45 protein-coding genes, 3 pseudogenes and 1 riboswitch (1 of these 49 running past the window's edge) are annotated in these 57671 nt (G+C 44.3%); of the genes and pseudogenes, 25 read left to right on the forward strand and 23 right to left on the reverse strand.

Features of this window, described 5'->3' with window-relative positions; all coding sequences use genetic code 11:
* Positions 1 to 17: 17 nt before the first annotated feature.
* A pseudogene (locus tag AB4307_RS19770) lies at positions 18 to 158 on the reverse strand (hypothetical protein); the annotation flags it as partial.
* Between the two features lie 391 nt (positions 159 to 549).
* Here AB4307_RS19770 and AB4307_RS19775 point away from each other — a divergent pair.
* A complete protein-coding gene (locus tag AB4307_RS19775; RefSeq protein WP_102321458.1) occupies positions 550 to 828 on the forward strand; it encodes a hypothetical protein in 279 nt (92 codons plus the stop codon).
* Positions 829 to 1236: 408 nt separating this feature from the next.
* Positions 1237 to 1790 (forward strand): annotated as a pseudogene (locus tag AB4307_RS19780) (transposase); the annotation flags it as partial.
* Positions 1791 to 2074: 284 nt separating this feature from the next.
* On the opposite strand, the gene AB4307_RS19785 reads toward AB4307_RS19780, so the two are convergent.
* Positions 2075 to 3547 (reverse strand): carboxypeptidase M32, encoded by a 1473-nt coding sequence (locus AB4307_RS19785; protein WP_372133144.1) that lies wholly within the window; start codon positions 3545 to 3547, stop codon positions 2075 to 2077.
* 296 nt (positions 3548 to 3843) lie between these two features.
* Between AB4307_RS19785 and AB4307_RS19790 the strand changes: the two genes are divergently transcribed.
* On the forward strand, positions 3844 to 4479 hold the full coding sequence (locus AB4307_RS19790) for a LysE family translocator (protein WP_017058961.1): 636 nt from the start codon (positions 3844 to 3846) through the stop codon (positions 4477 to 4479).
* A 106-nt stretch (positions 4480 to 4585) separates the two neighbouring features.
* On the opposite strand, the gene AB4307_RS19795 is transcribed toward AB4307_RS19790, so the two are convergent.
* From AB4307_RS19795 to AB4307_RS19810, 4 genes and pseudogenes are all read right to left on the reverse strand, one after another.
* On the reverse strand, positions 4586 to 6061 hold the full coding sequence (locus AB4307_RS19795) for an aerolysin family beta-barrel pore-forming toxin (RefSeq protein WP_372133147.1): 1476 nt from the start codon (positions 6059 to 6061) through the stop codon (positions 4586 to 4588).
* A gap of 560 nt (positions 6062 to 6621) precedes the next feature.
* A pseudogene (locus tag AB4307_RS19800) lies at positions 6622 to 7073 on the reverse strand (hypothetical protein).
* On the reverse strand, positions 7070 to 7882 hold the full coding sequence (locus AB4307_RS19805) for a winged helix-turn-helix domain-containing protein (protein ID WP_017066273.1): 813 nt from the start codon (positions 7880 to 7882) through the stop codon (positions 7070 to 7072). Before AB4307_RS19805 ends, AB4307_RS19800 begins: the two are co-directional and overlap by 4 nt.
* Before the next feature lie 384 nt (positions 7883 to 8266).
* On the reverse strand, positions 8267 to 9637 hold the full coding sequence (locus AB4307_RS19810; RefSeq protein WP_017059726.1) for an alanine/glycine:cation symporter family protein: 1371 nt from the start codon (positions 9635 to 9637) through the stop codon (positions 8267 to 8269).
* A gap of 128 nt (positions 9638 to 9765) precedes the next feature.
* A riboswitch (glycine riboswitch) is annotated at positions 9766 to 9885 on the reverse strand.
* Between the two features lie 609 nt (positions 9886 to 10494).
* On the opposite strand from AB4307_RS19810, the gene AB4307_RS19815 reads away from it, so the two are divergent.
* Together AB4307_RS19815 and AB4307_RS19820 are read left to right on the forward strand one after the other, a co-directional pair.
* Positions 10495 to 11229 (forward strand): chromosome segregation ATPase, encoded by a 735-nt coding sequence (locus tag AB4307_RS19815; RefSeq protein ID WP_017059725.1) that lies wholly within the window; start codon positions 10495 to 10497, stop codon positions 11227 to 11229.
* A gap of 322 nt (positions 11230 to 11551) precedes the next feature.
* The gene (locus AB4307_RS19820) at positions 11552 to 11779 is read left to right on the forward strand and encodes a hypothetical protein (protein WP_372133150.1); all 228 of its coding nucleotides are present in this window, start codon (positions 11552 to 11554) and stop codon (positions 11777 to 11779) included.
* A 143-nt stretch (positions 11780 to 11922) separates the two neighbouring features.
* On the opposite strand, the gene AB4307_RS19825 is transcribed toward AB4307_RS19820, so the two are convergent.
* The 6 genes from AB4307_RS19825 to AB4307_RS19850 all read right to left on the reverse strand — a co-directional run bounded on the left by AB4307_RS19825 (position 11923) and on the right by AB4307_RS19850 (position 19363).
* Positions 11923 to 13464, reverse strand: coding sequence for an alanine/glycine:cation symporter family protein (locus AB4307_RS19825; RefSeq protein ID WP_017059723.1), 1542 nt, complete (start codon positions 13462 to 13464; stop codon positions 11923 to 11925).
* A gap of 560 nt (positions 13465 to 14024) precedes the next feature.
* Positions 14025 to 15197, reverse strand: a complete 1173-nt coding sequence (locus AB4307_RS19830) for an ABC transporter permease (RefSeq protein WP_372133153.1) — start codon at positions 15195 to 15197, stop codon at positions 14025 to 14027.
* Positions 15194 to 16495: an ABC transporter permease gene (locus AB4307_RS19835; protein ID WP_065583586.1), complete on the reverse strand. Its 1302-nt coding sequence runs from the start codon at positions 16493 to 16495 to the stop codon at positions 15194 to 15196. The genes AB4307_RS19830 and AB4307_RS19835 overlap by 4 nt, the downstream gene beginning before the upstream one ends.
* 7 nt (positions 16496 to 16502) lie before the next feature.
* On the reverse strand, positions 16503 to 17477 hold the full coding sequence (locus AB4307_RS19840) for an HlyD family secretion protein (RefSeq protein ID WP_372133155.1): 975 nt from the start codon (positions 17475 to 17477) through the stop codon (positions 16503 to 16505).
* Between the two features lie 3 nt (positions 17478 to 17480).
* The gene (locus tag AB4307_RS19845) at positions 17481 to 18920 is read right to left on the reverse strand and encodes a TolC family protein (protein ID WP_017063805.1); all 1440 of its coding nucleotides are present in this window, start codon (positions 18918 to 18920) and stop codon (positions 17481 to 17483) included.
* Between the two features lie 215 nt (positions 18921 to 19135).
* Entirely contained in the window at positions 19136 to 19363 is a 228-nt protein-coding gene (locus AB4307_RS19850; RefSeq protein ID WP_009846577.1) for a hypothetical protein, read from the reverse strand.
* A 621-nt stretch (positions 19364 to 19984) separates the two neighbouring features.
* On the opposite strand from AB4307_RS19850, the gene AB4307_RS19855 reads away from it, so the two are divergent.
* The 5 genes from AB4307_RS19855 to gnd all read left to right on the forward strand — a co-directional run bounded on the left by AB4307_RS19855 (position 19985) and on the right by gnd (position 26520).
* Positions 19985 to 21637, forward strand: a complete 1653-nt coding sequence (locus tag AB4307_RS19855) for an ATP-binding protein (RefSeq protein WP_032545674.1) — start codon at positions 19985 to 19987, stop codon at positions 21635 to 21637.
* A 66-nt stretch (positions 21638 to 21703) separates the two neighbouring features.
* Positions 21704 to 22399 (forward strand): response regulator, encoded by a 696-nt coding sequence (locus AB4307_RS19860; RefSeq protein ID WP_017059715.1) that lies wholly within the window; start codon positions 21704 to 21706, stop codon positions 22397 to 22399.
* A gap of 410 nt (positions 22400 to 22809) precedes the next feature.
* Positions 22810 to 24312 carry a glucose-6-phosphate dehydrogenase gene (gene zwf, locus AB4307_RS19865; protein ID WP_017059714.1) on the forward strand — a complete coding sequence of 501 codons (1503 nt, stop codon included), beginning with the start codon at positions 22810 to 22812 and terminating at the stop codon, positions 24310 to 24312.
* On the forward strand, positions 24309 to 25043 hold the full coding sequence (gene pgl / locus AB4307_RS19870; RefSeq protein WP_017066266.1) for a 6-phosphogluconolactonase: 735 nt from the start codon (positions 24309 to 24311) through the stop codon (positions 25041 to 25043). The genes zwf and pgl overlap by 4 nt, the downstream gene beginning before the upstream one ends.
* Positions 25044 to 25071: 28 nt before the next feature.
* Complete coding sequence (gene gnd, locus AB4307_RS19875) at positions 25072 to 26520, forward strand: decarboxylating NADP(+)-dependent phosphogluconate dehydrogenase (RefSeq protein ID WP_017059712.1); 1449 nt, start codon at positions 25072 to 25074, stop codon at positions 26518 to 26520.
* Positions 26521 to 26652: 132 nt separating this feature from the next.
* Here the strand turns inward: gnd and AB4307_RS19880 are convergent, their stop codons facing one another.
* Positions 26653 to 27813 (reverse strand): HD-GYP domain-containing protein, encoded by a 1161-nt coding sequence (locus AB4307_RS19880; RefSeq protein WP_102393490.1) that lies wholly within the window; start codon positions 27811 to 27813, stop codon positions 26653 to 26655.
* Positions 27814 to 28240: 427 nt separating this feature from the next.
* Here AB4307_RS19880 and AB4307_RS19885 point away from each other — a divergent pair, with 427 nt between their 5' ends.
* Positions 28241 to 28654 (forward strand): VF530 family protein, encoded by a 414-nt coding sequence (locus tag AB4307_RS19885; protein ID WP_372133158.1) that lies wholly within the window; start codon positions 28241 to 28243, stop codon positions 28652 to 28654.
* Positions 28655 to 28787: 133 nt separating this feature from the next.
* Here the strand turns inward: AB4307_RS19885 and AB4307_RS19890 are convergent, their stop codons facing one another.
* The 5 genes from AB4307_RS19890 to AB4307_RS19910 form a co-directional block, all read right to left on the reverse strand.
* Entirely contained in the window at positions 28788 to 28979 is a 192-nt protein-coding gene (locus tag AB4307_RS19890; protein ID WP_372133161.1) for a hypothetical protein, read from the reverse strand.
* A gap of 225 nt (positions 28980 to 29204) precedes the next feature.
* A complete protein-coding gene (locus AB4307_RS19895) occupies positions 29205 to 29963 on the reverse strand; it encodes a sulfite exporter TauE/SafE family protein (protein WP_102333369.1) in 759 nt (252 codons plus the stop codon).
* A 192-nt stretch (positions 29964 to 30155) separates the two neighbouring features.
* The gene (locus tag AB4307_RS19900; RefSeq protein ID WP_372133164.1) at positions 30156 to 31676 is read right to left on the reverse strand and encodes a tripartite tricarboxylate transporter permease; all 1521 of its coding nucleotides are present in this window, start codon (positions 31674 to 31676) and stop codon (positions 30156 to 30158) included.
* A 10-nt stretch (positions 31677 to 31686) separates the two neighbouring features.
* Positions 31687 to 32187 (reverse strand): tripartite tricarboxylate transporter TctB family protein, encoded by a 501-nt coding sequence (locus tag AB4307_RS19905; protein WP_004733594.1) that lies wholly within the window; start codon positions 32185 to 32187, stop codon positions 31687 to 31689.
* Between the two features lie 245 nt (positions 32188 to 32432).
* Positions 32433 to 33404 carry a tripartite tricarboxylate transporter substrate binding protein gene (locus AB4307_RS19910; protein ID WP_017062289.1) on the reverse strand — a complete coding sequence of 324 codons (972 nt, stop codon included), beginning with the start codon at positions 33402 to 33404 and terminating at the stop codon, positions 32433 to 32435.
* Between the two features lie 499 nt (positions 33405 to 33903).
* Here AB4307_RS19910 and AB4307_RS19915 point away from each other — a divergent pair, with 499 nt between their 5' ends.
* The 11 genes from AB4307_RS19915 to AB4307_RS19965 all read left to right on the forward strand — a co-directional run bounded on the left by AB4307_RS19915 (position 33904) and on the right by AB4307_RS19965 (position 49916).
* Positions 33904 to 37077 (forward strand): HD domain-containing phosphohydrolase, encoded by a 3174-nt coding sequence (locus AB4307_RS19915; protein WP_372133166.1) that lies wholly within the window; start codon positions 33904 to 33906, stop codon positions 37075 to 37077.
* A 391-nt stretch (positions 37078 to 37468) separates the two neighbouring features.
* Positions 37469 to 38188, forward strand: a complete 720-nt coding sequence (locus AB4307_RS19920; RefSeq protein WP_372132315.1) for a GntR family transcriptional regulator — start codon at positions 37469 to 37471, stop codon at positions 38186 to 38188.
* 100 nt (positions 38189 to 38288) lie between these two features.
* On the forward strand, positions 38289 to 39185 hold the full coding sequence (gene prpB, locus AB4307_RS19925) for a methylisocitrate lyase (RefSeq protein ID WP_372133169.1): 897 nt from the start codon (positions 38289 to 38291) through the stop codon (positions 39183 to 39185).
* A gap of 147 nt (positions 39186 to 39332) precedes the next feature.
* Entirely contained in the window at positions 39333 to 40547 is a 1215-nt protein-coding gene (gene prpC / locus AB4307_RS19930; RefSeq protein ID WP_372132273.1) for a bifunctional 2-methylcitrate synthase/citrate synthase, read from the forward strand.
* Positions 40548 to 40648: 101 nt separating this feature from the next.
* Positions 40649 to 43285, forward strand: a complete 2637-nt coding sequence (acnD, locus tag AB4307_RS19935) for a Fe/S-dependent 2-methylisocitrate dehydratase AcnD (protein WP_372133172.1) — start codon at positions 40649 to 40651, stop codon at positions 43283 to 43285.
* A gap of 9 nt (positions 43286 to 43294) precedes the next feature.
* A complete protein-coding gene (prpF, locus tag AB4307_RS19940) occupies positions 43295 to 44467 on the forward strand; it encodes a 2-methylaconitate cis-trans isomerase PrpF (protein WP_372133185.1) in 1173 nt (390 codons plus the stop codon).
* 118 nt (positions 44468 to 44585) lie between these two features.
* Positions 44586 to 46490, forward strand: a complete 1905-nt coding sequence (locus tag AB4307_RS19945) for a propionyl-CoA synthetase (RefSeq protein ID WP_372112908.1) — start codon at positions 44586 to 44588, stop codon at positions 46488 to 46490.
* A gap of 147 nt (positions 46491 to 46637) precedes the next feature.
* The gene (locus tag AB4307_RS19950; protein ID WP_050648228.1) at positions 46638 to 47084 is read left to right on the forward strand and encodes a hypothetical protein; all 447 of its coding nucleotides are present in this window, start codon (positions 46638 to 46640) and stop codon (positions 47082 to 47084) included.
* A gap of 236 nt (positions 47085 to 47320) precedes the next feature.
* Positions 47321 to 47722 carry a YMGG-like glycine zipper-containing protein gene (locus AB4307_RS19955; RefSeq protein WP_004733606.1) on the forward strand — a complete coding sequence of 134 codons (402 nt, stop codon included), beginning with the start codon at positions 47321 to 47323 and terminating at the stop codon, positions 47720 to 47722.
* A 215-nt stretch (positions 47723 to 47937) separates the two neighbouring features.
* Complete coding sequence (locus tag AB4307_RS19960) at positions 47938 to 48417, forward strand: GNAT family N-acetyltransferase (RefSeq protein WP_009846623.1); 480 nt, start codon at positions 47938 to 47940, stop codon at positions 48415 to 48417.
* Positions 48418 to 48503: 86 nt separating this feature from the next.
* Positions 48504 to 49916 (forward strand): bifunctional NUDIX hydrolase/phosphatase PAP2 family protein, encoded by a 1413-nt coding sequence (locus AB4307_RS19965; RefSeq protein ID WP_029235369.1) that lies wholly within the window; start codon positions 48504 to 48506, stop codon positions 49914 to 49916.
* A gap of 100 nt (positions 49917 to 50016) precedes the next feature.
* On the opposite strand, the gene AB4307_RS19970 is transcribed toward AB4307_RS19965, so the two are convergent.
* Positions 50017 to 50826, reverse strand: coding sequence for a Cof-type HAD-IIB family hydrolase (locus AB4307_RS19970; RefSeq protein WP_017062301.1), 810 nt, complete (start codon positions 50824 to 50826; stop codon positions 50017 to 50019).
* 184 nt (positions 50827 to 51010) lie between these two features.
* Between AB4307_RS19970 and queE the strand changes: the two genes are divergently transcribed.
* Together queE and queC are read left to right on the forward strand one after the other, a co-directional pair.
* Positions 51011 to 51679 (forward strand): 7-carboxy-7-deazaguanine synthase QueE, encoded by a 669-nt coding sequence (gene queE, locus AB4307_RS19975; RefSeq protein WP_346762947.1) that lies wholly within the window; start codon positions 51011 to 51013, stop codon positions 51677 to 51679.
* 58 nt (positions 51680 to 51737) lie between these two features.
* The gene (gene queC / locus AB4307_RS19980) at positions 51738 to 52433 is read left to right on the forward strand and encodes a 7-cyano-7-deazaguanine synthase QueC (protein ID WP_243583528.1); all 696 of its coding nucleotides are present in this window, start codon (positions 51738 to 51740) and stop codon (positions 52431 to 52433) included.
* A 7-nt stretch (positions 52434 to 52440) separates the two neighbouring features.
* Here the strand turns inward: queC and AB4307_RS19985 are convergent, their stop codons facing one another.
* From AB4307_RS19985 to AB4307_RS20000, 4 genes are all read right to left on the reverse strand, one after another.
* On the reverse strand, positions 52441 to 54420 hold the full coding sequence (locus tag AB4307_RS19985; protein ID WP_136974303.1) for a diguanylate cyclase: 1980 nt from the start codon (positions 54418 to 54420) through the stop codon (positions 52441 to 52443).
* Between the two features lie 162 nt (positions 54421 to 54582).
* The gene (locus tag AB4307_RS19990) at positions 54583 to 54933 is read right to left on the reverse strand and encodes a DUF2750 domain-containing protein (RefSeq protein ID WP_017062305.1); all 351 of its coding nucleotides are present in this window, start codon (positions 54931 to 54933) and stop codon (positions 54583 to 54585) included.
* A 135-nt stretch (positions 54934 to 55068) separates the two neighbouring features.
* Complete coding sequence (locus tag AB4307_RS19995) at positions 55069 to 55686, reverse strand: OmpA family protein (protein WP_102321441.1); 618 nt, start codon at positions 55684 to 55686, stop codon at positions 55069 to 55071.
* A complete protein-coding gene (locus AB4307_RS20000; protein WP_017062307.1) occupies positions 55686 to 56993 on the reverse strand; it encodes a TolC family outer membrane protein in 1308 nt (435 codons plus the stop codon). Before AB4307_RS20000 ends, AB4307_RS19995 begins: the two co-directional genes overlap by 1 nt.
* Before the next feature lie 402 nt (positions 56994 to 57395).
* Between AB4307_RS20000 and AB4307_RS20005 the strand changes: the two genes are divergently transcribed.
* Positions 57396 to 57671: part of an Ig-like domain-containing protein coding region (locus AB4307_RS20005; protein WP_372133175.1), annotated on the forward strand (this coding region is incomplete at its 3' end). The annotated region continues 816 nt past the right edge of the window; the window shows 276 of its 1092 annotated nt.

A 57671-nucleotide genomic window follows, 5' to 3' on the forward strand; every position in this document is an offset into this window, starting at 1 on the left:
GTTCATGACACGCTTACGAAGATAGGGGATAGGTCACCGCTTTCAATCACTGAGTTCACATCCACTGTTTTCTTCATTGAAGCCATGAACTGAGCCGCGTACATCGCACCTAATTTGTAAGGTGGGAAGTAACCGAATGCGCCGTCCGTCCAGTGGAGAATGTGACCTGCATTTTAAGGTAGTTGCGGCTGTCCAAATTCTTGCTAACGGGGCGACTTAACTCACAAAGTACGAAAAGTGGGGGCAGAGTACAGTTCTTGACTCAAACGAATTCGCTAGTTTTTGCTCTGTAAATCGCACTGAAAGAGTCACACACATACAAGGTAGTATGAGCATAGCCTTGAACAAGCCCAAAATCCTCGCTGAGAGCGTTTGAGGAGGTCTGAGGGTTGTTTTTGGTAGCTAATTTACCCATTTACCATAATAAGAATGATGAACTCCGACTTTAATTGCATGAAACGAGAGCTATCTATTTAGTTTCACTGCTGCGACAATCTTAATTTCTTACTAAACTGGAATTAGTATTGAACTAATAAAAAAGGAATAGTTATGCGAATTGTTTTTTTTGTTTTTGCTCTTTTTTTTTCTTCCCTTTCATTTGGAGGTTTTAAACCAATTCACGATAAAGCCTTAGAAGAAAAAGCACTCGATGCATTAGAAGTTCACTTAGTAGCTGAAGGTTTGATAAGAGATGATGCTGAGCTAGCTCTCGCGTATGAGGAGGGAGGGAAGAGTATTTTTTTCTTTCGAGTAAGAGTGCATGAAGGTGGGGATGAGTTATATAGGGTTTTTTGCTCAAAGGCTAGGTGCCGTTTTAGTTATAACTGACAATTGAAGTTGTAGTGGTCTAATGATCCCTGACAATCACGTAAGCGACTTTTTCTATCCTTTTAATTCATGCTTTGCTTAATTGGCAATCTTGCTAAAACGGAAATGTCCAGAGGCTTCATAAGCCTGAAGCTTTACTCGTGGCGCTTTTCTTGCAAAGTGCCTGCTAGCTCAGATCTGCCCCAAAATCACTTAGATTGAATACTCTACATCGTTTAGGATGCGAACATTTTCCCTACTAAAAGTCATCCATCCTTATGAACTTTAGTTGTGAACAATTGCTATGTATCACATCAACCATTTAGTCACTTTATCTTCACGGGCTGGGGGTAAAATCACAACAAACTGATCCGCACCATAAGTTTTGGACACTGAGTTAAGTGAGTACAATCACTAACGAGGTGAACAATGACAACTAAGAAAACACGAATCAAACATGCTCCTGAATTTAAAGCCGAAGCACTTAAGTTAGCAGAGAAAGTCGGTGTCGCTGCTGCCGCACGACAGCTATCGTTGTATGAATCTCAAATTTATGGGTGGCGTAAAGCCGTCAAAAAAGATGCGAAAATCAGCGATAGAGAAAGGGAGCTCGCCACTGAAAATGCCAAACTCAAACGGTTATTGGCTGAGCAAGCTGAAGAGCTAGATATCGTAAAAAAGGCCGCCACCTACTTCGCGAAAAATCTAAAGTAGATTGCTATGAGTTTATGCTCGAACACCTGATGCAATATAGGATTGTCCGTATGGCTAAGGTGTTTGAGGTTTCTCGAAGTGGGTTTTATTATTGGATTGATAATCGCCATAAAGTCACTCAACGCAACGAGCACCGAAAGCAGCTTGATATCAAAGTTCGAGAAGTCTTTGATGATAAAAAGGAACGCGACGGTGCAAGGCGTATTCAAAAAGAACTAGAGGCAAATGGTAATAAGCACGATGTAAAAACCATTGCCGCGAGCATGAAGTGATCTGCACCAGTGATACTGGACACTCGACTAAGCGAGTTGCCCTACTTCTGTTAATTCATGACTTACTAAATTAGATAAAACGCAACTCGGAAATGTCCAGAACCTTCACAGATGGCACTTCGTAACTCAGAAGTGCCCCTTTTCTAGTTAGAACCAAAGCTACCCTTCAGCCATAATTGTGACTTTTGACTTACAATACTTGTACTATGCTTTTTCAGCTTGGTTCTACTTACACAGCAAGCTCTGCAAGTAGAAACCTTCAATGTAGTTGGGCGTTTTATCTACAGATAACGACTTCTCAAATGGTCTTTGAAGTATTGCGCATTCAAGGTTTCGCCCGTTGCACCTTTCACCAAGTCATCAGTGGTCAGCAGGCTGCCTTTGCTCCAAATGTTTGATTCTAACCAAGTGAAGATAGGGGATAGGTCACCGCTTTCAATCACAGAGTTTATATCTACCGTCTTCTTCATTGAAGCCATGAACTGCGCCGCGTACATCGCACCTAATGTGTACGATGGGAAGTAACCAAATGCGCCGTCTGTCCAGTGGATGTCTTGCATACAGCCGTTAGTGAAGTTGCCTTGAGTGCTTAAACCAAGGTAAGACTGCATCTTGGTATTCCATAACTCTGGCACGTCAGTGTGTTTGATCTTGCCGTTGATCAAGTCACGCTCAATCTCGTAACGCAGGATAACGTGTGCAGGGTAGGTCAGTTCATCGGCATCAACACGGATGAAGTCTTTCTTCACGCGCGTGTAGATCTTCTGGAAGTTTTCTTTCTCAAATTCTGAGCCTGAGAATTGCTGACCAGCCAAGTTCGCTAAGTGTCCAATGAACGGGTCGCTGCGGCCGACTTGCATCTCGAAGAATAAAGATTGAGATTCATGAATGCCCATAGAACGAGCTTCCCCCGCTGGTTGTCCTGCTAGGTGTTTTGGTAAGCCTTGTTCGTAACGTGCGTGGCCTGTTTCATGCACAATACCCATTAAGCTTTGAACGAATTCCGCTTCGTCATAGCGTGTTGTGATACGCACGTCTGAAGGCACGCCGCCACAGAATGGGTGAACACTTTCATCCAATCGGCCGTGTTCAAAATCGAACTGAAGCAGCTTCATGACTTCTAAACCCATTGCTTTCTGTTTCTCGGTCGAATAGATACCTGATGGTGCGTTAAATTGCTCGCTCGATTGTTTTTCGATCACTTCATCAATTAAACCTGGAAGCCAAGTTTTAACGTCTGCAAATAGGGTATCAAGTGAAGTAGAGCTGGTGCCCGGTTCATAAATATCCAGCATCGCATCATAAGGCGTTAGATTGGCTGCGTCTGCGCGAATCTGCGCTTCTTCACGAGAAAGCTCAACCACTTCACGCCAGTTCTTTTCGAATCCAACCCAGTCGTTGTTACCGCGTTGGCTACGCCACGCATGTTCACATTTTGAACCCGATAGAGATTTCGCTTCAACCAGTTTTTCTGGAAGTAGGTTTGCTTGTTGCCACTGGCGTTTTATTTCACGAAGTGACGATTGTTGCTCAGTGTTCAGCGCTTCATTTTCAGCGTCTGCAATCCAATCGCCAAGCTGTGGTTGAGTCATTAAGCCGTGAATATGAACAGAAAGCTCGGCCATCGCTTCACTACGAGCTTGGTTACCACCTGCTGGCATCATTGAAGCTTGGTCCCAACCACAAATAGAAGCTAGGTGTTGAAAGCGTGAACATTTTTGAGAGTGTTCGACTAGTTTTTTGAATGCGCTCATTTGACTACTCTTAATTTGGTTTCTTTAAATGATCCTTAGGGCTGCGTCAGCGTTAAGGTTCATCTCGTGTACTTTGATTATGGCTTTGCTTTTTAATGACGCCGACCTTCGCAGTCGAAGATATAGCGAGAAAAGCATGAGGCGATACGATGCCTTGAATTTACTATTTCTTAACAAATCAAACTGTTCTATTGTGCACAAAATCAGTGAGTTGTATAGCTGGTGGCAATTGTTGCTTGCGAATTGTTCAGATACACGGTATTGATGATAGATCGCTGAACAAAAATGACAATGATATGGATATTTTGAACTTTGAGGCATTTCTAATTGCCATCACTATTTTAACGCTAACGCCGGGCTTAGATACGGCTTTGGTGATTCGCAATACTAGCCGCTCTGGCTTAGCTGACGGTTGTATGACGAGCTTTGGTATTTGTAGCGGCTTGTATGTACACGCGTTTTTCTCTGCTGTGGGTATATCTGCAATCCTCGCCCAATCCGCTGAACTCTTTCAAGCCGTTAAGATGGTAGGTGCGGTTTACCTCATCTGGCTTGGCTTAAGCAGTTTGCGAGCGTTGATGAAAAACGGTGGCGGTTTGAAGGTCGGAGAACAAGCTCAGCAGGCTTACAGTGCAAAACGTTCTTTGCGTGAAGGCTTTCTGTCTAACGTTCTTAACCCAAAAACAGCAGTTTTCTATCTGGCCTTTTTACCTCAATTTGTAAACCCTGAAGGTTCGCCTTTATTGCAATCTATGTTGATGGCTTCGGTACACTTTATGATTGCGATGGTATGGCAATGTGGTTTGGCTGGCGCGCTTAACTCGGCTAAAAATTTGCTCAAAAACGCGAGTTTTATGAAGTGGATGGAAGGCGTGACGGGCATGGTGCTGGTTGGGCTGGGTGTTAAGCTTCTGATGGAAGAGCCTGTGTAGTTCACCGTTTTCAGTTGAACATGAATATATGAAAGCCCACGATGTGTCGTGGGCTTTGTGCTTTATTACTGGTAGATCTTTGTACCGATCTTATTCTAAAGCGCAGTTATTCAACGACGCTAATGTTCATCTCAGCACCTTCGAAACCTAAGTCACTCAACTCATCGGCGTTAAAGTTGGTGGTAACTTCGATGTCGCCAATGCGCTCAGTAGATTCGTTGACGGAATCAGTACTTCTTTTGCTGCGTAGATTGTTAGTAATTGGTGTTGCTTGTCCAATTTCGATAGTACCTGCAAATTGAGATTCAGCGTAGAAATCTCCAGACACGTAAGAGTGGAAGGGGCGTAAGCTTCCGCCAGTCGCGTATTGCATGCTTGATAAGCCAGCTTCTTTAATCGCCCAGCCCCAATCCCACCATTTATTTTCACCTGGGATGTAACGGTGATCCCATTGGTAGCGAATGTCGGCAGATTCACTGCTGCCACGGCCCATGGTGAAGGTATGAGCCTTGTACGGGCGGTTATCTGGATGAGAGTGCCACGCGTTGCCACCCCAACGAAGGAAGCCGTTGAATTCAACATCGTAGCTAATATCGGCGTTGAATCGGTACGGGTAAGAGATGCTTGAACGATACAGCTCAACTCGAATCGGTAGCTCCGAATTCGCAGGAACCATAGGACGAGCTTGAAGTGTTACTTGTTCGCTAGTGGAGTTGCCATTTGTTTCAGCGAAGCTTTGGTTAGCCTCGAACTTAACGGTGAGCTTAGTTTCGCCAACAAAAGGCCACTTGAAGGTGTTCTCTGTTTGAACGCTCTGTGAGAATCCGTAGCTGTTCGTTTTCGACCAGTTTGTTGATTCGTCTACTTTTAGGTCTACCACCACTTGTTGCGCGATGTTGCTGTTGTTTCTTGCCGTCGCGTAAACCGTTTTCACTAGTTCACGATCCGACTCGACAACATCACCATGCCAAAAGTTGTCGTCGTTAACGGTGTAGGCAAAATTGTCGACGGTGATTTTGGTTTTTTCATCACAGCGATAGCCGCTACAAGAGCCATTGTTATTTCCTTGTATTACCCAACTGTTGCCAGAGCGCTTTATCGTCATGTCTTCGCCCACGTACTGACTGTTATTACCGCCAACCCAAGCGTAACCTAGGTTGTGGGCTAAGTAGCTTAATGGGCGTACAAAGTCGTTACGGTTGTTCACTAATTCATACTGAACATCGATTTCGCTGCCTTCCTGAACCGATTTGGCGGAATAGTTAGGGATTTCAGATTGGTCGTTGTTTGGGTAACAGAACGTTGACCCACTGCTTGATTGCTTAATTTCGCCATGATAACCCGGCCCCATGATTACCCAGTTTCCTTTTAACCCGGTGATCTGCCAAGTGCCCATGCGAGCGACCAAAGTACTCTTCTGCTCTTCTGCTTCATAACGGTCTATAGGACGATAACCAGAGCGACAGACATCTTCACCAAGTTGGTCAAACACTATTTGGTCTGGGTAAATCTTCGCATTTACACCGGTTGATAGAACAGACAACACTGCGGTTGCTAAGAGACTTCTGTTTACTGTGATCATTAACAATTCCCTCATTTGTAATTTTTCTATTTTGATAATGTTTTGTGTGCCGTGCAGTTAACAAGACAAGTTCACTTTTTCATGTTGATAAATAGATAGATACTGAAAAGGGTTGAATTAAATTACCCAGTTAATTCAATGGCTTGTATTGTCATTAGTGTTTTTACGGTGAAAGAGTATGCAACTGAACGTAAATTGTTTGATGGGGCTCAAACCGTTTTTAGAAAAATGAAGGCCCATTATTCGGGCTTAGACGTCAAAATTATTTGACGTTATTTTTGGCGTTTGTATGAATGGTTAATTAGAAGAACAGGTATAACCATTCACAATACTCGTAGTTCTAAGGTGGGCAGGTAGTGAGTGACAAAGAGTAAAAATCTAACTTGAATATTTTGCTTTGCTATCGGTTTTAAAATGCAAACACTTAAAGTAAGGAAGACTGTAATAATTGTATTACTGATAAAATAATGAAAATAACCATCCGTTTTTTATGTGTAATATCGGAAAAGCTTGCTACTTGATAATAGGGCACTTTTGGCTAGTGGTTAAACTATCTCTAATTATCGTTTGGCCAGAAGTTGCGTTCGGCCTGTATTACACGTTTTAATGATGGCAAATAAATCATTCGAACTTAAGATATCAATCTTTACCGTTAATGGGTCATTGTTGATTAACAGGTAAGGCGCCAATCGGCTGTCATTCATTGTTTTATTTATTTTTTGCACAGAGACTAAGTCAATGGTGCCAGAAATAGAAAAGAAAAGTGATTGAGAAGGACGGGCTGTTCCTCTGAATCGCAGAACAAGTGGGTCGGGCATGTTGTCGTCTTGAACGGACATCAGGTGCAGCACCTTGTTGTTACTTATTTTCGTTAATCCGTCGGTACGTAATACATTGTCAGGTCCACCACGCTATGTTGGTAGCGATGCTCTTCTTTTGGTTGGGGCGAAGGGATACTCCATATGCCAACCAATAAAACGAATGCAGAAATGAGCGCAACGATTGGCATCATAATTGACCTCTTTCTAGGAATAGGGCCAGTTCAGTACTGGCTTGATCTAGTTGGGTTGGCGTGTAAAAGATGTTGACGGACTGGCGTGTGGCTTTGTTCAGAATAGAGAGCTCAGAATATTCCGCTTCTTCGCTAATGTACGCCACGCAATCACATTGATACTGATAGAGAATGCTTTCTAGCTCTGGCGTCATCGCCATTTCAGGGGCTTGGAAAACTTGTATTTGACCTATCCATTGCTCGCTGAGCCGGTTAACGGGGTTGATATCGCTGAGGTTTCTCTCATTAACCTTAGCAAAAGCCAATAACGCTGATGCCAACAGTAAGCAGCCAGTGGTGAAGTAGCACAACTTGTTTCGGTTTTCAGCAGTGGGAAAGTAAGCCGACGAACTTTGTTTAGGGTTAGGCTTAGGTTCGACTGCAACAGCTGCACCGATAGCAATACCGTTATTGCCGACGGGTATCAGGTTGCTCGCATCAGCAAGGGGAGTTGTGGCTGCATTATTGATGGGGGAGTCGATTACCACGCACTCATCGATAAGGCGATAGCCCACCTTAGGAACGGTGACGATTGGGGTTTCTTTGATGCCTAATCTAACGAACCCTTGGCGCAGTAAACTTATACTTTTCGCTAGTGACGTATCCCCTATGAACTCGTTTCCCCAAGCGAAGCTAATAATATCTTGTTTGTTAACAATATCGGGTGAGTTTTTATGTAATAACTCCAGGACCCGAGTTTCACGGTATCCTACTTTAATAGAACGTTCATCGTTATAAATACGGTTTTTAATCGGGTCGAATCTGATCATATAGCCAACGTTTTATTTTTATTATAATTCTCTCTACAATGTAGATGACTATAAACTGACTAATATATGAATTAAAGTCACATGTTTTATTCTTCTGGTTTTTTGTGTCGTTGAAACGAAAAGAAATTTAATATGTTTGTTACAAAACGCCTGACACCTACGCACAATCTGTTAAATATAAGTAATATCTAATTAAGTGTTGGTTTTATTAGTGTTCTTTTTAGTAGTCTTCTATCTTCTTTATTAAATCGCATAGTGGTCGATTTAATATTCTTGTTATTTATAAGGGCATATGTGCTGCATAATAATTTAAGACGTTTCGCTATGTGATGAAAATAAAAAAGCCCGCAGTTGAATGCGGGCTTGGTATTCAATCACTTCAGTTTACGCTTTAACTGCTTCACAATCATTTGAAGACGTCAACGGTTTGAAGAATAGCTTGGTTTCTTCGATAACAACGTGGCGCAGCAAGATAAGCCCGATTAGGTTCGGAATTGCCATTAGGCCGTTCACGATATCAGCCATTATCCAGATCATGTCGAGCTTTAAGAATGCACCAGAAGCCACCAACGCAATGAAGATGATCTTGTAAGGCAATACAGCTTTGGTACCTAGCAAGAACACAACACAGCGCTCACCGTAGTAGTTCCAACCTAAAATTGTTGTAAACGCAAAGAAGATTAAGCCAACAGAAACCAACATAGGGCCAAGGGTATCTGCATTCAGACCAACAGCGAATGCGTGAGTGGTCATCGCAGCGCCTGAAAGATCAGTCTGCCAAGCACCCGTTAAGATAAGCGCCAAACCTGTCATCGTACAGATGATGATGGTGTCGAAGAAGGTACCTGTCATAGAGACAAGTCCTTGTTTCACACATGAGTCTGTTTTAGCCGCTGCTGCAGCCATTGGTGCGCTACCTAGGCCAGATTCGTTCGAGAACACACCACGAGCGATACCTGATTGGATAGCAAGCATGATGCTCGCGCCAAAGAAACCACCGGTTGCTGCTGTGTTGGTAAACGCAGAAGTCACAACAAGGGTAATGGCATTCAGTAGTTGGTCGGCATTTGAAATCAGAACGCTTAAACACGCGACGACGTACATAACCGCCATAGTAGGAACAACTTTCCCTGCCACTTTAGCGATAGATTGGATACCACCAAGGGTAACCACTGCCACTAATATCGTAAGAACGACAGCAGACATCTCACGCGAAGCGCCAAATGAGATTTGAGTTGCGTCCAAGATAGCGTTGACTTGTGGGAAGGTACCGATACCGAAGCAAGCAACGCCGAGCGCGAAGACAGCGAACATTACCGCTAAGATTCGTGAGCCGACACCGTATTGCAGGTAGTACATTGGGCCGCCAACCATTTCGCCATTGCTATCGGTTCTGCGGTATTTAACGGCGAGTAGACATTCTGCGTACTTGGTCGCCATACCAAATACAGCGGCAAGCCACATCCAGAATAGGGCACCAGGGCCACCAATCTTGATTGCGGTCGCTACACCAACGATGTTACCTGTACCAATGGTTGCTGAAAGTGCAGTACACAAAGCCGCGAAACTCGATACGTCACCCGTACCAGATTTGTCTTTGCTGAACACCATTTTCAGTGCAGTTGGGAGGTGTCTAAACTGGAGTAAGCCTAAGCGAAAAGTAAAGTAGATACCTGTACCCACTAGCAGAATAAGCAGTGGTGGTCCCCAAACGAATTGGTTAATGGTTTGTAGTGTAGCTTGTAGGTGGTTCATAGATTCCCCTTAATAAATTAAAAATTTAAGGAGAAGAGGGAAGGCAGTGCAGATCTCAGGGATCGGGGGCACTACTTAATACATACGGATTTCTAGATAGAATTCTTGTGTTAATTAAGGCTGTTGCTTTCCACTCCTCTGTCCTTTTGCCTGAGAGTTTCACTTAGCGAATCACTTATAGATAAGTAACGGGCACTAAGCTTGCTCCTTCGGCGACCGATCTAACGGTTCTCTCCAGAGGTTCCTCCAACGACAGTCCTCACTTTTCTGGATTTCTCCAGCATAAAGCACCTGAAAGATTTACTTCTTCGGCGGGTCAATCTAACTAAATGTTAATGTTTAGTTAAAAACCACTCTCCTGCAGTCTTCATCGGAACAATTACCTAAATAATTAGGTAATCTGTAGGCGTATCCTAGATCATATAAAATGTGATGTCAGCTACAAAATATCTGTTTGCACAAATGTTGTTCAACTAAATGATCAAACAACGAGTCTCTGACGTAACTTGCTTATTTAAATGGTATAAAATAGAGAAACAAGGAGGAGTTATGACTCGACTAATAGCGATTGTTTTTTTATTGGCTTTGGCATTTGTACTATTTCGTTACCGGACAAACGAAAAACTGCAAAAATGGGTAGTGATAGTTATCGTTAGCAGTTTCCTTTTGTATACTGCCAGCTTGATGATTTCGGAGTTAACTCGTTAAGCCTGCCTGTAAACAGGTGGGATGAATGTGTTAGTAAAGCTTAAGTGCTTCTGGCTTGAGCGATAGGTTTAACTGAGCCTTCACAATCAGTATTGGCATTCGTGTCAGTGACCGCGTAACGTTAAATAAATTTTTGGGAGTACCCGCTAGTGAACCAGCAATCTGGACAAAGCGAACAAGATGAAGTGGTTGTTATAGAAGAACGCGATAAGCGCAGTCAGCTCTATATCGGCATTGCTGCGGTTATAGGTTTAGCACTGGGTGGCTTAATTGGTTCTACAGTTACGGCTTCTAAGTGGGAGTCCACTTACCAGGTACTCGAAACTCGTTATCAAGAACTGCATGACAGCAGAGCACAGTTGATGACATCCGTTGAAACTAAAGTGGCAAAAGTTGATACCGAAATCGATGCGAAAGTAGAAGCCGCTCTAGTGAAACAAACGGAAGAGCATCAAAAAGAGCTCCAGGAATTAGCGAAGCAGTCTTCGGTTTTAGAGAAGGCGAACTACTCGTTAGAGCAACAGCTAAATGAACAGAAGCAAACGTTAGAGCAAACTCAGCAAGACAACCAGAAACTTAATCGTCAGGCTGACATGCAATCGACTTTGTTTGAGCGTGCGCGTGAAGTTTTCCGAAAAGAATTACAGATTTCTCAAGAACTTGAAAAACTTGAGAAAGAAAGAGATCAACTCGAGCAGAATCTTGGTTCTCTTAAGAAAGCGTGTGATGTTTACTTAGATGGCACATCATGGGATGCGAAATCTGACGCGTGTGAGAAGCAAGATAACGCTAACTCTCGACTGAGTGATATAAGACAAATGATTGAAGTCCACACCATGGACCTCAAACAGATCAAAACTCTCACTGAAGAGATGGGTCTATAAGCCGAAGGCTTTACCAACCTAACGTTAGTTTTGCACTAAATATTGAAACGCCCACATCACACACGTGATGTGGGCGTTTTGCGTTTGTCGAGAGCATAGAGCCGGTGCTTTCTCATTATTGATTATTTGCGTGTTTTCATTGTTTGCTTAGATATTTGTGAATAGTTACGTATATCCACAATGATATGTTACTTGTTGTCTATTAAATGACTTTGCATACATATTTTCAGCTCAGAGTCGCTGCATAATAGTGTTGTTCAGGATGAACACGCAGTCGATTGCTAGCTCGCATTTGGCTGCTTTGACGACAAGGGATGGAGTGATGCCAGAGTATCTTTGTGAGAACCGCACCATAGCTTATTGTTTCGATGATTGTCGCTCGCCATTAGCGCAAAAAGAGATGATCAAAGTAGAAGAGTTGGTTCGTCGTGTCGATGTTGAACACGATGATGAACAGAGTGAAAAGGGTGAAAAGAGTGAGCAGGGCATTGAAGGTAGTTATTCGCCTAATCGTTCAGACATAAAAAATCCCCACAAGCCAAGCTGGTAGGGATTTTGGATAAGTTGCAGTCCTGTTCTCGCTTTCTCAAGCAAAGGGTCTTACAAAAATTTTTAGAACAGTTTCGTTTTTAGAGCTGTGTCGTTTCTTAGAATGCAGTTAGCTACTAGAGCAAAACCTCATTCCACTAAACGTTATTTCTCATACGTTTTGATTTCGCCTGATTTCACACGAGCAACAAACGATTGCAGTTCTTTCTTCACAACTGGCATCAAGAAGTACAGACCAAGAATGTTGAAGATAGACATCGCAAAGATAGCCGCATCAGAGAAGTCGATTACCGCACCAAATTGAATCGTGGCACCAATAACAACAAACACACAGAACATCACTTTGAAAATCAGTTCCGTTGTTTTACCTTCACCAAATAGGTAAGTCCAAGCCTTAAGACCGTAGTACGACCAAGAGATCATGGTAGAAAACGCAAACATAATTACCGCGAGAGCGAGTGTGTATTTGAATACTTCTGCCGTTTCAGTAAACGATGCAGCAGTCAGCGTTACGCCCGTTAAACCAGAACCATCGAATGGACCTACGTTTAAGCCAGCAATAGTGATAACCAATGCGGTCATTGTACAAATGATTACCGTATCAACGAACGGTTCTAATAGTGATACTAGACCTTCGGTGATTGGTTCTTTTGTTTTAACCGCTGAGTGAGCGATAGCTGCTGAACCTACACCTGCTTCGTTCGAGAACGTTGCACGTTTCAAGCCTTGAATTAACGCACCAATAAATCCACCAACAACACCTTCACCAGTAAATGCACCTGTAAAGATTGCGCTGAACGCAGGGCCGACTTGATCAAGGTTAGAACCGATAACAATCAGAGCCATACCGATATACAGAGCAGCCATCCAAGGAACAACTTTTTCCGTTACCGATGCGATAGAAGGCATACCACCAACAATCACAGAGAAAACTAAAGAAGCAAGTACAAGGCCAGTGATCACACCGTATTCACTTGGTACATCAAATGCGTAAGTTAACATGGCGTGTGCTTGGTTAGCTTGGAACATGTTACCGCCGCCCAATGCGCCCAAAATACACATTAATGCGAAACCAATAGCGAGCACTTTACCTAGTCCGCCTAAACCTCTTTCACCCAGACCTTGGCTTAGGTAGTACATTGGACCACCCGAAACAACACCTGAAGGTAGGATAGTTCGGTATTTCACACCTAAAGTACACTCACAGAACTTAGAAGCCATACCTAGAAGGCCACACAAGATCATCCAGAATGTCGCGCCAGGGCCACCAATCGCAAGTGCAGCACCTACACCGGCAATGTTACCAAGCCCGACAGTACCAGAAAGCGCCGTTGTTAACGCTTGAAAGTGAGAAACCTCGCCGTCCTCTTTAGAGTTAGGATCGGTATACTTACCTTTGATAATGTCTATCGCCATGCCGACACGTTTAAATTGAACAAAGCCAAAATAAACAGTGAAGATGATCGCAGCGAGCAACAGCCAGCCAACAATCACTGGGAAGTTAGCTTCACCAATCGGTACACTTTTAAATATCAGCCCAACGAACCAACCTGTGTATTCGTTGAAAAAACCATCAACACTTTGACTTAAGTTGCTGATAGCTTGGTTAAATGATCCTTCTTCTGCAAATGCACTGGAACTAAACAATAATATAAACCCAAAAAATAATTCACGTATGTTTTTCATGGTTTTCCCTGTCTTTTTAATAAATTATGTTTGTTGCTGTTGTGTTTGTTTTCTATTTGATTTGTATATCTCAGTGGTTTATCTACTTCATTCGACGGCAACATAAACGGCTGTAGCTAGGTCGAAAAGCGAAATAAATATAAGTACTGATCTTGCTTTGTATGGATATCCTTTTGGTATGTGCACCAATAAGACTATGGTATTCGGGCTACCAAGTCCTACTGATAATCCTATACATAAAAATAATGCCAACAAAGAAATTTTTACAATAAATTTACAGTTGTTCGGGTTTTGTCATCATTTGGGAATAAGTCGATGCTTTTTATGCTGAGAAAAGCATATGCAGTAGCTGCTATAGAGTCGGGTGAAGGAGAATTCAGAGTGATGGGCTGGAGGGACATAGAGGGCGCGTAGGGGATTTCGAGTATTCGATATGTTTTCGAGGTGTATAAACATTCTAAGGCTGAAAGTGTATTCGGATCTTAGGATATTAAAAAAGCCCTTTATAAGAGCTTTTTTGATGAGCGGAAAGCATGACTACTTTCCGATAGCACATAAAACTAAACGGCTCGATCACTATTGCTATTGCCAACCGTGCTTTTGCTGGATTTGTGGTAGAGCTTAAGTGCCAATAACGAACCCCACAACAAAACTTGTCCCCAGAGTAATGTCCATTGAGATGCCACTTCTTGCCAAGATGCACCCATCTGATTAAGTGCTAAGAAGCCTTGGATAGCCGGTGTGCTTGGGAATAGCTGTGATAACAGAACTAACCATTCAGGCATCATTTCAACTGGCCAGATAAAACCTGAAGAGAAGATCAGTGGCATTGAACTGATTAACACTACTACCGTGACGAGTTCTCTTCGTGGTACTAACTCACCAATCAAAATCCCTATCAAACAACTGGCCAGTAAGAAGGGCAGAAGTAAGGTTAAGATCTGTGTTGTTGAGGCGATCTGGTTTATCCCATACATCGAAAAGCTAGCGCCGAAGTAGTACATCGACAACAGGTAATAAATGCCGACTAAGGTACAACAGCGGGCAAGCATCAATTTCGCTGGAGAGGTCTTACTCCAGTAACCAAATGTCGATTGAGCATTTTGGGTCGCGCCAACTAAACCAGAAGCCATGGCTAAGGTTTGTTGCAGGATCAACACAAAGACGGCTGGAACTACGTAATCGATGTATCCCATGCGACTATTAAACGTTGGTTTCAGGTTCAAGCTGAATGCACTGTAGCCTTTGGCTGCCGATTCTAAAGGCACACCTTCGACTAACAAATGGCTGACCTTAACTTGCGCAGCTAACGTACCACCGGCCTTGGCAAGCCCTTCAACAATGGTTCCGTAGACCAAAAAGTAAGAAGCATCACCAGCGTAAGAAAGTGTCGGGCTCTTACCGAGCAACAAGTCTTTATAGAAATCTTCTGGAATGACAAGGAATCCGCCAATCTCTTGGTTAAGCACGGCTTGTTTCGCATCGGCGATGGTGGAGTCTCGACGGACCAATTCGATCTGAGAGGTGGCATCCACCATACGCTCTAATTGATAGCTGCTTTGACTCTTATCCAAGTTCACAACCGAAGCTTTCAGTTGTTGAGGAACTTGGTTCGCGTAAGGCAATGGATACAAGAAGGAATAGAAGACCACACCACCAAATACCGTAAGAAGCACGACAGGGTTGCGCAATACCGCTAAGAGTTCTTGCTTGAGCAGTTGAGTAAAGCTCATCGTTTTACTCCTTGTTGTGCTGATGCTTCTGGCTGTGTTGACGGCGTTGTTTTTGCAGATATAGCTGCTTTTGTAGATGGATCTGCTTGTGCAGTTAGAGTTGATTGCGCCAAGTGTTTCTTAATTAGCAACATTACCACGAAAGCAGGAACTGCATACCACAACATAGAAGAGAGGCTGATCAAAGACTGTGCTGCGCTCACACCATAACTAGACTGCGCCGTTTGTACTTCGATGTAATGACTCACGGGCAATAAGCTTCTCCAAATTTGAGCAGCTGTATTCATGTCTGTTACTGGAAAGGTAATACCCATGAACGCAAAGCTTGGTGCCGTAAATGCGCCAGCGAAACTCATCGCCCTTGCTGGATCAAGTGTTAAGAAGAAAAACAAACAACCCATAATGATACAACTGATCACGGTTAGCAGTTGGGCAATAGTCAATGCCACAAAGCTGCCGTTAAATGGCCAGTCTAAGAGCACATAGAACCAAAAACTAAACGCGATACCAAACATCAAAAACAAGACAAGGTAGGGCGTTAATGTTGATGCGAGTGACTTCATAGGGGCGTTGGATAACCAAGCGTGAAGCCCACGAGCTCTAACGTTCGCCGTCAAAACCAATATCGTGCCCACCACAATCATGATCTGCCACAGTGCAGGAATAACCGCAGACACCAAGAACTGTGCATAACTGGTGTTCTTGTTGAACAGCGGCGTGATCTGGCTTTGTACCGTTACTGCTTGGCCTAATGCGGATTGCACCGTGGTATCACCGTGTGACAGCTGTTTCACGACTTCAAGTTGCGCGTTAAAAGTCCCTTGAGCCTGCAGCAAGGCAGAGTTCACCAGCTTACCGATTAAGATAAATTGGCTGTTATAGAATACAGACACTTGCGGATTCAAGCCGAGCAGAAGGTCTCGGTCGAAGTGCCTTGGTATCACAACATAACCATAGATATCACGTTCGATCATCGCTTTCGCCGCATCACTCGCAGAGCTGTATTTCTGAGTGACTTGCAGCGTTGGTGACGCATCAACAAGGCGTGTGAACTGTTGCGAGATTTGACTGTGCTCAAGGTCGACAACTGCGACCGGTAAGTCACGAGCGATCCCTTGTGAAAAAATCAGCCAGATACTGGCAGCAAGCAGCAAAGGAATCCAAGTTAGGCAAGACAACAACCATTTGTCTTTGCGGACAATCGCCCACTGCCGAAGCAAGGTATTCTTCGCTCTATGATGCTCAGTTGATTGCGAGCCTCTAGATTGCGATCCAGTATATTGAGAGTTAGCAGACATAAGTCACCTAAAGCTCAACCACTAGGCTCATGCCCATACGCAGTGTTTCGCTCGTATCGACAGGGTGCGCTTCTACTTCAAAAGTACGTAAATCGAAGCCTTGTGCTGCGTCTGTTGAGCGCCAAGTTGCGAAATCACCCATTGCGGCGATGTGAGTTACTTGGAAAGTTAATGATTTATCCAGAGCCGGTAGGTACGCCTCAAACTGGCTGCCTTTCTCGAAATGCTTAAGCATGTCTTCACGAACATTGAGCACAGCCCAAGCATCCTTGGTGTCGATAACAGTCACAACAGGGAAGCCTTGTGGTGCAAGTTCTCCACTGCTCAATAGAACCTGAGAGACTTCGCCATTAAACCAGCTGTGGATCTGTGTGTCTTTTGCGTAAGCTTCAACTTCCGCTACCGCACCCGCTGCCATTAACGCTTTTTGAGCGGCGGCCACTTTGGTTTCGTCACGCGCACCTTCTTGCGCTAATTGATACATTTGGAATGCAGCGCTTTCGGTGTACTTCGCCGCTTGCCACTGTGTTTTGGCTTCATCACGCTTCTGCTCGGCAACCACACCATCGTTGTAAAGGTTGTTTACACGTTGGTAGGTTTTGTCCATCAGATCGGCAGCTGCTTTGGCTTTCAACCATTGGTCTTTAGCCGCTTGGATCTGTTGAGTACGCGCGCCATTCTCTGCTTCTTGTGCTAATGCACCAGCGGCTTTCTGACCAGCTTTTGCTTGCTCTAGCTTCGCATCAATCTCAGGGCTTAGTAGAGAGAAGATCAATTCGCCTTTTTCAACCGAATCGCCTTTGCGCACGAATATTTCATCAATTCTGCCAGGTACTTTCGATGAGATGCTGTATTGCTGCGCATCGATTTGACCTTGAAGCTTAACCGGCTGAGGTTGATAAGCTTGATAGAAACTGTATCCGACCCAGCCAATAACGCCGATACCAACTAAAGATAGAAGAAGGGGCTTAATAGGTTTCATGAATTATCCTTTTGACTGGCTAACGGTGTCTGTTTTTGAGTCGAAATCAGACGGAACAGAGGAGGTTAAGTAACTGGAGTAAGCATTCATTTCGCTGGTTAGCGCTAACAGCTTGTTGAGAGAGATTAGGTATTTGAAGCGAGCAGCAGATTGCTGGGTTTTAATGCTCGCAAGATAAAGCTCGGCATCAACCACTTCTAATGAGTTAGATAACCCTTGTGTGAAGGCTTTTTTACGAAGTAATAGGTTTTCCTGAGCTAAAGACAAGCTCGAGTTTAGGCCTTGAACCTCTTCAATGGCTTGGTTTGCTTCAAGGTAAGTCTTTTGTACCAACACGGTTAAGTCTTGCTTAGCTTGTGACTTAAGGAATTGAACCTGTGATACGGCACTGTGAGCCGCAGCGACTTTGTCGGAACGGCCAGAGGTATCAAGCAGTGGCACATTCACACCAATGCCAACCAACCAATCGGGTTTCATTTCACTGGCTAGAGAGTCATCTTCATACAGGCTGTAATCACCATAAAGGTAAACCTCTGGGTAGTATTTACCTTTCTCGGCTTTAATTAAGCTGCTTGCTTGTTTCTCTTTTGCATCAAGAATCTTAAGGCCGGGGTAGGTCATGAGTGTCTGGTCAATGAACACGTCCATATGAGGCAGGTTCTTATTGATAAACAGTTGTTCAGAGGGTTCTACACTTTCATTTTGACCAAGGATTTGGGTCAACGCCAATTGCGCAATTTTAAGATCGTTCTGAGCTTTCGTGCGCTCTACAATCGCTTTATCTAAAGAAGCATCGGCTTGTAGGCGTTCTACTCGGGCGATTTGTCCTTGCTGTTCAAGCTTGATGGCGAAATCACGATGCTGAGTTAAGCCTGCTTCAACGGCTTGACGCGTTCTCACCACGTCTTCCGCTAAGATCACTGAGAAGTAATACTTACTTAAGTCTTCGTAGCGAGCTTGTTTCTCCATCAACAGTTGGCTTTGCGCTTCTTCGCTTTTACCTTCAGCCGCATTTTGCGCAGCGGTTATTCGACCACCAGTGAAGATAGGCCACACAGCACGAATGGAAGAGCTAAAGATGTCTTGTTCGGTAATCGTTGAGGTAACGCCACCAACTAGAGGGCGCAAAATCGCGGATATAGCAGGGTTTACTCCGCTCAAGCTATCTGAAAACTGTTCACCATTAATCGTCACATCACTATCAAGGTGCGTGTAGTTAGCCCCTAAGGTAATAGAAGGAAGATTGAGGCTACTTGTTGAGTTCTGAAGGTGTTGATAACGTTCAACGTTGGCTTGTTGAGCCGCAAGAGAGTTGTTGTTCTCTTGGAGAATTTGCCACGCTTCAGAAAAAGTGAGCGGAGCTGCATAGCCTGGCGAAGCCATAGTGCCGAGAAGCATACTGGCGATCGCAAGGTATCGGAATTTTGGTTTGGTCATCTGCATTAAATACCAATTAGAGTATTAACTCTAATGTTAACAGGGCGATAGTCATTTGTCTTGAATAGATTGTCTCATATGAATAGAAATTCTCATAACTCGTTAATCAAGTGTAAATAAGATTGAGTGACGTGAATATCAAAGATAAATGAAACTTAAAAAGCACGCATAAGCATGCTCTTTAAGTTCAGTATAGAAGTGTTTTTACAAAATGAAGTGGCTTATTTAAAGCTAGGACAATGGTGATCGGCGCGCCATACCAATTGTCTTGAACCTTGCATTGTTTGTAATAAATCTCTACCTGACATTTGCGGGAATGCTAACAATACCTTGAGATCGAGAGGGGAGGTGCCATCTTTCTCATAGGCTCTTACGTGAGTAAAAGTCGATTGTAAGTGTTTGAACAGCATAGTCTTAGTAAGACAAATTCCAAAGTTATCGCGTTTCATTGCCTTGTTTCCTTTTCAACAATGTTTATACGTTATGTTTGTTATCCTGTTTCTATTGGACGTTGCCACTGACTGATCGATACTTCCTGCTCATCAATGTTTTATTATTGGGTGATGCTTTTATCAGTCACCTCTTCGTTGTCTGGCTAGCCGAGTTTGAAATAGCGATGGATGAATAGGGGAGAATACTTAATCCGTTTGTTCATCATTCGTAACGGCGAGCGTGCAACTTTTAGTTATAGATACGTCCAGCGAGCGAAGGGTTGTTGCTATTTTGTTAATCGAAGTTTCGATTCAAAGCGCGGTCTGAAAACCATGACCTATGGCTTAGCAACAATAAACTTCTTCATATGCAACCATTATAATTGTATTTATTTTGAACAACCTAAAAAACACCTAAAAGCTTAGTGATCTAGCTCAATATTTATTCGTTTATTTTGGTTTTTAAGCTAATCAGTCCTAAAAATGAACGATTAATCGAGATGAACAACGTAAAGGATTATCAATTAACAATCTGCTCAATTATTTAGTTGAGTAGCAGTCACAAATTCACGCCCCTAGAAAGGTCATGCGATTAACTTGGTGTTAACATTGATCGTCTAACACTAGGGACGGTGGAATATGAAATGGAGCAGTATCAGTTTCCGTAAAAGGTTACTGATTATCATGACGGTCACTGGCCTCGTTGAACTTTTGATTCTTGCTGCTGCTGGTTTTTACTACATCAAACAATCTCAAGAACAAGAGATGGGTTTGAAAGCGTTAGGTGTTGCTGAATTTCTATCTGAATCGCCGCTTGTCACCAGCATTATTCAAGAAAATGGAACGTTGGACCCTAATGGCGTTCCCTACGTTTTGTCTGAAGAAACCCAAGTTAAATTTCGTAACCTTACTCAGCTCATTGGCGCGGCGTTTATCGTTGTTGGAGATGATAAAGGTATCCGCCTGATTCACCCTTATGATGACAGGCTCGGTAAACCCATGCGTGGTGGCGATAACCAAAAAGCATTGGTATTGGGCGAGTCTTATGTGTCGACAGCCAAAGGATCGCTGGGTTTTTCAGTTCGTGGTAAATCCGCGGTAAAAGACACCCAAGGTACCGTTATTGGTGTGGTGTCAGTTGGTTACTTATTGGATTCGTTGCAAGATCGAATCGAACCTTACTTAGCCTTTTTGATTGTGATGGCGTTGCTGGTGGTTGCGGTCAACGCTTTGATTTCGAGTTATGTATCTCGCCGTTTTCAACGCGCTATTTTGGGCTTTGAGCCTGAAGAGATAGGCCGGTTGTATGTTGAGCTAGATGTAACCATGAGTACCGTGAAAGAGGGCATTCTGAGCATCGATAAGCACGGCATTTTACGTTCAATTAATAAGAGTGCCTGCGATATTTTATCGATAGACAGGGATAAAGCACTCAATCAACAGCGCCTTTCTGATGTATTGCCAGGCAGTGATTTAGAACAACTGCTATCAACCGGCGACACCGACCACGATGTTGAGTTGTATTTAAACAATAAGCGAATCATTGCTAACCGAAGCCCGATTATAGTGGCAGGTGAGGTGGTCGGGGCGGTATCGAGTTTCCGATTACGAGATGAAATCAACGATTTAACAGACCAGCTCTCACAAACCAAAGAATATGCTGATCTACTGCGTTCACAAACCCACGAGCATCAAAACAAGCTTAACACTATTAGTGGCTTGATTCAGATGGGCGAGCTGGACTCTGTTCAACAATTGATTGGTCAAGAAACCGCTCATTACCAGAGCTTAATTGAGTTCTTAAGAGAGACGGTGAAAGACCCTCTTATTGCAGGCATGCTTTTAGGCAAAACAGAGCGAGCTCGAGAGATTGGGTTAGAGCTTAAAGTGGAAGAGGGATCAAGGCTTGAAGCTCTGCCTAGCTGGTTAAACGCGGATGACGTTGTCACAATTCTTGGCAACCTGATTGATAACGCCTTTGACGCCACCATGACGGCGATTAAGCAAGAGGGTCAAATTGCGCCAGCGCGTCGGGTTATTGAAGTTTCAATCAGTGATTTTGGTAATGAAATTATCGTAGAAGTAGAAGACAAAGGGTGCGGTTTGCCGAAAGAGTTGGCGACCAAAGCACTCACCGAAAAAGGCGTATCGAGCAAAGCGAAGCAAAATCGTGGTGTGGGTTTGTATCTGATAAAGCAGCTGGCAGACCGATATCAAGGGCAGCTTGAAATGGTCGACAACCACGATTTTGGCACGCGAATGACGGTTTATCTGCCAAAAGAAGAACAATAATTAAGCACGAAACGATCTTGTGAAGATCATCGTGACGGAAAAAGCATGGTTAAAGGAAGAACATAAATGAACGCAATCACGAGAGTCATGGTCATTGAAGATGATATTGCGATTGCAGAGCTACACCATCGTTATTTAGAACAGATGGGTGGCTTTGACGTGGTCGGCATTGCCACCACACAGTCTGAAGCGCTCATGCAACTGGACATCTTAAAACCTGATTTGGTGTTATTGGACGTGTACCTGCCGGACGGGTGTGGGCTCGATATTCTTAATCACGTAAGAGGGAGCAATCAAGGCTGCGACGTTATCTTGATTACTGCTGCTCGGGATGTGGATACGCTGCAGCAGGCAATGCGCGGGGGAGTGGTGGATTACCTATTAAAACCAGTCATGTTTCCTCGTTTGGAAGCAGCACTGAAGAAGTATCAGTCACAGTTACAAGAGTTCGAAAGCGTGTCTGATTTGAACCAAGGTTTGGTTGATAAGATGCTGCAAGCCAATGCCAAAGCGGACTCAGGAAAAGTATCAACCTTGCCCAAAGGAATTGATGGCGTAACGTTGGATAAGATCAGAGCCATTTTTCAGCAAGCTGATGCCGTTAATATTACCGCCGATGAAGCCGGAGAACGAATTGGTGCTAGCCGAACCACCGCCAGACGCTATTTAGAATTTTTGATTACCACTGGTGAGTTAGTCGCAGACTTAAATTACGGTACCGTAGGTCGCCCGGAGCGCTGCTACAACAAAGCGCAAAGATAAACACGACACCATCAAAATAAATATAAAGCCAGTTGAATAAGCTGGTTTTACCTTTTTCTCCCTTTCCTATTGCTCACTCCACCGACCAGATACCGTTCTTTCTTGACTACACTGTTTGAGAATGCCGATTTGCTTCACCCGTGGGTTAAATGAACGGAACTATCGATTAGAATTTGTTCGAAATGAGTCAATATTTAATCGATTGCTTTCACAGTGGTTGATGTAAATCAAATAGTCATAGACAATACTGTCCCGAATAGAGGTGATAGCTTTCACCCTCGTTTACCAAACGCATTCTCAAATTTAATAGGCGCTTACTATTGATGTAATAGTTAAGACCTATTATCTATTTTCGTATGTCGCTGATACCTTTGGCGAATACTAAAAACCTTGTTTTTATAGGAAAGATGATGGTAATACCTGAAAACAGCAGCATCGTTATTTTTGGTGCGTCGGGAGATCTAACTTACCGCAAGTTAATTCCTGCTCTATACCACCTGTATGCTAGCAATCAACTACCAGAATCCTTTGCGATTCTTGGAGTGAGCCGTACTGAGTACAGCGATGAGTCTTACCGTGAGAAGCTGAAGAAGTCTCTTCAGGAAATGGAAAAAACTGAACCAGAGACGCTGAATGCATTTATTGAACATCTGCATTACCAAGCGATCAATACTTCAGATGTAGACGACTATGCTCGCTTAGCACAACGTCTAGACAAGCTTGAGCAAGACTACCAATTCGAAAACCATAACACATTGTTCTACTTGGCAACCCCGCCAAGCCTATACGGTGTGATTCCAGCAAACCTTGCTGCGCATGGCCTTAACGATGAATCGAACGGCTGGCGTCGTCTGATCATCGAAAAACCATTTGGTTACGACTTAGCATCAGCTCAAGCGTTGGATGAAGAGATCCATCATCACTTCCAAGAACACCAGATCTACCGTATCGACCATTACCTTGGTAAAGAGACGGTTCAAAACCTTCTAGTGCTTCGTTTCTCAAACGCGATGTTTGAACCACTGTGGAACCGTAACTTCATTGAATACGTTGAAATCACAGGTGCTGAGTTCCTTGGCGTTGAAGAGCGTGGCGGATACTACGACGGTTCTGGCGCAGTTCGCGACATGTTCCAAAACCACCTGCTGCAAGTGCTAGCGATGGTAGGTATGGAGCCGCCTGCACAAATTAACGCTGATTCTATTCGTGATGAAGTGGTTAAAGTGCTTCAGTGTCTGAAACCATTAGAAGAAGATGATCTGCGTAAAGACTTAGTATTAGGTCAGTACACAGCATCAGATGTTCGTGGTCAGCACCTACTAGGTTACCGTGAAGAGCATGGTGTAGCGGATGATTCTCGTACCGAGACTTACATCGGCTTGAAAGCTCACATCAATAACTGGCGTTGGAATGGTGTTCCTTTCTACGTACGTACAGGTAAACGCTTACCAACACGTGTGACTGAAATCGTGATTCACTTTAAGAACACGCCACACCCAGTATTTGGTCAAGATGCACCAGAGAACAAGCTGATTATCCGCATCCAACCGGATGAAGGTATCCAGATGAGCTTTGGTTTGAAAGAGCCAGGCGCAGGCTTCAAAGCAAAAGAAGTGAAAATGAACTTCTCTTACTCTGACTTGCCTGAAACTCAGATGCTGACGGCTTATGAGCGTCTTCTTCTTGATGCACTGAACGGTGATGCGACTCTGTTTGCACGTACCGATGCGGTAGAAGCATGTTGGAAGTACGTTCAACCAATCTTAGACTTCAAGCAAGATCCTCAAGCACTGTTTGGCTATGCTTGTGGTACTTGGGGCCCACAGGAAGCAGATGAACTTCTGCAACGTGATGGCCGCGCATGGCGTTTCCCATGCAAAAACTTAACAGACACGGATTACTGCGAACTATGATCAATCACAAGATCTTTGCAACGCCTGAACTGGTTGTTGAAAACCTAGCAAATGAAATGAAAGCATACAGTGAGCAGGGCAAACCTGTTCACATTTCACTGTCTGGTGGCAGCACGCCAAAAATGCTTTTCAAACTTTTAGCACAGGCGCCATACGCGGAAGGTATTCAATGGAATAACCTTCACTTCTGGTGGGGCGACGAACGTTGCGTTGTACCAGACGACGCTGAAAGCAATTTCGGTGAAGCAAACGCACTCTTATTTTCAAAACTAAAAGAGTTTACTCAAGTAAACCTTCCTGCTGAAAACATCCACCGCATCCGTGGTGAAGATGAACCAAAAGCAGAAGCAGAGCGTTTCGCAAAAGAGATGGCAGACGTAATCCCAACAGAAAACGGCACGCCTGTATTCGATTGGATTCTGCTTGGTGTTGGCGCAGACGGCCACACAGCTTCACTATTCCCAGGTGCAACCAACTACCAAGATGAGAACCTATCTGTATTAGCTTCTCACCCTGAGTCTGGTCAAATCCGTGTTTCTAAAACAGCGAAAGTTTTAGAAGCAGCAAAACGAATCAGCTACCTAGTACTGGGTGCAGGTAAAGTTGAGATCGTTAAAGAAATTCATACAACTCCTGCTTCAGAACTGCCTTACCCGGCAGCGAAAATCCAGTCTAAAACTGGCGAAACAGAGTGGTTCCTAGATTCAAATGCAGCAAGTGCTATCGCATAAGTGCGAATAGCCGCAAGGAGATAAAATAATGAAAGGTGATATCGGTGTAATTGGCCTAGCAGTAATGGGTCAGAACCTTATCCTAAACATGAACGACCACGGCTTCAAAGTTGTGGCTCATAACCGTACTGCTGCTAAAGTAGACGAGTTCCTAGAAGGCCCAGCTAAAGGTACTAACATTGTTGGTGCTTACTCTCTAGAAGAGCTAGTTGAGAAGCTAGAAGCGCCACGTAAAGTGATGCTTATGGTTCGTGCTGGTGACGTTGTAGACACGTTCATCGAAAACCTAATCCCACTTCTAGACGAAGGCGACATCATCATTGATGGTGGTAACACTAACTACCCAGACACTAACCGTCGTGTAGCGCATTGTCGTGAGAAAGGCATCCACTTCATCGGTACTGGTGTATCTGGTGGTGAAGAAGGTGCTCGTTTCGGTCCTTCAATCATGCCAGGTGGTGCGGCTGAAGCTTGGGAAGCGGTTAAGCCAATCTTCCAAGGTATCTCGGCAAAAACTGACGCTGGTGAGCCTTGCTGTGACTGGGTTGGTAACGACGGTGCTGGTCACTTCGTTAAGATGGTACACAACGGCATCGAATACGGTGACATGCAGCTTATCACTGAAGCATACCAGTTCATGAAAGATGGCCTAGGTATGTCTGCTGACGAGATGCAAGCAGTATTCGCTGACTGGAACAAGACTGAGCTAGACAGCTACCTAGTTGAAATCACTGCTGACATCCTTGGCTACAAAGATGAAGACGGTGAAGCGCTAGTTGAGAAGATCCTAGACACTGCAGGCCAAAAAGGTACGGGTAAGTGGACTGGTATCAACGCACTAGACCTAGGTATCCCACTAACACTGATCTCTGAGTCTGTATTCTCTCGTTGCCTGTCTGCTCTTAAAGACCAACGTGTTGAAGCTGAAGCTTTGTTTGAGAAGACAATCACTCCAGTTGAAGGCGACAAGCAAGAGTGGGTTGATGCACTACGTCAAGCTCTACTGGCTTCTAAGATCATCTCTTACGCTCAAGGTTTCATGCTAATGCGTGAAGCGTCGAACGAAAACGGCTGGGACCTAAACTACGGTAACGTAGCGCTAATGTGGCGTGGTGGTTGTATCATCCGTTCTGCATTCCTAGGCAACATACGTGATGCGTACGAAGCAAACCCAGACATCGCGTTCCTAGGTTCTGACGAGTACTTCAAAAACATCCTACAAGGCAGCCTAGTGGCATGGCGTAAAGTAGCAGCGAAATCTCTAGAGTCTGGTATCCCAATGCCATGTACGATTTCTGCGCTATCTTTCCTAGACGGTTACACAACTGCACGTCTACCAGCGAACTTGCTTCAAGCTCAACGTGACTACTTCGGTGCTCACACTTACGAGCGTACTGACCGTCCACGTGGTGAATTCTTCCACACAAACTGGACTGGTACAGGCGGCGATACTGCTTCTACAACTTACGACGTATAATCGTTAGTTAGAATCAGTTAAGAACCTTGTTGTTCTTATTAGCTGTAAACTAGAAAACAAAAGGATGCCAACTGGCATCCTTTTTTGTTGGTTCTGCAAGAGAGTCACAGACAGCAAATTTAATACAACCCGTTAAGCGAGTGCAGCTTGTGGACTTTGCATATCACTGTATTGCTCTCGTATCGACATGAAGTAATCAAGGTTTTGCTTCAGCGCAGAGACGCACTCTGGATCAAACATCAACCCTGTATGCGCTTCAATGTAGTCCATTACCTTAGATGCTGACCATGCGTGTTTGTAAGCTCGTTTACTCAGTAAAGCATCGAACACATCCGCTAGCGTTACAATTCTTGCCTCCAGTGGAATCGCTTCTCCAACGAGCGCATCTGGCAACCCTGAGCCATCAAACCGTTCATGATGGTGACGTACAATATTCTTGATGAACTGAACTTCTTCGCTACACATTGAGCTGTGGTGGGAAAGGGCAACCACGTCATCAATCATCTCTTCGCCATATATCGTGTGATTGTTCATGATGTTTCTTTCTTCTTCCGAAAAACGCTCAGTACTGAAGAGCACTTTGTCTGGGATTCGGTACTTCCCTATGTCGTGAAACGGGGCATACAAGCGAATGCGGTGAACGAATTGGTGGGTAATCTCATTGTTACTGTGCGAAAGCGTACGTGCGAGCTGTTCGCTGTATTTTCCCATGCGAATCAGATGCTCTTTGGTTTCAGGATCGCGTGCGTGCCCCATGTTTAGGGCGATGGCTAATGAGGACTGAAAATGTCTCTGGCGTTCGAAGAGTTGCACAAACAGGTTCGAAATCGCTTGGGTGAGGTAGGCGATGTCGCTTTGTATTGTCTGCTTAGCAAAAAAGTCAGTGCATGAGGCGTTGATGAAAACGAACCCAAGGTTACTCTCTTGGTAGTGGATTGGAGTGGTGTAGCTACTTTGGTGACCAAGCTCGAGTAGATGAGAGATTTGTTTAGTCGGATTCATCAAAGAGAGGTCATCAACAATTCTTGTTTCCAATGATTCAGCCAGACGACTCAACGCAGAGTTGGGTTTGATCTCCTGTTCGATGTAATGATGCTTGGCGTTTTGGCACAGTGAATCCGATACAAAATAATTCGATGCTTTATTTTCACTGCACAGCACCACGGATAGCCGAGATAATATGGGGTAGTGTTCACGAGCTAGCTGGAAGAGATCATCGACTATGGCGACGATGTCTTTGTCTTGGGCCGCTGCTCTAATGAAATGGGAGTAGTCAAACATGTGGCAAGCCAACCTTTAATTATAATTATGCCACTGTTTAATCGGGTTTTTACCGTTTCGATATTCAATAAAACCATAGCACTGTGTTATTAAAATGTAATACTGCGTACTGAAAAACTTTAATGTCATCACTAAATATATGGCTTTTGCATACGGTTACCGTAGGTTTTGTTAAGTTAAACCAGTCTCATAATCTTTAAGGGGAAATTTTGTTCACAGAATGTCTTAGTCTGTATAGCGAGCTAAGGTAGGGTGTTAAGTGACCAATTCGAAATTAATTTCAAAGATAAATAGGATAACGAGTATGCTTTATGCCATCATAAAGGCATAAATAAGGGCAATGGATGTAATGCCCAAGTGATTGAGCTAGAAATGGTCAGTGATGACGGTGTTCTAGAGTAAATTCAAGGCCTTTAGTTGCCTTGAAAAAGGTAATGTTATGACTGAAGAAGAAAGAATCAAACTGCAACAAAATAACCCGCTACACGGCTTAAAGCTTGAAACCATGATCACTGAATTAGTGGATCATTATGGTTGGGAAATTTTAGATGCGGCAATGCGTATGAACTGCTTTAACACTAAGCCTACAGTGGCAAGCGCAGTTAAATACCTGAAGAAAACCGAATGGGCTCGTGAGAAGGTTGAAAACTTCTACCTTTACCGTTTCAAGCGCATGCCTAAAGCATCGGACATCGAATACCAGATGCCTCCGCGTTCACGTACATTCCGCCATGGGCTAGAGCCTCGTGAGCCGATGGAACTAACGGTTGAGTCTATCCATGCCTCTCAAGCTAAAGCTGCGTCTGCATTTAAAGAGCGCCGTGGCGGTAACGGTCGTAACTTCCGTCGTTAACAAGAAGACGTCGCTAGAAAGAACCGTCGCTAAATAAGGCGTCGGCGATTAGCACGGCTAATTAGATAAGCGAAAAACACAAAAGGAGCCTATGAGCTCCTTTCTTAATTCGTTCGATTTAAACCGTAAATGGCTAAGCTTCGCGGTTCTTTCTTTGATTCTTCCAAAGATCGGTGACATAAACGATTGCACTGATAACTAAGAATAGCGCTGACACAGAAAACAGAGCGGGCATTTTTAGGAGCCACGCGAATGTGGCAGCAAGAAAAGCGACAAAGCAAATGAGTCGACTTGATGACATGACATGACCGAGTTTAATGTTCATAACGCCTCCTAATGAAGTCTCACTTTCGACAGGAGAATTATCCCACCTTTGGCAAAATAAAGGCTAAAAAACAGTCTAAATTGTTATCAAATTTGCTAATTGAAGGACTCGTCTCACACATTTTGGCTTGGCTATTTTATAAGCAATAAAATAGCGGAATCGGTATGAGAAGGGTGTAGTCTCTTTGCTTAATCTTTCCAGTTGCAAGCCTTATTGACCGAACGTCTAATTAGCATAGAAAAAGTAAGCGGTGATCAAAAAGCTCGCGATGATCACTGTGGTTCGAACATAGTGTTGAGGGATGCGGCGAGAGATTTTTGCTGAATAATAACCACCAACCAATGTACCCAATAATACAGCCATGCCAGACGGCCAATCAATCGAACCATTTACGATAAAAAATACGATCGCTGCGAGGGAAGCACACGCGGACACGAGCAGTTTGATGCCATTCATCACGTTGATGTTGGTGTAACCAGCCAGCGCCAAGTAGCTCAATGTCACAATGCCTAAGCCTGCATTAAAATAACCACCATAAACACACACGATCAAAAGCAATACAGCGGAAAAGAACGCCCCTGCGCTGGTGGCGTGCTTATGTTTAGCGGTTACTTTCTTTAGCCATTTGTTGAGAGTGCCACCAAAGGTAAAAAGCAGAGCGGCGAACAGTAATAACCAAGGTACGGATTGGGTAAATAGCGCTTCTGGCGTGTGTAGTAGTAAAAATGCACCAATGCCGCCGCCAATTACGCATAGCCCAACAACGAGCTTGAGTTGTTTGGTACCAGATTGAATTTCGTGGCGCAGTGCGTAAGCACCACTGATGTAACCAGCGCATGAAGCAAAGGTGTTGGTCGCGTTGGCTGCTATTGGTGGAACGCCAGCAAATAACAAAGCAGGGAAAGTGATGAAGCTGCCGCCACCCGCAATGGAGTTAAGCACACCGCCAACCACCCCTGATAAGAATAGAATCAACCAATCCATAGTTTTAGAATCCAATACGTTAACTAACTGGTTACCTTACTTGAATTTGTTATGAATATCAGCGCCATGTGTGTTGTAAAGATAGGTTTGTGAGTTTGCTACCATCTTTAACCGCTGGTTTTAATTGAGGCTTTAAATGAAAAAAGGAGCCAATGGCTCCTTTCGTTGAGGTTTAGTTGATTCGATATAGCTTTACACTTCTACTGGCTTCGCTCTAAAACTCTTAAATAGTTTCACTAGAATCGGGCTAGACAGCACCAATACCGCCAGAATAGTGAAGGTCATCGTAATAGGGCGTTCCCATAAGAAGTTCAACTCACCATCGCTGATCATCAATGCTCGTCTTAAGTTCTCTTCCATCAAGCCGCCCAATATGAAGCCTAACAGTAATGGTGCCAATGGGAAGTTGGCTAGCCTTAATGCTATCGCAGCCATCGCTACCAGTAGCATCACAAATACGTCCATCGTGTTGAATGACACCAAGTACACGCCAGTGATTGAGAAGAAGATAATCATTGGCAGTAGAACCGTTCTAGGTACCGCTAGCAGTTTAGAGATATATGGGATCAACGGTAGGTTTAAGATAACCAGCACGATGTTGCCAAAGTACATCGAGATAATCACCGACCAAAATACGTCTGGGTGTTCAACGAACAAGCGAGGACCAGGCTGAATACCGTAGGTAATCAATGCACCAAGCATAATCGCAGTTGTACCAGAGCCCGGAATACCCAGCGTTAGTAGCGGAACGAATGAACCACTTGAAGCGGCGTTGTTTGCTGATTCAGGAGCAACAAGACCACGGATACTGCCTTTACCGAACTCTTTCTGCTTGTCTTTTGGCGCGAGGCTACGCTCCATACCGTAACTTAGGAATGCCGCAATAGTGGCACCTGCGCCCGGTAGAACACCGGTAAAGAAACCGAGAATAGAAGATCGAATTGAAACTGGTGCCACTTCTTTGAACTCTTCTTTGGTGACCTTCATGCTACCAATATCCGACATCTTTTGGCTTTCTTCCGCGCTGGTGTCTTGCTCTGGTTTTAGAATACCCATTAAAGTCTCACCTAAAGCGAAGGTTGCCATAGCAAGAAGTAGGAAACTAAAGCCATCCATCAGGTCTGTTAGACCAAACGTGAAACGCTCAACACCAACGCCTTTGTCGATGCCAACAGTAGACAGCATCAAACCAAGAATGGTCATCATCCATGCCTTGATTACCTGACCTGGGCCCGCAAACGCCGCTACTGCCGATAAACCTAACAACATCAATGCGAAGTAGTCTGAAGACTGGAAGCTCAATGACACGCTGGCTAAAGCCGGAGCCGCAATCAAAAGCATGATTGCCGAAAGTGTGCCACCAGTGAAAGAAGAGTAAGCCGCGAGTGCAAGTGCTTTACCCGCTTGGCCTTTTTGTGCCATCGGGTAGCCATCGAATGCGGTTACTACCGTTGAAGAACAACCTGGAGCGTTGATTAATATTGATGACGTCGAGCCACCAAATACAGCGCCATAGTACACACCAGCCATCAAGATTAGGCCAGAAGAAGGGTCTAGGCCGTATGTAATCGGGATCATCAACGCGATTGCTGAAATTGGACCGAGTCCCGGTAGCATTCCAATAAAGGTACCAATAAAACAGCCAACAATTACCATCATGATGTTCATTGGCATCACGGCGGTAGAAAGTCCTTGTAAAATTCCGTCTAACATAATGTTATCCCTACCAAAGAGTGAAGATTAAACCAGGCTCTAGGTAGATATCTAAGCCTTGAGTTAATAAAAGAAAGAACGCGATAACGAAAGGAAACGACGCGCCAAATAAGACAGCTTTGCGGCGCTCACCCAGTAGGTAAAAGCCTGCAAGTAAGAAGAAGCTGGTTGCTAAAACAAAGCCAAGATAAGTCAGTCCAACACCGTACAGAGCCATTAACACCAAGAAGCCAATAAGCAGTTTCCAGTTCAGCGGCGTAGTGTCGCATGTAACTTTTTTATCCGGCTGTCCGGTTATAAGCAGGATCAACGAAAGGCCAATGCCGATAAACGTTAGCAGGATAGGTAAGGTTCTTGCTGTGAAGGGTTCGTACTCGTCACCGGGGAACAAAGGAATCAGCGTGGTTTGGTAGCCATAGCATAAACATGCAAGCATAAAGAGCATGGCTCCGATGCGATCCTTCGAAAGCAAAGATTCCTTACTCAGAAATTTGGTTGGTAAGTCCGACATATCCAACTCCATTTGGGGTGGTATAAAAAGTAAAAAAGCCGTACATGAGCGAGTCAATGAAATGTCTGGGATCACTAACCAAAGGTAAGCGAATTACGGTACTGGTTTATCAGCCACTTGCGTTTACAACGAATCGGCAAGCGTTAGTAATACGTCTACGAATAAACAAAGGAGTTTGAAGTTAACTCATGCACGGCGAAACAAGGAAAGAGTAAGAGGGCACATAGGCCCTCTATGGTTGTTGGTTATTTCAAGAAACCAAGCTCTCGCATTAGGTCGCCCATCTGTTTTTCTTGATCTTCTAGGAAGGCGTAAAAATCTTTGTCAGCTTTGTAGTTGTCGATCCAACCGTTACGGTCACGAACCACTTGCCACTCATCGGTTTTGTACATTTTGCCAAGCGCTACATTCCACTCGTCGATTTTTGCTTGGCTTGTACCCGGTGCCGCAAAGAAACCACGCCAGTTAGCAAATACTGTCTCGTTGCCGTATTCAGTCAGTGTTGGGATGTTAGGCGCAGCGTCAAGACGCTTTGGAGCCGTCACAGCAAGCACTTTTACTTGGCCAGACTTAGACATCTCTAGTACTTCACCAAGGCCCGTTGAAAGCAGCTGTGTTTCGCCAGAAAGCAGTGCCGCCATCGCTTTACCGCCAGCATCGTAGGCAATGTAACGTACTTTCTTCGCATCAAAACCTTCGCCTTTGAACGCTGCCGCTACTACAAGGTGGTCCATGCTGCCACGAGCTGAACCGCCAGCAATCTTCACTTTACGTGGGTTGGTTTCGAACTCTTTAACGACGTCTTCCCAAGTGTCGTACTTAGAATCCGCAGGAGCGACGATTGCGCCGTAATCGGCAATGGTTGCTGCTACCGGAGTTAGGTCACGGAAAGATTGAGGGAAGATACCTGTTAGTGAACGAACAACGATAGGCGTTGAGTTCACCATTAGCGTGTCTTCTTGGCGTTGTGCTGTTTCGATTAGGTGAGCAATCGCTTTACCGCCACCGCCACCAGACAGGTTTTGGAAAGAGACATTTTCTACGATGTCTGATTTCACCAATACATCACCCGTACCACGAGCTGTCATATCCCAACCACCACCAGCGCCGCCAGGGATTAGGAAGTGGATTTTTTCTACGTCAGCAGCAAAAGTGTTGAAAGAAAAGGTTGCTGCGATGATAGAAGCCGCAAGAGTAGGTTTCAGTGCCTTGAACATGGTTCACGTTCCTTATGTAGGGGATCTCTTCAACGGAGAGAAACTTATGTTTTATTTCCAGCTACTAAACAGATGAGTAGGATATTGCTTAGCAGATGAAGCTAAAGTTAACGGTGTGTTAATGAAATGTCTGTAATGCGGCGATATTGAGAATAAAGAACATTGGATTAATATTGTTCATAAAGTTCACGGTAACGTGTTTTTGTCCATTTACTGTTGAATGATATCTGGATTCTAAAATCGTAGTTATTGTCTCAGAATGATTGAATTCATTGACAAAGTTTGGATTTAACTAGCGTTTTCTACTCGAGTGCATTGGTTGTTGGTCTATATTGTTAGATGTGACTACGATAACTATTTCTGCAAAAGAGTCAGGTGTATAGAGGTGTTAGATTTTAGATGTGGAATAATGAGTTACTATAGTTGATATGCAACTTAAGCGGTATTGATTGCGCTAGGCTGTTAACTTTGGAGTTGGCGATTATTCAAGGATGAAATAATGGCATTAAAAAAAATTTCGTTACGATTTACTGTTGGAGGAATGTTTTTACTCGCGACATTTTTTACCGCTGTTGTTGCGGTTTCACTGCAATATTACTTCAGTAAAAAAATGGCGACTGAGAATACCCTATCAAAGTTGACGATGGTGTCCCAAGAGCTGAGTAACTATATCGGCGCGGTTGATTCTGACGCAGCCAATACGGCGCGTTTACTTTCTTCAGTGAAACGTTCTATAAGTAACAAAATATCGAAAGAAGAGTCGCGTAGTATTCTTTCAGAAGCAATTAAAGATAACCCTCTCTTTTATAGTATTTACATTGGCTCATCTAATGAAAACTTCTTCCAAATTATTAATCTAGAATCTGCCCCTGTCGTTAGAGAAAAAATCGGTGCACAACAAAAAGACCGTTGGGTTGTGGTTGAGATTCATAATATAGGGGAGGAGCGCGTCCGTACGACGAAATATTTTGACCAAGAGTTTACGCTAAGAAACTCAACTACGGAGCAGAGCAACTACCTTCCAACAACCAGGCCTTGGTATGTTTCTGCCAATGTTCAGTCGGTCGAAAAAACTCAGCCATATCTTTTCCAGCATTTACAAATTACCGGGCAAACTTATTCTTTAGCGTTTGATTCGAAAATCGAATCTGAAGTTCAACATGTGATTGGTATTGATATTGTGTTGTCTTCTTTAGCTAGCAAACTATCAGGTACGGCGCTTGGCTTAGCAGAAGACAGTAAGGTTGAGTCTTTCTTATATTCGAAATCGGGTAATATTATTGCGTCTAACCTCAAGGTTAACAATCAGGAATCGGAGTTTGATGTATCAACATTGATGCTATCGTCTGAGCAGCAAGCCTTGATTAACGATACCCCTCCGCTGTTAGTGTCTAATCAAAATGATTGGGGGCCGATGGACTTTTCAGTGGCGGGAAAACCAAACGGCTATGCGATAGACCTTCTTAAAATGATTGGTGAGATGACAGGGATCAGGTTTGAATTTGTTAATGGTTTCTCTTGGGGCGAGCTTGTCAGTAAGTTTCAAGAAGGAAGTATTGATGGCCTGCAATCGGTGCAACATTATAAAAATAATGGCATAGATGGCCTATACACGACTCCAATTTATGAATTGCCATTTTCTATCGTGACAAGGGTCGGCGCGAAGGTTGTCACTAATTATGCCGAGCTTGAGGGTAAAAAAGTTGCCATTTTATCTGGGTGGTCAATTATTCCTAAGTTGAGAGAGGATTTTCCGAACATTGATTTAGTTGAATTTGAAAACCTAGAGTCTGCATTTAATTCAATTGAAAGCGAAGAGAACTTTGCTTTCTTAGAAGCAGAACCCGTACTCTCGTTTGCATTAGATAGGTTTTTCCAGCCAGGCCTTGTTGTCAATGGGACTCTAGAAGATCTAAAACAGAACTACTCAAACCAATTCCATTTGGTGCTGCAGAGCAAGCATAAACAATTGCTCCCAATCATTGATCAAGCTATCAGTAAGTTAAGTGGTGAACAACTTGATGCCTTAGCGAAAAAGTGGCTGCATGATACCGGCTTTAATACGAATACGACGGTTCCTTATACTGAACTTTATGATTTGACTAAGGAAGCAACGGTTGAAGGCAGTATGGTAAGGGTAGAGTTGAATGGCGAGATCAAGCATCTCTATTTAAAGAAAATAGACACGGGCGAACACTACTCTGAGTATTTTGCGGTATTGATTCCCGAATCTGAAGTCTTCAGTACAGTCAATAAACGTCTAGCAACCTCTGTTGGTGTAACGGTGTTACTGATGAGTTTGACGTTGCCTATTGCTTGGGTTTTTGGTGCGCCGATAGTGCATCCAATTCGCCAATTAGAGGAAGAGACTCATAAGGTTAAGCTGCGTGATTATGACAACGTGACAATTCTTGATACTCGAATCAAAGAAGTGTGGGAATTATCTGTTGCTGTAAAAGATATGGCTATGGAGATTAAACGACATGAACAGATGCAAGAGGCGTTTGTTGAGTCGTTTATCAAGCTCATCGCTCAAGCGATCGATGATAAGTCCGCTTATACGGCAGGGCATTGTAATCGTGTACCAGAACTCGGCTTGATGCTGGCTGACGCGGCGGAACAATCGCAGTCTGAGCACTTCAAAGACTTTGAGTTTAAAAATGATGACGAACGCCGTGAGTTTAGAATTGCGGCTTGGCTTCATGATTGTGGCAAGATCACGACACCGGAACACATCGTCGATAAAGGTACGAAGTTAGAAGCGAACTACAACCGAATCCACGAGGTGAGAACTCGATTTGAAGTACTTTGGCGTGATGCGGAAATCACCGCTTTGAGAAAACAACTTGATGGTACGCTATCAACGCAACTGATAGCCGATGAACTTACGGCAACGAAGCAGCAGCTACAAGATGACTTTGCCTTTATCGCTACGTCGAACGTTGGTGGTGAGTTCATGAGTGATGACAAAGTCGCTCGTATTCACGCGATAGCTGAGACGACTTGGACGCGTAACTTTGATGATCAACTTGGTTTATCACCGATAGAGGCGTTGAACCGAGAACCGAGTGCAAGTTTACCTGCGACAGAGCCACTGTTAAGTGATAAACCTGAACATATAGTGAGAAGAGATAGGCCGTTAGAGTTTGACCCGAAACATAAAATCAAAATGGATGTACCTGAGCACTTATATAACCTAGGCGAAGTCTACAATCTGAGTATTGCACGCGGCACGTTGACTGCAGAAGACAGATTCAAGATAAACGAGCACATGCTTGGCACGATTAAGATGCTTGAGAATCTGCCATTCCCGAAAGAGCTAAGCCGTGTTCCTCGCTATGCTTCGACGCATCATGAAACACTCAAAGGTACGGGATATCCAAGGAAGCTGACTGGTGATGACCTTTCAATCCCAGAACGTATTCTGGTGATCTCTGATATTTTTGAGGCATTAACCGCTGCAGATAGGCCTTATAAGAAGGCTAAGCCAATCAGTGTTGCTGTCGACATCATGTATAAAATGGCATTGGACGAGCATCTCGATATCGAACTGTTTAGATTGTTCTTAACCAGCGGCACTCACCTGCGTTATGCAGAAGAGTATCTGAAGCCGGAACAAATTGATTTCGTTGATATCAGCAAATACCTAGATGTTACTCGTCAGATTGCTTGAGTAAAGGTGGCTTGTTAGAACGGGGTCTATGAATGAAAGGCGCACATGAGTGCGCCTTTTTTATATCTGTTTATCGGTGAACAGGTAGATCGACACAAAGTGCTCTGCGTTTGTCAAGTCTGTCTATAAGTTGTCGACACATTGGTTTCGAGTGATTTCAGGGTAGGGAAGGGTTTAGCGGCTCTTTCTTTGCTTAAATCGATAAATAACAAGTGGTTGAATTGTTTTTAGTGTCCTTTTAAGTAAGTTTTTATCGCCTATAGAAAGTACTACCTTAGTCTAAATTGTCGACAATTTGCTTGATTGTCGACAATTTAATCGTGTATTTTATGTTCATGTTATGGAATTGTTGACAATTAAGGTTCAGCAAATAGAAGTGAGCAGCGTGAATATGAATACTGCGATAAAAGATCTCAGCTTAAATGCAAACACGAAAACACGTGTTAGCGATAAAGAGAACACTAAATCAGAAAATCTCACTGAGTATCTCGTTGAGGCGATTGTTAGCGGTGAATTACTACCGGGCAGTAAGATTTCGGAACCTGAATTGGCTAAACGCTTTGAAGTAAGTCGAGGTCCATTACGTGAAGCGATAATGCGTGTGGAAGGGCTTGGCTTGATTGAACGCATTCCTCATGTAGGGGCTCGAGTTATTACTTTTTCGGCAGACAAACTACTAGAGCTTTACGCGGTGCGAGAGGCATTGGAAGGCATGGCGGCTCGCCTAGCAGCGCGACATATCACACAAGAAGAGCTTATCGGGCTTGAAGGATTATTGTCGACACACTCAAAATACATCGATGAAGTCGAAGGTTCTTCTTACTTTCATCAACATGGGGATTTCGATTTCCATTACCGCATTATTAAAGCGAGTCGTAACAGCAAACTGATTTCGCTGCTGTGTGATGAGCTTTATCACCTATTACGCATGTACCGCTATCAATCGCCTAGGGCTCAGTCTCGGCCCAAAGAGGCGCTCGATGAACACAAATACATCCTACAAGCGATTCGCAACCGTGATGAAGAGCTAGCAGAAATGCTAATGCGAAGACACATCTCGGGAAGCCGATTACTTATAGAGCAACAAATTCAATCCAAAGATCTTGATTAATTGGCGACTGGTATTTGCTAGCGGTTCTTCGCTGGCGAGAGCTAAACATCAGTAGTCATAAAGGTTAGCTAGAAATAAACAATTAACAGGGAGCGTCATTATGAAGTTATCAGCAGGAGCTAAGTTCCGACAAGCTGTGCAAGACAACGACCCATTGCAGATCGTCGGTACGGTGAATCCGTATTGCGCGATGATGGCAAAGAACTTGGGGCATCAGGCGATCTATTTGTCTGGCGGAGGCATCGCCAATGCGTCTTATGGGTTGCCTGATTTAGGCATCACCACATTGAACGATGTGTTGGTAGATGTTGAACGTATTACCAACGCGTGTGATCTGCCATTGCTGGTGGATATCGATACGGGATTTGGTGGCGCATTCAATATTGCACGTACGATTCGCGCTATGGAGAAGGCAGGCGCAGCAGCAATCCATATGGAAGATCAAGTGGCCCAGAAACGCTGTGGTCATCGACCGAATAAAGCGATTGTTAGCCAGCAAGAGATGGTCGATAGAGTCAAAGCGGCAACCGATGCTAGAACCGATGAGAGCTTTGTGATTATGGCGCGTACGGATGCATTGGCGGTTGAAGGCATTGATAGTTCGATTGAAAGGGCGATTGCTTGTGTTGAAGCGGGCGCTGACATGATTTTCCCTGAAGCGATGAATCAACTCGATCAATACGTGAAGTTCTCGGCAGCGCTGAAATCTGCAACGGGTAAGCACGTGCCTATTCTCGCGAACATCACTGAGTTCGGCCAAACACCACTCTACAACTGTCACGAGTTAGCCCAATCAAGTGTCGACATGGTGCTTTACCCATTGAGTGCGTTCCGTGCGATGAATAAAGCGGCTGAGAATGTTTACAAGCACTTGTTAGTTGAAGGTAATCAGGAAGCTCTGTTGGATTCAATGCAAACCCGTAAAGAGCTGTACGAACACCTTAATTACCACGACTACGAGAACAAGCTTGATCAGTTGTTTTCAAGCGAAGGGTAAAAACAGTTTCAATTAATCAAAAATCAATTTAATCCAATAACGTGAAATGGTTAGTCGCCATATCCAGTACCGATGATAAAGATCATCGGACATATAAACAGGCAGCACCAAAGAGTGCAGGCGGCTAACACAGAAAAGGAGTTCACCATGTCTGTATCTTTGAGTGATAAAGCAGCTGTCGATAAGGCTTCAACAGAAAACCCACAACAAAGCGAAAAACCCGAAAGCAATCCAGCCAGCGCACCTGCAATCGGTGGTGCTGGTCTACGTGGCCAAAGTGCGGGAACTACGGCGCTATGTACCGTAGGCCAGTCAGGAACCGGCTTAACCTACCGTGGTTATGATATTACCGACCTTGCTAATCATGCTCAGTTCGAAGAAGTGGCTCATCTGCTACTAAGAGGCCACTTACCCACTGAAAAAGAGCTCGATGACTACAAAGCCTTGTTAGTTGGTCTGCGCGGCTTGCCTCAACCTTTGAAAGCGGCCTTAGAACTGATCCCTGCAGACGCTCATCCGATGGATGTGATGAGAACGGGTTGTTCAATGCTAGGTAATCTAGAGCAAGAGTCTGACTTCTCCGAGCAACTGCCTGCGACTGAACGAATGCTCGCGCTTTTCCCTGCCATTATTTGTTATTGGTACCGCTTTAGCCATGATGGCGTGCGAATTGATACTGAAGATCAAAGTGAAGCCTGTCTGGGTGGCTACTTCTTGAAAATGCTAACAGATAAAGCGCCGAGTGAACTGCATAAGCAGGTAATGCACTGTTCGCTAACGCTTTACGCAGAGCATGAGTTTAACGCATCTACTTTTGCTGCCCGTGTCTGTGCATCAACACTGTCAGATATTCATTCGTGCGTTACAGCAGCAATTGGCACACTAAGAGGTCCTTTACATGGCGGTGCGAATGAAGCGGCAATGGAAATGATCCAAGATTGGAAATCCGCTGATGAAGCAGAAACTAACATCATGCAGATGCTTGCTAACAAAGACAAAATCATGGGCTTCGGTCATGCCATTTATCGTGAAAGCGACCCACGAAATGCTCTAATCAAGCGTTGGTCAAAAGAGCTAGCTCAAGAGGTCGGTGATAAACAGCTTTACGCCGTTTCAGAACGTGTTGAAGCGGTTATGAAGCGCGAGAAAGGCTTGTTCTGTAATGCTGACTTCTTCCATGCATCGGCATATCACTTCATGGACATCCCAACCAAATTGTTTACTCCGATCTTTGTGATGAGCCGCCTTACAGGTTGGACGGCGCATGTGTTCGAACAAAGAGAAAACAATCGCATCATTCGTCCAAGTGCAGACTACACCGGGCCAGAGCATCAAGACTGGTTACCTATTCATCTACGTTAGCCCTCTATAACGAGCCGACTTATGTCTTGAGGTGACTTCCGTCTTCATACGACAAGGCCTCAAGAACCAACGAATAGAATTTAACAGATAATGGTGGATGTATGTCTGATGTGAAACTTGAACAAGCTCAGTACCTTGATAAAAATCAGTACCGAAAACTTTTACCCGGAACTCATTTAGAATATTACGATGCTTGCGAAGCGGTAGAAGCGATATCTCCGGGCAGTTATAAAACCTTGCCTTATACGTCGAGAGTATTGGCAGAGCAATTAGTAAGACGCTGTGATCCTGAAACCCTTGAAGACAGCTTAAAACAGATCATTGAACGCAAGAGTGACCTTGATTTCCCTTGGTATCCTGCGCGTGTGGTGTGTCATGACATTCTTGGTCAAACAGCCCTAGTAGATTTGGCTGGATTAAGAGACGCGATTGCCGACCAAGGCGGAGACCCTGCCAAGGTGAACCCCGTTGTCGAAACCCAACTGATTGTTGATCACTCTCTGGCAGTGGAACATGCAGGCTTTGATAGCGAAGCCTTTGATAAAAACCGCGCGATTGAGGAGCGCAGAAACGAAGACCGTTTTCATTTTATCGAATGGTGTAAAACCGCGTTTAAAAACGTGAGTGTAATTCCTGCGGGTAACGGGATCATGCACCAGATTAACTTAGAGAAGATGTCTCCGGTTATTCAATCTAAAGAAGGCATCGCGTTTCCTGATACTTGTGTTGGTACCGATAGCCACACTCCTCACGTTGATGCTCTGGGTGTCATTGCCATTGGAGTCGGCGGCTTGGAAGCTGAGACCGTGATGCTCGGTCGTCCGTCAATGATGCGCTTGCCTGATATTGTCGGCGTTAAACTGACGGGTCAGAGACTAGAAGGGATAACTGCAACGGATATTGTGCTTGCGATTACTGAGTTCCTTCGCAATGAGAGAGTGGTCTCAAGCTATTTGGAATTCTTCGGTGAAGGGGCTCGTGCTCTGACTATTGGTGACCGCGCAACGATATCTAACATGACGCCAGAATATGGTGCGACAGCGGGTATGTTCTATATCGATGAGCAGACTATTCAATACCTGAAACTCACTGGTCGAGAGCCTGAGCAGGTTGAACTAGTTGAACGCTACGCCAAGCAAACTGGGCTATGGGCTGACGATCTCGATTCTGCTCAATATGAGCGTGTACTTGAGTTTGATTTATCGAAGGTAGAGCGCAATCTTGCAGGGCCATCCAATCCCCATCGTCGTTTGCCAACCAGAGAGCTGGCTGAACAAGGCATCAGTCAAGCATCTTGGAAAGAGCAGCATGCTAAGCAGTACAGCGATGATCAGATGCCCGATGGTGCCGTAATCATTGCGGCAATTACTTCTTGTACCAACACCAGCAACCCAAGAAACGTGGTCGCCGCAGCATTAGTGGCTAAGAAAGCCAATCAGCTTGGATTAGTTCGTAAACCGTGGGTGAAAACGTCATTTGCTCCAGGTTCTAAAGTTGCCAAGCTCTATCTCGAGTCGGCGGGTTTGCTTCCTGAGCTGGAACAATTAGGATTTGGTATCGTCGGTTATGCGTGTACTACCTGTAATGGTATGAGCGGAGCCCTAGATCCTGCTATCCAACAAGAGATCATCGACCGCGACCTGTACTCAACCGCTGTGTTGTCAGGGAATCGAAATTTCGATGGTCGAATCCATCCCTATGCAAAACAAGCGTTTTTAGCCTCACCGCCATTAGTGGTTGCTTATGCCTTGGCGGGTACGATTCGCTTTGATATCGAGAAAGACAGCTTAGGCACTGACAACCATGGTAAGCCAATCTACTTAAGCGATTTATGGCCGAGTGATGCCGAGATCGATGCTGTTGTCGGTGAGCATGTTAAGCCTCAGCAATTCCAACAAATCTACGTAAAAATGTTCCAGCCAGACGAGGAGCAGGTGACTACTGAACCGCTTTATGACTGGCGACCTCAAAGTACCTATATTCGCAGGCCACCTTATTGGGAAGGTGCTCTTGCGGGAGAACGAAGCCTATCTGGTATGAGACCTTTAGCGATTCTGGGTGACAATATCACTACAGATCACTTATCCCCTTCAAATGCGATTCTCGCTTCGAGCGCTGCGGGGGAATATCTCACCAAAATGGAAGTGCCGGAAGAGGACTTTAACTCTTACGCGACCCATCGAGGCGATCACTTAACCGCGCAACGAGCAACATTCGCCAACCCTAAGCTGTATAACGAAATGGTTAAGGACGCTGGAGAAGTTGTGCAAGGTTCACTAGCAAGAGTTGAACCAGAAGGTCAAGTTACGCGAATGTGGGAAGCGATAGAAACCTACATGAACCGTAAACAGCCTTTGATTGTCGTGGCGGGTGCCGATTATGGACAAGGTTCATCACGTGACTGGGCAGCCAAAGGGGTGCGCTTGGCGGGTGTTGAAGTGATTGTTGCCGAAGGCTTTGAACGAATCCACAGAACCAACTTAGTTGGAATGGGTGTGTTGCCTTTGCAGTTTAAAGCGGGAACCAATCGCAATACCTTAGAACTGGACGGCACCGAGCTTTACGACGTGTACGGCGACATTGAAGCAGGGTCTGATTTGGCTCTAGTCATCACTCGTAAAAACGGTGACAAGCTGGATGTTCCTGTGACCTGCCGACTAGACACGGCAGACGAAGTGAATGTGTACAGCGCTGGTGGCGTATTGCAACGTTTCGCTAAAGACTTTCTCGCACAGTAGGAGCTTATGATGACAAATAAACAGATAAAAGTACCTGCTACCTACATGCGGGGCGGAACAAGCAAAGGCGTTTTGTTCAACTTAAGTGACTTACCTGAGGCTGCGCAAGTTGCCGGAGAAGCTCGAGACGCATTACTTCTGCGCGTGATTGGTAGTCCAGATCCTTATGGCAAACAAACCGATGGCATGGGTGGTGCAACATCCAGTACCAGTAAAACCGTTATTGTTTCGAAAAGTAGTAAAGCCGATCACGATGTTGATTACCTATTCGGCCAAGTAGCAATAGACAAGCCGTTCGTTGATTGGAGCGGTAACTGCGGCAATCTGTCTGCTGCAGTGGGCCCATTTGCTATTCATAGTGGCCTAGTCGACTCGAATCGTATTCCAGAAAACGGTGTGGTCGAGGTGCGAGTATGGCAAGTGAACATAGAGAAAACCATTATTGTTCATGTACCTATCGCTGGTGGCGAAGTTCAAGAGTTAGGTGATTTTGAACTCGACGGTGTGACTTTCCCCGCCGCTGAGATCCAAGTTGATTTCCTAGACCCCGCCGATGCGAGTGGCTCTATGTTCCCAACAGGGAATGTTGTCGATTTTTTAGATGTTCCCGATCTGGGTTGCATCAAAGCGACATACATTAATGCTGGGATACCCACCATTTTTGTTGATGCTGAATCGGTTGGCTACCAAGGCACTGAACTTCAGTCAGATATCAATAGTGATACCAAAGCCTTGGCTCTGTTTGAATCCATACGAGCACATGGTGCAGTAGCAATGGGTCTTATTGATTCTTTAGAACAAGCTGAATCATGTCAACATACACCTAAAGTCGCGTTTGTTGCTAAGCCTCAAGCGTACCAAGCTTCCAGTGGTAAGTCGGTTGCTGTCGAAGATACTGACCTTCTGGTGCGTGCTTTGTCTATGGGGCAACTGCACCATGCCATGATGGGTACGGCTGCGGTTGCTATTGCTTCAGCGGCAAGTGTTCCTGGCACCTTAGTGAACTTGGCAGCCGGTGAGGGAAGTCGTGATTTCGTGACCTTTGGACACCCGTCAGGAACCTTAAAGGTAGGTGCGAAAGCGCTGCAGGCCGAAAGTGGGTGGAAAATAGAGAGGGCGATTATGAGTCGTAGTGCCCGAGTGATCATGGAAGGTGCCATTCGTGTGCCTTTTCCCAAGTAAAGCGATTGTCGTGAACGGTTAAATGTTCACGAATACAACGCTGAGAAAAGAGTGCACCCAAGTGAAACTGTTAAAAGCTAGTCGCTTGGACTAATGGATAAATCATGGAGGAGGCACTATGTCTGCTACGAATCGAATGACTAGAAAAACAGATTACATCACCGAGTATCAATGGGCGAGGGAAGACCCAAATTCGTTTTGGGAAACACAATCACAAGCGATAGATTGGTTTGAACCACCAAAAACGATATTACAAACTGACGATAACGGAATTGAGCGTTGGTTTCCTGATGGGGTGATGAACACCTGCTGGCTCGCGCTGGATTATCATTGTGAAAATGGGCGAGGTGACAATACCGCACTGATTTACGACTCTCCAGTTACAGGAACTCAATCCTCGTACACTTACAATCAATTGCGTAACCAAGTGGCTAAAGTCGCTGGTATGTTAGCCACGCAAGGCGTTACCAAAGGTGATCGTGTGGTGATCTACATGCCAATGATTCCTGAAGCGGCGATGGCAATGTTGGCCTGTGCACGACTAGGTGCGGTGCATTCGGTGGTGTTTGGTGGTTTTGCCCCTCATGAGCTTGCCGTTCGAATTGAAGATGCCGAGCCCAAGGTGTTGATTACTGCATCCTGCGGTGTCGAGATAAATAAAGTCCTGCCATATAAGCCGATGGTCGATCGCGCGATCATGGACAGCCGATGGAAGCCTGAGAAAGTGGTGGTATTCCAAAGAGAGCAGTCTCTAGCCGAATTGAACAACGAACGTGATGTACTTTGGCAGCAAGCTGTTGAGGATGCTTTGCCTCACGTATGTGTGCCTGTTCTAGCGACTGACCCACTATATATCTTGTATACATCAGGGACGACGGGTAAGCCAAAAGGCGTGGTGCGCGATAATGGTGGTCATGCGGTCGCGATGAAATACTCGATGAGCACTATCTACGATATGCCGCAAGATGGTGTGTTTTGGGCGGCTTCTGATGTCGGCTGGGTAGTGGGGCATTCCTATATTGTGTATGCGCCATTGATTCATGGTTGCACAACCATCTTGTTTGAAGGAAAGCCAGTTAGAACGCCAGATCCGGGGGCATTCTGGCGTGTGTGTGAAGAGTACAACGTCGATGTGTTATTTTCTGCGCCAACGGCATTTAGAGCTATCAAGAAAGAAGATCCTGAAGGCGAGTTACTCACCAAGTATGACTTATCATCGCTCAAGTCGATTTTTATGGCGGGAGAGCGTTTGGACCCGCCAACATTGGATTGGGTTGAGTCTCATACCAATAAACCGGTTATTGACCACTGGTGGCAAACCGAAACGGGTTGGGCTATTTCTGCCAATCCGACAGGGCTGGAATCTTTGCCAGTGAAAGCAGGTTCTTCAACTAAGCCTGTGCCCGGTTACCAAGTCGAGATTCTTAATGAATTGGGTGAAACGGCACAGCCTAATCAGCAAGGCTTTGTTGCACTCAAACGTCCACTACCACCCGGTTGTCTGCCAACGGTTTGGCGTAATCATGATCGATTTGAATCTGGCTATCTGAGCCAATTCCCAGGCTATTATGTTTCTGGGGACGGTGGCTATCTCGATGAAGATGGGTATCTATTTATTATGGGCCGTATCGACGATGTGATAAACGTAGCGGGACACCGTCTGTCGACTGGAGAAATGGAAGAGATCGTGGGTGGTCACCCAGCCATTGCAGAATGTGCGGTAGTCGGGATTCACGATGACTTGAAAGGACAACTTCCTTTAGGTCTAGTTGTGTTAAAAGATGGCGTAAAAGTCGATGGCATTGAGTTGCAAAGGGAATTGGTTGGCAAGGTTCGTAATGAGATCGGCGCGGTAGCTTGTTTTAAGCAAGCCTTGGTTGTTGAGAGGTTACCTAAGACACGCTCAGGTAAGATCTTACGTAGAACGATCCGGCAGATCGCAGAAGGTGAACAATATGTGGTGCCTTCAACTATTGACGACCCTACCAGCTTAGCTGAAATTGCTGAAAAGCTCGGCAAATAGACGTCGCAGTTTAGGTAATCTCACCTTCGGCTTGTTGATTTATACATAATCCGGCGTGATGGTTTACCTAAACTCTACTTTATTCATCCGCTTATCCATTGCGTTTACTATGACCTCATTATGAATCCCACATATTGAGGTCTTTTTATGCGAGCTTACTTTTTGTTGATTGCTTTATTGGTCAGTGGTGCTGCTAGTGCCAGTATTTCAAAGGATGAAGCGAGTAGAGCGTTGTTAGAACCTTTGAGTCATCCCAAGGTATTTAAATGTGTATCAAAGACTGGCGTCGATCTCTATCAAGCGGTTTTTGATATTGGTGTGGGATATGAAGCCGACCCTATTAACTCGAAGATGATCGTTAATTCAAGGAAAGGCCGCTACGAATATCAAATCTTAGGCGCAGTAAGGTCTGAAAGAGCTGGTGAAATTGTCGTGTTAACTCGCCATGTGGGAGACGGTGTTAAAGTTGCGGCTATGATTGATGACGAAAATGGCAAGATACTGGGGATCGGCGATAAAAATCATTATCGAGATTGTGGTGTTAGGCCACCACCTAGCGTAGCAAACATGCAAAACTTTTGGTCTAAAGGCTAAGAGATATGTGAAAGGCAAGAATTATAGAGAAAGCTCGATTGAGGCGACCTTATTGGTCGCCTTTTTTGTTTGTCAGGCTAAAGCGAGCTCAAAGATATATATCAATAAGCACTTATGCGATGGTTGAATGATACATAACTGAACATGATGTATCGTCTAAACGTGGCTTTATTTATCTCATTAACGGTTCTGCTTAAGATGGCTCTACTCCAAACGAAGAACTAAGCGAGACTCCTATGAAATTCACTAAACCTTTTCTTTTAGCGACACTGATTGTGACTCTTTCTGGTTGCGCATCACCAGCAATGGATAACGAAAATGAGAATGCTGCACGTAATCGTGGTGCTGTGGGCGGTGCTTTATTAGGAGCGACAGCTGGCGCTCTAACTGGAGATGCGAGCTTAGCCGCGAAGGGGGCTGCATTGGGTGGTGTGACTGGTGGTGTTGCTGGTTCAATGAAAGATACGGATGATGCAAGAAACGCACAACGAACCCAAGTTACTGCTGATGGTCTAGCGCAAGACAATCGCACTGATGCAGAAAAGCGAGTTGCGGAAGTAGAGGCGGAAATTAAGCTTATTGAACTGGAACAACAGCTTGCTGATCTCAAAGAAGAGAAAGAAGATAACGGTGCATAAAGCTGAAGCTACAGCAAAAGCCACAGCAAAAAACATAGCTTCGATATTCGTTTAATTCAAAATCATTCAAACAGAATGGCCACGTAATGTGGCCGTTTTTGTATCTAAAATACACACTTCAAACAATGAATTAATTCAATAACTTGTATAGATACTCACGCCAAGTACACTAGACTCAGTTTAGATATTAATTTGGTTTGAGAAGCGCAATAGTCATGAATGTCACCTTAAGGGCCGCAAAGCACGCGGATTTAGAACAACTTAACGAGTTAATGTTCGATCTCCACCATCACCACCACCTTGCTAGCCCAGAGCACTTTAAAACGGCAGAAGAGATTGAGCAGGAAAAAAGCATTGCACGATACTTGGATGACCCTGAATGTTTGGTTTATGTGGCATTAAAAGGAGAGCTCATTGTTGGCTTTATCTCAGGGCATTTTTGTGAGCTTATCTCAACGGTCAGCAAACCAGTGCCGATGGGAAGTGTCGATGAACTGTTTGTCTTGCCTGATTATCGAAAAGAATCGATTGCTGAAAAGTTGTTTAACAAAGTTGAAAGTACTTTTGATGATTATGGGGTTGAACAAGTCTTTGTAGAAGTTTGGGACTTTAACTCGCCTGCCAAGGACTTCTATCAAAAAATGGGGTTCACACCTCACATTCAATGGATGAGGAAGGCTTTGCACAAAACGTAGACAGCGATTTTGTGTGGCTTTGATTACAATAGTTCAACTGCAACAGCAGTCTTCAATATTCTTCTATTATTTTTTAGGTAAACTCGTTGGTTATTCGATATTTATTAGTTTTCATACTGTCTCTTTTGAGTACTACTTCCGCTTGGGCAAACGACACTTTGCCCGATCATATCGCGGGCGCCTTGTGTGTAGTACGTGCTGATAACCAAATCGTGTTGGTTGATGAGTTGATCACCGGTCAATTGTCTCTACCGGGAGGCACTGTTGTTTCAGGTGAGCCGCCAGCCGTCGCGGCGCAACGTGAAACGTGGGAAGAGGCTGGTTTGTCGGTAACGGTCGGTGATGTGCTAGGTTATACCGACAGTGCCGTCGTGTTTGATTGTATTTCTGACTCTGAAGTGATCAGTTACAAGGCTCGAAATGAGTTAGGTGGCTTTGAGCTGCCGATTTGGTTTGCTCCTCATTATGGCGTGGAAGTCAGCCGAGCGATGTTACTTCCTCCTACTGAATTGCAAGATCACCAATACCGCTACCCAGAACAGTGGTCTGAGATTAACGAGCTGTTTTTATCTGCGACAGATCAACCGGTGACGTATGTGACTGAGCTGGTGGGCGCGGCACCCAAAGTCCATCAAGTTGAATTAAATTGGATTGTGTCACTTCAAAACACGTTCGATAAGATGCCAAGCGTATTTGCGAATACTGTGCTTTTGACTGACTTGTTGGCCAAGCCATGGGTCTTCATTGTGATATTGCCGTTAATTGCTTGGTACTTTGGCCGTAACTTCGCGTTGAAGTTTGGCTTCACTTTGATCTCGGTGACACTACTTACTTTAATCGCGCACCAAGGTTTTGGTTTTCCACGTCCACACGCTTACATGCCAACATTGAAACTGGTGATGAGCAGTGGGTATAGTTTTCCAAGTCTGTTGGCTGCCTTGTGGGTCAGTTTAACCTTGTTAGTCTTTTGGAAACTAAAGCGCCTCTTGGAGCAAAAAGCCATTCTGGTAGTGCTCGCTGGCCTGCTGTGGATCATGCTATTTAAGTCTTATTCAGGTAGTGCGTTTTTTAGTGATGTATTAATGGGTGGCGTATTAGGCGCTTTAACGACGTGGCATATCGTGAGATTAGACGCGAAACCGGATGTTGATATTAGCGCCTTATTGAGTTCTAAAGGTGTTTGGTGGGCATTGTGCTTACTGTCGATTGTTCTGACGGTGATATGGCCACTGCCAACATTCTCATTCTGGGTGGCGATTTTGATGACGATTGCATGCCTAGTGACGTTAACAGACTCGAAACCTTTGGTTGGTCAGTTCTCATTCAAGATCGTTCTTGGAGTGATGGCGATGTTGTTAGCGGGAAATCTGCTGATTAGCTGGGCTGGAAGCTTTGTCTCTTTCAGCGGTATTGCTTCATTTATTGTTGAAACGTTACGTTTCCCAATCTTGATTCTGTTTGGTGTGGTGGCATTTCGTCTGCCATGGAAAAGAGAGTAAGCGACTCGACTAACACAAAATCAAAAAGGCTGTGCAGTGCACAGCCTTTGTCATTTCTGAAACAAGCAAAAAGTAATTCTTATTAGAACCTGTTGAGCGTTTATGAGTTGAAGATAAACTTCTCAATCGCGACCGCTACACCATGGTCGTCGTTGCTAGCTGTGATGTGATCCGCCAGTTTCTTGGTTTCTTCCATTGCGTTTTCCATTGCAATGCCAAGGCCTGCGTATTCAAGCATATGGTGATCGTTTTCAGCATCACCCATGCAGATGACTTCTTCCGCTTTAATGCCTAAGTGTTTCGCTATCGCTTCAATACCGACACCCTTGTTTGATTTCGGGTTTAGGAACTCTAAGAAGAATGGTGCACTTTGTACGATAGTAAACTGAGTCTTAAGCTCTTGTGGCAACTTACCGATGATTTCAGTCAGCTTGCTTGGTTCAGCGACAATCATAGTTTTGATGATTTCGTGGTCATCTTCTAGTTGAGAAAAGTCGAACTCGGTTATATCTAAGCAATTAATACGCGCTTCAATACCAGTGTACTCATTGTTCTCAGGTGTGATTAAGCCGTGGATCTTGCTGAAAGCATGGACATAACCACCAAGCTGTTCAGCGAGGGCAGCAATCTCTTTTGCGGCTTTACCGTTGCTGATCTCACTGTGAATGATCTCTTTTGTCGATACGTTCTGAACCATAGAGCCGTTGTAGAAGAGTACAAAGTCATCTTCGCCGTCAATCGAAAGCTCATCTAATTTGCTTTGCATGCCTTCTAAAGGGCGACCAGAAGCGAGAACTACTTTCACACCTGCAGCTCGTGCTTTGGCGATTGCGTCTTTGTTCTCTTGAGAAATCACTTTTTCACTGTTGAGTAGTGTGCCATCCATATCAAGAGCAATCAGTTTGTACATGTTGTTCCTTACTAAAAAATTAAAAGCTAACGAAATCTATGGGCGAAAGGATAAGGGAACTTGAAAGTTCAGGCTAGGGCTTTGATCAACTCATTTATCAGTACTCATTTGTTTGACCAAAAGGGGGAAGTGCTTTAAGGTCTGCGGTTGATTAATTTCATCAAATGATTGAGCTGAGGGAAAGTTGTACAAGATTAATGAAATGTTTGAAACCATTCAGGGTGAGGGCGTGTTTACTGGCGTTCCCGCTGTTTTTGTTCGTCTGCAAATTTGCCCAGTGGGCTGTTCTTGGTGTGATACCAAGCAGACCTGGGAAGCGTTGCCAGAAGAGGAAACCAGCCTTGGCGATATTATGGTTAAGACAGAAGATTCACCTACTTGGTCAGCAATCGATGCTCAAGGAATCGTGAATGAATATATCAAGCAAGGTTACACTGCTAAGCACATTGTGATTACTGGTGGTGAGCCATGCATTTATGATCTTGTTCCTCTTACTGAAGCGTTTGAGCAGCACGGTTGTCGCTGTCAGATTGAGACTAGCGGAACATCAGAAGTTAAAGCCACACCGGACACTTGGGTTACGGTGTCACCGAAAGTGGCGATGAAAGCGAAACTGGAAATCTTAGATAGCGCCTTGCAACGTGCTAACGAAATTAAGCATCCAGTAGGTACAAGCAAAGACATCGAACAACTTGACGGTTTATTGGAGCGAGCAGCAGTTCCTAACGACACTGTTATCGCTCTGCAACCAATCAGCCAAAAAGACCGCGCTACTCAGCTTTGTATTGATACCTGCATTGAGCGCAATTGGCGCTTATCAATACAAACTCACAAATATTTGAGCATCGCATAGGTTGTATTTTTACTGGGCAAGATAAGTCGCTAGTAGAAGGTTCTCGTAAGGATTTAAGATGAAAAAAGCAGTGGTAGTATTCAGTGGTGGTCAAGACTCAACAACGTGTCTTGTTCAAGCATTAAAAGAGTATGATGAAGTTCATGCGATTACGTTTGATTATGGTCAGCGCCATAGACTCGAGATTGAAGTTGCTGAGTCATTGTCGAAAGAGCTTGGTGTGAAAGCGCACAAAGTGATGGATGTGACTCTGTTGAATGAACTGGCTATCAGCTCTTTGACTCGTGACGATATTCCTGTGTCTCATGAGCTGCAAGAGAATGGGCTGCCGAATTCATTCGTTCCTGGTCGTAATATTCTATTTCTGACTCTAGCGGGTATTTACGCTTACCAAATCGGTGCTGAAACCGTGATTACAGGTGTGTGTGAAACAGACTTTTCTGGTTACCCTGATTGTCGTAATGACTTTGTGAAGGCGATGAACTCTGCGCTTGTACAAGGTATGGACAAGCCGCTTGATATTAAAACACCGTTAATGTGGCTCAACAAAGCTGAAACATGGGCGTTGGCCGACCAGTACTCAGCACTTGAGCTTGTTCGAAATAAAACACTGACTTGTTACAATGGCATTGTCGGGGATGGTTGTGGCGATTGCCCAGCGTGTGAACTGCGTAAAGTTGGCCTTAACGATTACCTAGGTGATCGTGAAGGTATTATGGCTGAGTTGGTTCGCAAACAGACTGAGAATAAATAACCTCAGGTCAATCAATTGGTTCGTTGTAAGCATCAATGATGCAGTTTCGGCCGTTGCTTTTGGCTTGATAGAGTGCTTGGTCGAGCACTGAATACAAGTCATCAAAGTCACTTAATGCGTTTGAGGTTGCTAGATAAGCAAAACTCGCGGTCACATTAAGTGACTTTTTGCTTTCTGATAAAAAGACAGTGCTTGAAATGGCGTAGTGCAACTCTTCAACGCGTTCTCGTACCTCTGCTGGTGGGGTATCGGTTAATATGATGACAAATTCTTCACCCCCTAAGCGACCAAACAATTCACCATTCACTAAGTGTTTTCTAATTTGATCACTAATATGGACCAGTGCCCGATCACCAGTAGGGTGCCCATGCTCATCATTAATCTTCTTAAACTTATCTAGATCGAGCAGCACGAGCACATGCTGTTTGTCCGTCCCTTTACAGCGTTTCACTCTTTTGATTCTTCGAATTATCTCAGTTCGGCTATATGCTTTCGTTAAGCCATCAATTGCTGCTTTTGCGCGAACCGTTTTGTTTATCAATACCGTGAAGCTTGCAGCGCAAAGCAACAGAATAACAACGATGTTGTACATCCATCTTTGATGTTCCATTTTTTCAATTTGAACGCGGTCGAGTTTCGTCTGATGTGTCAGGAAAGAGCTTTCTAGTTCTTGTTCATATTTGGCGTGCGTCAGGCCGAGCGCTTCGAGTGCGAGTCGATTGTCGATATCTCTAGCTTCCATTTGTATTGACGAGTATCGCTGGTAGAAATAGAAAGCTTGTTGGTAATCGCTGAGTGATTGATGAATATCAGAAAGCTGAAGAAGTGACTGCGCGATGTATTTATGCCTTGTGACTTGTTCAGCTAATTCTAGCGCTTGTTGAGCATAGTTGAGTGCTTCCGTTGGCAGTTTCTGTTCTTCGAACATATCGCTGATCGCCAAGTAAGCATTGATGCGAATGACATCATTGCTCAGTTCGCTCGAAGCTGAAAGAGACTCAATTAGGTAGGTTCTCGCCACATCATAGTTTTTCGTTTGAGTGTACGCTTTTCCTAAGCCAAGACTTGTGAGTGCAATACCGTAGCTATGCGACGTTGAGCTCAGCAGTGTTCTTGCTGTCTGAAAGTGGTGAATTGCTAGTTCACTTTGCTCTTGGTTAAGGTAGAGATCCGCAAGGCTGTGATGCACTTGTGCTTTCATTAAATCTGAAGCGTTTACTCTGAGAATGAGAGCTTGCTCTAGATACTCCGCCGATTTTTCATATTGCTTTAATTCTTTGAGCAAGTTACCCACATCGTTGTAAACCCCTGAAATATCATGCCCTTGTGGAAACACGTTTATTAGTGATAGGTAGGTGTCTAGTGCAGCTTGATAGTCACTGCGGAAATGATGATTGTTCGCGATGACTCGATAAGTCCCGAATTTTGGTAATACAGGGTCAGCGATGTCATGTAAATCTGACTGAAGGGCAGAGCAGTAATAGTTCGCTTGATGGTATTTAGCTTGCTCGTTAAGCGATCGGCATAGCTGGTACTTTAGTAAGGCTTTACCAGTTAAATCACTGCGAGATTGCATTTTCGCCAAAAGTGTTAGAAAGCCTTGTTGTGCTTGTTCATATTGGCCTTTGCCGTCTTTCCTCAGAGCAGAAATAAACGCTGTTTCTATCGCTTGGTAGTCATTGTCGTTTGAAGCGATTCCGTAGAACGGCTGATCTCGGTGGCTCATGTATTGATACAGAAGAGACGCAAGGTAAAGCTTATCTCCATAAACCGTTGAGCCGATGTAGCGTGTTTGCAGCATGTTTAATGCGCGCTCAGGAGAGTGGTTTAAAGTAGAGAGATAAAGCGCGTTCCAATCAGCATTTGGAGTAGAGCTTAGATTGGAGGTATAGACTGGTGAATTGTGGTCACGATCTGATGTTGATACTTGGCTATAAGAACAAAAGCTAATGAATAGTAGAAAGGTAACAAAAACGAAGTGATTCACAAGAGACGATCAATCAGATAAAGAACGATATTCTATTATTAGTTTGATGTTGCTTCAAATTTTGAATGGTGCGACTACGTGGTTATGCGAGGTAGGTCTCTAATTTATTGATACTAATCAGAGGTATATCGGTCGCGCGAATCGTGCGACCGATATCGGAAATTAGATGTATAATTTCGCTAGGTCAGAAGGCTCAAGTTCTTTGCCTTCTAATGTTGCATTCCAGTTAGTACCAACAAGAACGCCGTCTTCAGCAAGAGTCAGTAACCAATCTTCTACAAAGATATCTAGTGGAATTTCTAATACTTCGAAGTCAGCCCACTCTTCAACGTTGTGAGTTTGAGCATCTTCTTTTGAAGACCAGAATGGCATCACTTCGCTGTTTTCGAATTCACTTGAGTCACATGCTAGCCAACCTTCTTCGTTGCGAAGGCCCCATACCAGTTTAGTTTCTTGTGTTTCAGAAACGAAAAGTTCTAGATTTGCTTGAGTATCAGCTGTAAGTTTGCTCATGGATTAATTCTCTATGTTGATAACGTGGCAAGATTAACATTATAGACGGCTTAGGTATATGCTATTCAAGGAATTATCACCATACTGAAACGTTAACTTAAGATAACGTTTCAGTATGGTAAAAGCTGGGTACGCCTACTTTTTAATTTTGGTGAAGATGTGCCATTCTTCTTTGATATTACCCTTAAATCCAACAACGGAAGCAACAACTTTTCGATGTAGTGCGTGATTGATTTGGGTGTCATCACTGCTGAATTCAGAATCACCATGACCTACGATGCTGACTCTAGATGGCTGAATACCGTTGCTAATTAGCGCTCGTCTTACATGTGATGCACGTTCTTTCGAAAGCTTTAGGTTATGTTCCGCGTTACCTACTTTGCTGGCATAACCTTGCAATTCAATGCTGGTACTTTCGTAGCGCTTTAAAAATGCCGCCATTTGGCGTATGTGCCCTAGAAAGACAGGGTTTATTTCCGTTGAATTATTAGCGAAGAGTATATGCAGCTCTTTCTTTTCCGATGACTCGAAATATGATCCACAACCGTCGTTATCGATCTCGGCACCAATTTGTGTATCGGGACATAAATCTCGCGCGTTTATTACACCGTCATTGTCATCATCTTGAAGATCGTAAATTTGAGTGGCCGGCGGTAGAGCGCGATATTCGAATTCATCTTCGTTGTTTTCAGCTAAAACATTGGCAGATACAACCATGAAGCAAAGCGATAATACTGTGTTGGTAAGCTTCATTAATATTCCACCTTTTCATTCCATTCTTCTGGGATCTCAACTCGTAAACCGATGAGTAGGTTACCAGTTGCGTTCATTACGCGATATTTTGCGTATTGCTCGTCATACTTAGCATCTAAATAGCCTTTACGAGCTTCGAATAATTCATTCTCAGTGTTAAGTAAGTCGAGAAGGGTACGTTTACCGATACGGTATTGTTTCTCATATGAGATTACCGTGTCTGATGCCGAGTCTACGTGGTCAGATAGGAACTCTTTTTGCTGAACCGTTAAATCAAGTGCGCTCCATGATAGACGTAGACTCTCTTCTACATTGCGGTAAGTACTTTCGCGAAGGTCCTTGGCTTTGTTGAGTTGGTAGGCTGCACTTTCTGTGCGGTCTTGATCCGAACCACCATTGTAAAGGTTGTATCTTAAACGAACCATGGCAGAAAACTCATCGCTGCTGCCTTCTGTACCACCGGCGTCATCACGCCAAGTTTGAGCGGCTTCAAAAGAAACAGTCGGGTAGTTGGTACTCTTAGATTGTTTGTATTGGAACTTCGCTGAGTCAACATCGGCTTGTGCAATCTTAATGACTGGATGCTGGTTAAACGCTTTTGCCAACGCACCATCAACGGTATAAGGAATTGCACCCGCATCTGCGCGAGGGAAAGTTAACCCTAAAGGAGATTGACCAACAAGTCTTTTAAACTGAGTATGCGTATCAAAAAGGTTGTTTTGAGCAGCAAGCAAATTCCCGTGCGCTTTCGCAATACGAGCTTCAACTTGTGACATATCTGCGGTTGAACCAATACCTGATTCCACGCGCTTACGAATATCGTTATATATCTCTTTGTGCGTCGCTAAGTTACTTTCCGAAAGAGAAAGCACTTCATAGGCTTTCACTGCATCAAGATAAACCTTTGTTACTTCTAAAGCGATGTCTTGCGCGTTAGATAGTAGTTGATAGCGCACGGACTCTGCATCAGCCGCAGTACGGTCAATATCATTGGATGTATTAGCGCCATCCCATATTAACTGGGTCAAGGTGATCGTTGCTTCTTTTCTAGTCAGATCGGTAGTGTCTTGGTTGGTTGCTAGATCAGTATGTTCATAACCAATCCCACCATCTAAGTCTATACTTGGTCGATAAGCACCACCAGAAGCGTCGTTAAGATAACGCTTACTGATATATTCGTTATAAGCACTTTTGATTTCAGGGTTGCTTTCTAATGTAAACGCAACGGCTTGCTCTAAGGTTTGTGCTGTTGTCGGCAAACTTAGCGCTATAGCTAACCCTAATGTTGTCGTTTGAATGTAATTCAATTTCCATCTCTCCAAATTGGACTGCATCTAAACCTACGCTTTTTAATGTGCTAGATACGAAATTTAGATGAACCGCCAAAAAAATAACGTTCGCTCGAGAAGCTACCGTAAATGGTTGTAAAGTTGTTAACAGTTTGCTGTGCGTTTTATGATGATTTTGAGAACGTCAATTTTACGTTTTTAGCTCTGTTATTTTTCGCAAACACAATAACTTATATTGATAGTGTGAGCACTTTCATTATTGTGTGATGTGATCAGCGTCATTACCTTGTCACTCGGTATGTTAAATGCACGATTCATAACTAGGAATTATGTGATGTTAAATGTTATATTTAGGCTAATATTATAAATAAGATGTCACAAAGTTGACGTGACAAGCGAAAATGGTTTTTAGGGGTTGATATGGACATTACAGCATTGAATTTGACCGGTGCTCTTGCATTGGGTCAGCGCATTGTTATTTCAGTTGATGGCACGGTTAGAGTACTCGAAGAGGGAGAGCCTCTACAGGCTGGAGATGTAACTCTTGAATCTCAAAATGGACCTAATGAACCTCAGGTATCAGTTAAGCGTTTTTCACCTGAAGACGGTGAAGTTGAACTAGACCAGGATATCGCAAATATTTTTGCCGCATTAGAAGAAGGTGAAGACCCTACTGAGTTAGGAGATGAGTTCGCT

The organism is Vibrio sp. 10N.261.52.C2 (genome assembly GCF_041471425.1).
Classification (GTDB): Bacteria; Pseudomonadota; Gammaproteobacteria; order Enterobacterales; family Vibrionaceae; genus Vibrio; species Vibrio crassostreae_C.

What these genes read in the sequence shown, in the direction of transcription:
- AB4307_RS19775 (WP_102321458.1), top strand. Translation starts at nt 550, where the DNA reads ATGCGAATTGTTTTTTTTGTTTTTGCTCTTTTTTTTTCTTCCCTTTCA.
- AB4307_RS19785 (WP_372133144.1), bottom strand. Translation starts at nt 3,547, where the DNA reads ATGAGCGCATTCAAAAAACTAGTCGAACACTCTCAAAAATGTTCACGC.
- AB4307_RS19790 (WP_017058961.1), top strand. Translation starts at nt 3,844, where the DNA reads ATGGATATTTTGAACTTTGAGGCATTTCTAATTGCCATCACTATTTTA.
- AB4307_RS19795 (WP_372133147.1), bottom strand. Translation starts at nt 6,061, where the DNA reads ATGATCACAGTAAACAGAAGTCTCTTAGCAACCGCAGTGTTGTCTGTT.
- AB4307_RS19805 (WP_017066273.1), bottom strand. Translation starts at nt 7,882, where the DNA reads ATGATCAGATTCGACCCGATTAAAAACCGTATTTATAACGATGAACGT.
- AB4307_RS19810 (WP_017059726.1), bottom strand. Translation starts at nt 9,637, where the DNA reads ATGAACCACCTACAAGCTACACTACAAACCATTAACCAATTCGTTTGG.
- AB4307_RS19820 (WP_372133150.1), top strand. Translation starts at nt 11,552, where the DNA reads ATGCCAGAGTATCTTTGTGAGAACCGCACCATAGCTTATTGTTTCGAT.
- AB4307_RS19825 (WP_017059723.1), bottom strand. Translation starts at nt 13,464, where the DNA reads ATGAAAAACATACGTGAATTATTTTTTGGGTTTATATTATTGTTTAGT.
- AB4307_RS19830 (WP_372133153.1), bottom strand. Translation starts at nt 15,197, where the DNA reads ATGAGCTTTACTCAACTGCTCAAGCAAGAACTCTTAGCGGTATTGCGC.
- AB4307_RS19835 (WP_065583586.1), bottom strand. Translation starts at nt 16,495, where the DNA reads ATGTCTGCTAACTCTCAATATACTGGATCGCAATCTAGAGGCTCGCAA.
- AB4307_RS19840 (WP_372133155.1), bottom strand. Translation starts at nt 17,477, where the DNA reads ATGAAACCTATTAAGCCCCTTCTTCTATCTTTAGTTGGTATCGGCGTT.
- AB4307_RS19845 (WP_017063805.1), bottom strand. Translation starts at nt 18,920, where the DNA reads ATGCAGATGACCAAACCAAAATTCCGATACCTTGCGATCGCCAGTATG.
- AB4307_RS19850 (WP_009846577.1), bottom strand. Translation starts at nt 19,363, where the DNA reads ATGAAACGCGATAACTTTGGAATTTGTCTTACTAAGACTATGCTGTTC.
- AB4307_RS19855 (WP_032545674.1), top strand. Translation starts at nt 19,985, where the DNA reads ATGAAATGGAGCAGTATCAGTTTCCGTAAAAGGTTACTGATTATCATG.
- AB4307_RS19860 (WP_017059715.1), top strand. Translation starts at nt 21,704, where the DNA reads ATGAACGCAATCACGAGAGTCATGGTCATTGAAGATGATATTGCGATT.
- zwf (WP_017059714.1), top strand. Translation starts at nt 22,810, where the DNA reads ATGGTAATACCTGAAAACAGCAGCATCGTTATTTTTGGTGCGTCGGGA.
- pgl (WP_017066266.1), top strand. Translation starts at nt 24,309, where the DNA reads ATGATCAATCACAAGATCTTTGCAACGCCTGAACTGGTTGTTGAAAAC.
- gnd (WP_017059712.1), top strand. Translation starts at nt 25,072, where the DNA reads ATGAAAGGTGATATCGGTGTAATTGGCCTAGCAGTAATGGGTCAGAAC.
- AB4307_RS19885 (WP_372133158.1), top strand. Translation starts at nt 28,241, where the DNA reads ATGACTGAAGAAGAAAGAATCAAACTGCAACAAAATAACCCGCTACAC.
- AB4307_RS19890 (WP_372133161.1), bottom strand. Translation starts at nt 28,979, where the DNA reads ATGAACATTAAACTCGGTCATGTCATGTCATCAAGTCGACTCATTTGC.
- AB4307_RS19895 (WP_102333369.1), bottom strand. Translation starts at nt 29,963, where the DNA reads ATGGATTGGTTGATTCTATTCTTATCAGGGGTGGTTGGCGGTGTGCTT.
- AB4307_RS19900 (WP_372133164.1), bottom strand. Translation starts at nt 31,676, where the DNA reads ATGTTAGACGGAATTTTACAAGGACTTTCTACCGCCGTGATGCCAATG.
- AB4307_RS19905 (WP_004733594.1), bottom strand. Translation starts at nt 32,187, where the DNA reads ATGTCGGACTTACCAACCAAATTTCTGAGTAAGGAATCTTTGCTTTCG.
- AB4307_RS19910 (WP_017062289.1), bottom strand. Translation starts at nt 33,404, where the DNA reads ATGTTCAAGGCACTGAAACCTACTCTTGCGGCTTCTATCATCGCAGCA.
- AB4307_RS19915 (WP_372133166.1), top strand. Translation starts at nt 33,904, where the DNA reads ATGGCATTAAAAAAAATTTCGTTACGATTTACTGTTGGAGGAATGTTT.
- AB4307_RS19920 (WP_372132315.1), top strand. Translation starts at nt 37,469, where the DNA reads ATGAATACTGCGATAAAAGATCTCAGCTTAAATGCAAACACGAAAACA.
- prpB (WP_372133169.1), top strand. Translation starts at nt 38,289, where the DNA reads ATGAAGTTATCAGCAGGAGCTAAGTTCCGACAAGCTGTGCAAGACAAC.
- prpC (WP_372132273.1), top strand. Translation starts at nt 39,333, where the DNA reads ATGTCTGTATCTTTGAGTGATAAAGCAGCTGTCGATAAGGCTTCAACA.
- acnD (WP_372133172.1), top strand. Translation starts at nt 40,649, where the DNA reads ATGTCTGATGTGAAACTTGAACAAGCTCAGTACCTTGATAAAAATCAG.
- prpF (WP_372133185.1), top strand. Translation starts at nt 43,295, where the DNA reads ATGACAAATAAACAGATAAAAGTACCTGCTACCTACATGCGGGGCGGA.
- AB4307_RS19945 (WP_372112908.1), top strand. Translation starts at nt 44,586, where the DNA reads ATGTCTGCTACGAATCGAATGACTAGAAAAACAGATTACATCACCGAG.
- AB4307_RS19950 (WP_050648228.1), top strand. Translation starts at nt 46,638, where the DNA reads ATGCGAGCTTACTTTTTGTTGATTGCTTTATTGGTCAGTGGTGCTGCT.
- AB4307_RS19955 (WP_004733606.1), top strand. Translation starts at nt 47,321, where the DNA reads ATGAAATTCACTAAACCTTTTCTTTTAGCGACACTGATTGTGACTCTT.
- AB4307_RS19960 (WP_009846623.1), top strand. Translation starts at nt 47,938, where the DNA reads ATGAATGTCACCTTAAGGGCCGCAAAGCACGCGGATTTAGAACAACTT.
- AB4307_RS19970 (WP_017062301.1), bottom strand. Translation starts at nt 50,826, where the DNA reads ATGTACAAACTGATTGCTCTTGATATGGATGGCACACTACTCAACAGT.
- queC (WP_243583528.1), top strand. Translation starts at nt 51,738, where the DNA reads ATGAAAAAAGCAGTGGTAGTATTCAGTGGTGGTCAAGACTCAACAACG.
- AB4307_RS19990 (WP_017062305.1), bottom strand. Translation starts at nt 54,933, where the DNA reads ATGAGCAAACTTACAGCTGATACTCAAGCAAATCTAGAACTTTTCGTT.
- AB4307_RS19995 (WP_102321441.1), bottom strand. Translation starts at nt 55,686, where the DNA reads ATGAAGCTTACCAACACAGTATTATCGCTTTGCTTCATGGTTGTATCT.